The sequence below is a fragment of the Arthrobacter sp. P1_D12 genome, from assembly GCF_056406175.1.
Genome location: NZ_JBFUAR010000010.1, coordinates 1 through 57,250, shown reverse-complemented (window position 1 = coordinate 57,250; position 57,250 = coordinate 1). Strand labels below are relative to the sequence as shown.

The window sequence follows — 57,250 nt, the reverse complement described above, 5'->3', positions numbered from 1 at the left end:
GCCCTGTTCTCCCGGCTGGACGCCTTCAACGTCATCGCCGGCGCCCGCGTGCTCGACCTGTACGCGGGATCCGGCTCGCTGGGGGTGGAGAGCGGCAGCCGCGGCGCGGACTCCGTGGACCTGGTCGAATTCGACGCCAAGGCAAGCGCCGTCTGCCAGCGGAACGCCGAACTTGTCAACACCGTCACCGGCCGCAAGGTCGTCGCCGTGCACCGCTCCAAGGTCGAATCCTTCCTCGACCGGGCCGCCGACTCCGCGATCTGGGACCTGGTGTTCCTGGACCCGCCCTACCCCCTGGACGAGCCGGCCCTCGCTGCCGTGCTGGCCAAGCTCGTGCCGCACCTGGGCGAGGGAGCGGTCGTGGTAGTGGAACGCTCGTCCCGGAGCCCCGAGCCGGCATGGCCCCAGGGCATGGAACGGTTTGCCGAGAAGAAGTACGGCGAAACCCGGCTGTGGTTCACCGAGCCCGGCGTGGAAGCCCTGGACGCTGTGGAAGCAGCGGACCTGGAAGCAGGGGACTAGCCGGCCAGCGCGTCCAAATCGACGCCGGCGAGCAGCCGGGCCGGATGCGGACCGCGCGCCGTGAGCGCCGCCGTCCAGACCTCCGGCCACGGCCCCTGCGTCCCGGTCAGGATGATGTTCCCGGGGTACCGGCCAGTGAACATTCCGGCCTCCGCGAAGGCCGAGACGTCGGCCATGGCCTGGCGCATGGCCGCGATCTGGCTCCGGACCAGGGTCAGTCCGGGTTCGTCGCCCACGTTGACGATCAACACGCCGCGCGGCGTCAGCCGGGCCGCCGCCTCCTGGTAGAACCCGGTACACGCGATGTGTTCCGGCGCCTCCGGCCCGGAGAAGATGTCCAGGATCAGGACGTCGAAGCGCAGGTCCGCCGGAAGCCCGGCGAGGGCGTCGCGGGCATCGCCGATCACCGTGTGCAGTTCGGTCCCCTCCGGCAGGGGCAGCTGAGCGAGCACGAAGTCCAGCAGTTCCCGCTCCAGCTCCACCGCGTACTGAACCGAGCCGGGCCGGGTGGCCTGGATGTAGCGGGCCAGCGTCAGGGCCCCGGCGCCCAGGTGCAGCGCCGTGATCGGCTCGCCCCACGGGGCGGCGAGGTCCACCACGTGCCCGATCCTGCGCAGGTATTCGTAGAAGATGTCCGCGGGGTCGGCCAGGTTGACGTGGGACTGCTCGGCGCCGCCGATGCTCAGCACGAAGCCGCCGTCGGTAAAGGGATCCGGTTCGATCACGGCGTGCTGCCCGGTGGTCCGCAGGAACCGCGAGGCCCCGGGTTGCTGCCCGGCCATGTTCACAGCCTGTCGCGCAAGGTCGCCAGCCGCTCGGCGGCCTCCTCCAGCACGTGCAGCTGCTTGCAGAACGCGAAGCGGAGCAGGCTGCGGGTGCGTTCGGCGCCGTCGGCGTGGCAGAAGACGGGCACCGGGATCGCGGCGACGCCCACGAGGGCCGGCAGTCTGCGGGCCAGCTCCACGGAATCGGTAATCCCCAGCGGTGAGGTGTCCACGTTGACGAAGTAGGTTCCCTGCGGGGTCAGCACGTCGAGACCGGCAGCGCGCAGGCCCTCGCTGAGGATGTCCCGCTTGTACCGGAGGGTGTCGGCGATGCCGGCGTAAAACTCGTCCGGAAGCCCCAGGCCCACCGCGATCGCGGCCTGGAAGGGCGTGCCGGAACTGTAGCTCAGGAACTGCTTGACCGTCCGGGCGGCGGCCACCAGCTCCTCCGGCCCGGAGAGCCAGCCGATCTTCCAGCCGGTGAAGGAGAACGTCTTGCCGGCCGAGGAAATGGTCAGCGTGCGCTCCGCCGCCCCGGGCAGCGTCGCGATCGGGATGTGCCGCACACCGAACGTCAGGTGCTCGTACACTTCGTCGGTGACGATGACGGCGTCGTATTTAGCGGCCAGTTCGACGACGCGCTCGAGCACCTCGCGGGGGAACACCGCCCCGGTCGGGTTGTGCGGATTGTTGATCAGCACCAGCTTGGTGCGGTTGCTGAAGGCGGCCTCGAGTGCGGCCAGGTCCGGCATGAAATCCGGGGCCAGGAGCGGGGCGGTGACGTGCGTGGCGCCGGAGAGCCCGATGATGGCGCCGTAGGAGTCGTAGAACGGCTCGAAGGTGAGCACTTCATCTCCCGGACCTACCAGCGCGAGCAGGGCGGCGGCGATGGCCTCCGTGGCGCCTGTAGTGACGATGATTTCGGTCTGCGGATCCGGGGCCAGCCCGTAGAACCGCTGCTGGTGCACCGAGATCGCCTCCCGCAGCGGCAGGATGCCCTTGCCAGGCGCATACTGGTTGGCTCCGGCGGCGATCGCGGCCTGGGCGGCCTCCTTGATCTCCACGGGGCCGTCCTCGTCCGGGAAGCCCTGGCCGAGGTTGATGGCGCCCGTGCTCAGGGCCAGGGTGGTCATCTCCTCGAAGATCGTCACGCCCAGCGAGCCGTCGGGGGAGAGCAGGTTGGCGCCGGTTGCGGCGCGCTGCCACGGCAACGGCATGCGGGGGCTCATCGGGTGCCCGCCTTCTCGTCCCGGCCGGTGAAGCTGTCCATGGTGGTGTAGATCCCAAAGACCTTTCCGCCCACGAAGTCCCACGCCCGCACCGGCAGGATGCCCTTGAGCACTTTCCCCAGCGTGGCCATGGCGGGGGCGATCAGCTGCGGCCGCCCGGCGGTCGTAGCGCGCCATGCCCTGTCCACGGCATCCTCCGGTGTCATGAGCGGGGTCAGCAGGGGACCGCGGGCTCCCTCGAACATGCCGGTGGAAATGTAGCTGGGGCAGAAGGTGGTGACTTTCAGGTGGCCGTAGCCCTGCTGCTCAAGCTCGAGCCGGAGCGAGTCGCTCCAGCCGATGACGGCCCATTTCGAGGCCGCGTACACGCTCATCCGCGGATTCGAGACCGTGCCGGCGGCGGAGGCAACGTTGAGGATCCGGCGCGGGCGGCCGGCGCCGGCCATCATGTCCGGCAGGAACTCCAGGGTGACGTACATGGGGGCGAGGGCGTTGATGTCCATGGTCAGGGCGATGTCACGGTCCGGGGCGTGGTCCCAGAAGTACGCGCCGCGGACAATCCCGGCGTTATTGACCAGCAGCGCCAGCGGTCCCTCGGCCCTGGCCTCCCGGGCGGCGCCGGCAATCGCGGCGCGATCCGCCAGGTCCACCGTGCGGGGGACGGCGCGGGCGCCCAAAGCGGCAACTTCAGCGGCGGTGCCGGCCAGGGCATCGGCGTCGACGTCCCAGAGGATCACCACCTCGGCACCTTCGCGGGCGGCGCGGAGGGCGTAGAGCCGGCCCATGCCGCCGGCGGCACCGGTGACCAGGACCACGCCGCCGTCCACGGTGAAAGGCGGCGCAGTGACAGGCCGCATAGTGACAGGCCGCACAGTGAAAGGAGAAGTCGCGCGATTGTTCGATGCTGACATTCAGCCATGTTATCCCGGGCTGCGGCGCGGATACGGTAGGTTCGGAGCATGAGACGCGCTGTTTGCCCTGGCTCTTTTGACCCCATCCACAATGGACACCTGGAAGTCATTGCGCGTGCCGCGGGCCTCTTCGACGAGGTGATCGTGGCCGTGTCCACGAACTATTCCAAGAAGTACCGCTTCAGCCTGGAGGAGCGGATCGACATGGCCAGGGAAACGTTCGCGTCCTTGCGCGGGATCGTGGTTGAACCCGTGGGGGAGGGTCTCCTGGCCGAGTACTGCCGGCAGCGCGGTGTGTCGGCGATCGTCAAGGGCCTGCGTTCGTCCTCGGACTTCGACTACGAGCTGCCGATGGCCACGATGAACCGGCAGCTGACCGGTGTCGAGACGGTGTTCCTGCCGGCGGAAGGCCACTACCTGCACCTGTCCTCCACCCTCATCAAAGAGGTCTTCGCCCTCGGCGGGGACGTCTCGGACTTTGTTCCCCGCTCCGTGCTGAAACGGCTGGCCCCGGGCGAGCCGGTCCCGAACCGGGCGCGCAAAGTGTAAGCTTGACCGGTACTCGGCGGCCTGCTGCCGGTTGCGAGGCCCGAATCAGAGGCCGCTTGTGGTGTGAACCGCCGGCGCGCCCCCGGTTTGAGTCCGTCCGGAAGTTCAGGCTAAGATAGTACGTCGGTCATATGTTCAACAGGAGTTCTCATTAAACGAGATGCTAGTTCGCCCTTGGCGTTCGACGTCAAGGACCTCGGACGCAGTCCGGGAAGCATGCGGACGCTGACGGAACATGTACCCGCGCCAAGTGATCTTGGCGTGGCGCTCATTGGCGTGCAGGAAGGCTCGGATGTCGAGCTCGACCTGCGGCTTGAGGCCGTACACGAAGGAATTCTGGTATCAGGAACCGCGCACGTTGAAGTTACTGGCGAATGCGGCCGATGCCTGGATCCCCTTGCGTATGACCAAGAGGTTGATGTGCAAGAACTTTTCTTCTACGAGGATGCTGTGTTCTCCGACGAAGAAGACGAAGAAGAGCAACGTCGAGTCGAGCACGATCTGATCGATCTTGAGCCGGTGTTGCGGGACGCAGTTGTCACCATACTGCCGTTCCAGCCGGTGTGCCGGGAAGACTGCCAGGGCCTTTGCTCCGAATGTGGAGTGCGCCTGGAAGACGAGCCGGGGCATCACCACGAGGTCGTAGATCCTCGCTGGGCCGCCCTGGCTGACTTGGCTAAGCCTGACCGGCAAAACTGATTTGTAAGTGTTTTTCTAGAGAGAAATGAGTTAGCCGTGGCTGTCCCGAAGCGGAAAATGTCTCGCTCGAATACCCGCGCCCGCCGCTCCCAGTGGAAGGCAACTGCCCCCCACCTGGTGAAGACTGTCGAGAACGGCCAGGTCACGTACAGCCTGCCGCACCAGGCAAAGGTCGTTACCGACTCGGCTGGCACTGCGCTGTTCCTTGAGTACAAGGGCCGCAAGGTCGCAGACGTCTAATCCGCCAACAGGCTGAAAAAGATGTCTTCAACTGAAGAGCTTCTGAAGCGTCTCGGTGTCACTATTGACGCCGGGACGCTTCGTCTTGCGCTCACACACCGTTCCTATGCCTACGAAAACGGCGGCATCCCCACCAACGAACGGCTCGAGTTCCTGGGCGACTCCATCCTGGGGTTCTCCGTGACGGACGCGCTGTACCGTGACAACCCCACGCTGCCCGAAGGCGACCTGGCCAAGCGCCGTTCCGCCGTTGTCAGCACCCGGGCGTTGGCCGGCATCGGCCGCAGCATCGGGCTGGGGGAGTTCATCTACCTTGGACAGGGCGAAAAGCTCACCGAGGGCAAGAACAAGGCCTCCATCCTGGCGGACACCATGGAGGCGCTGATCGGCGCCACCTACCTGTCCAACGACATCGAGACGGCCCGGCAGCTGGTCATGCGGCTGGTCGGCCCGCTGTTGAAGGACGCCGCCGCCCTCGGCGCGGGTACCGACTGGAAGACTTCCATCCAGGAGCTCGCCGCCAGCCGGCAGCTTGGGACCATTAACTACGCGGTTGACGGCTCCGGGCCGGACCACGCCCGGACGTTCGAGGCGGTGCTGCGGATCGGCGGCACGGACTACGGCACCGGCACCGGCAACTCCAAGAAAGAGGCCGAACAGGAAGCCGCCGCCGACGCCTGGCGCCGGCTGACCGCCCCGGCCGCGCCGGATCCGCAGCAGCTGCAGTCCCAGACCGGCAGCTAGGCGGCGGCGTTGCCTGAACTGCCCGAGGTCGAGGTGGTCCGGCGCGGTCTGGTGAGCTGGGTGCGGGGCCGGACCATCGCCTCCGTCGAGGTCCTGGACCCGCGCTCCCTGCGCCGGCACGCCCTGGGACCGGAAGACTTTGCCGGCAACCTTGAAGGCGCGCGGGTCCTGGACGTGGTCCGCCGCGGCAAATTCCTCTGGATGCCGCTGGCGGACACGCCCGCCCCGTCCGGGAGTGTCCCGGCCGCTGAGCCGGGCCCCGCCGTCGCACTCATGGCCCACCTCGGCATGTCCGGTCAGCTGCTGATGCAGGACCCCGGCGTTCCGGACGAAAAACACCTCAAGGTCAGGCTGCGGCTCAGCCTCGCCGAGGGCATGCCCGAGCAGCTCCGGTTCGTGGACCAGCGCATCTTCGGCGGCCTGTTCCTCACGTCGCTGGTCCCCACTGACGACGGCGGCCCCGGCGGCCTCGCCGAAACACCGCTGCCGCTCATCGCCGAGGAAGCCTCGCACATTGCCCGGGACCCACTGGACCCCTTCTTTTCATTCGACACCTTCTACCGGCGCCTGCGGGCACGCAAAACCGGGCTCAAGCGGGCGCTGCTGGACCAGGGCCTGGTCTCCGGGATCGGCAACATCTACGCGGACGAGGCCCTCTGGAAGGCGCAGCTGCACTATGCCCGGCCCACCGACACGCTGCGCCGCGCCGACGCGCAGCGGGTCCTCGACGCCGCCCGCGAGGTCATGGCGGATGCCCTGGCCGCCGGAGGCACCAGCTTCGATTCGCTCTATGTCAACGTTAACGGCGTCTCCGGGTACTTCGATCGGTCCCTAAACGCCTATGGCCGCGAGGGCCGGGAGTGCAAGCGCTGCGCCGCCGCCGGCCGGGTCAGCCTGCTGAAGCGGGAACAGTTTATGAACCGCTCGTCCTATACCTGTCCCGTCTGCCAGCCCAGACCCCGTAACGGCCGCTGGTAGAGCGCCCAAAAACAAGTAGTCCTACGCTTACGCACCCCTCATGGCCGATGACAAACTGTGGCCATGGGAGCTGGGGACTATAGAAATTGTTATCGCGTCGGCGTTAACCGCCGACACACTGCTGTGCCGAAATCCGATCGCGTACCTGCTGATGCGTCGCGGCGGACGGTAGCACTGAGGGACAACACGGCGCCGGGTGCGCAGGGGTAGGCCACCGTGTACATTTCGATGGCCGACCGCACCGGCGGCAAGAAGAACTCCACCGATACAGGGACGGAGTCCCTGTCCGGACCGGGCGTGGCCTTCCGGCTTTCGCCTGTCATTCTGTGGCTTGGCATCGTCAGCATGGCCACGGACATCTCCTCGGAATCGGTGTCCGCCATTCTGCCGCTGTACATCACCGGATTTCTCGGGCTATCAACTATCGCCTTCGGCTTCATTGAAGGGCTCAACCAGGGCGTCAGCGCGGTAGTGCGCATTGCTGCCGGGTGGGCCTCAGACCGCACGGGGCATCCGAAACGGGTGGCGGTTGCCGGCTACGGACTGTCCATGCTGGCCCGGATCGGCTTCCTGTTCGCCGGCGGGTTCTGGGCGATCACCGGAATCGTGACAGGCGACCGCATCGGCAAGGGCATCCGGACCGCGCCGCGGGACGCCCTGATCTCATCAGCTGCGCAGCCGGAGCACCTGGCCAGATCCTTCGGCGTGCACCGCATGCTGGACACCGTCGGCGCCGCAACGGGGCCGCTCCTGGCGTTCCTGATCCTCCTGTACATCCCCAACGGGTTCAGCACCGTCTTTGTCGTTTCGCTCGCCTTCGCCGTGATCGGCGTCGCCATCCTGGTCCTGGTGGTGCCGGACCGGAGGACGCCGCGGACGGCGCAGCGGCCGGACCGGGCACGCCCTGCCTTCAAGTGGAGCCAGCTGAAGGATGCTGGACTGACCCGGCTGCTCGTGACGGCGGGGATCCTGGCCTTGCTGACCGTCGGGGACGGCTTCATCTACCTCGTCCTCCAGGACCGGGATTCCTTCGCGGTGCAGTGGTTCCCGCTGCTCTATGTCGGAACCAACGTCGTTTACCTCGCCCTGGCCGTTCCCCTGGGCCGGTTCGCGGACCGCTGGGGCAGGACCAGGGTGTTCCTTGGCGGACACGGAGCGCTGCTGGCGTGCTACCTGCTGGCGGCGGTGCCGTTCGGCGGTCTTGGCGTCACGGTGGCCTGCCTGGTCCTCCTGGGCGTGTTCTATGCCGCCACCGACGGCGTGCTGGCCGCGCTGGCGAGCCGGCTGGTCAGACCGGACAAAGTGGCCACCGGCATCGGGGCCGCCCAGACAGTAGTGGCGCTGTGCCGGATGGCGGCATCGGCTGGCTTCGGCATCCTCTGGTTCGCCGTCGGGGCCTCTGCCGCAACGACGACGGCCGCCGTCGGCCTGGCTGCGGCGCTCGTGGCCGCGGCCGTGCTGATGCGTACCGCTAGTGCACAGGAGGCCGGTGCATGACGGCCACACGCACCGGGCGCCCGCCCGGAAAAGGATCCACATCCGGAAAACAATCCACCGGGCGCCCGCCCGGAAAAGGATCCACATCCGCAAGGGAAGCCTCGACCCGGGTCACGATCAGCAGGAAGCGACTCGCGGCGCTGACGCTCATCACCGCCGCCGCCATCGCGGCGGCGGGAATCTACGCCGCACTGGCCTTCCAAGACGCCCAGGTCAGCCAGAGTGCGCCGCCGCCGGTCGATGTCACCACGTCCAAAACCCTGCCGGCGGCCCCTTTCGTCCTCTTTCGCAACACCGCACCAGGCCAGGGTTTCGGCTCCGCCGCCACAGTGCCGCTGTCTGGCCCCGGCGGTCAGCGTGCCTTGAGCGAGGCAAGCTGCGACCGCGTCTACGGCACGCACGACCAGACCTTGTGCCTGCAGACCAAACAGGGGCTGGCCACCAACTTCCAGGCCACCGTGTACAACAGCACCTGGCAGGAGACGCGCAGCTGGCCGCTGCCCGGCATCCCCAATAGGGCAAGGACCAGCGCCGACGGGTCGCTGATGGCCACTACCGTCTTCGTGTCAGGCCATTCGTACTCCGCAGCCGGGTTCTCCACCGAAACAGTCATCCGGGACAAGGGAGGCCAGAGCAGCGGCAGCCTCGAGGGCTTCGCCCTGATGCTGGACGGGAGCCGGATCAAGGCCACCGACAGGAACATCTGGGGGGTCACGTTTGCGCCAGGAAAGCCCGACGTGTTTTACGCCACGGCGTCCTCGCAGGGGCACATCTGGCTGGTCCAGGGGAGCATTGCCGGCCGGACGCTCACCGTGGTCCGCAGCGGCGTTGAATGCCCGTCCGTTTCCCCGGACGGCACCCGAATCGCCTACAAGAAGAGCGACACCGGCACCCTGACGGGCCACCGCAGCATCGCCGTCGTGGACCTCGCCAGCGGCACGGAAACCGTGTTGTCGGAGAAAGAGAGCATTGACGACCAGATTGAGTGGCTGGACAATTCCACCCTGGTGTACGGCCTACCCCGGGACGGTTCAGAGGTGGACAGCAACATCTGGTCCCTTAAGACGGAACCGGCCGCACAGCCCGTCCTCTTCATTGAGCACGGGTCGTCCCCGTCGGTGGTCCGGTAGCTCGGCAGTGAGCCGCTCAAAGCGAACCGTAATACTCGGCCAGCCTCGCCAGGCCCTCGTCAAGCGAAACGGCAGGGGTCCAGTTGAGGAGTTCACGGGTCTCGCGCTGGTCGAACCAGTGGGCGGTGGAGAGCTGCTCGGCGAGGAATCTGGTCATCGGCGGCTCCTCGGACCGGCCGGACCGGGACCACACCTTCTCCACCACCGATCCCGCAGCCCGCGCGAGGCTGCCCGGCACCGTCCACGACGGTGCAGGGACGCCGCCCGCGGCGCAAATGCCCGCCAGCAGCTCACCGACCGGGCGGGGTTCGCCGTTGCTGACCACGAGCGCCCGGCCGTGGATGTACTCCACCCGGTCAAGCGCGGCGACGATGGCCGAAGCGGCGTTGTCCACATAGGTCGTGTCGATCAGGGCCGCACCGGCATCGAGCAGCGGCAGGCGGCCGCGGCTGGCACGTTCCAGCACCCGTTCCACGAGCTGCGTGTCACCCGGGCCCCAGACGATGTGCGGGCGCACCGCCGCGACGCGGAAATCCTTCATATCCGCGGCCAGCGCCAGCAGTTCAGCCTCGGCCTTGGTGCGGGAGTAGTCGCCGTGCGCCCGGGCCGGGTCCGCCGGCTCGGCGCCCAGGCCGGCGATGGCGGCGCCGGAGTTGGCTACGGACGGGGAGGAGACGAACACCAAATCCCGCACGCCGGCCTCGCGGGACGCACGGAGCAGGCGGCGCGTGCCCTCGACATTCACGTCCTCGAAATCCGCGGCGCGGCCGGTGAAGGAGACCTTCGCAGCCAGGTGGATGACGCCCTCGGCGCCGGTGACGGCGCGCCGGACGGCGTCGTCGTCCGTGACGGACCCGGAGAGGTCCGCGGCGCCGTCGACGCCAGCGGGACGGCGCTGGAACGTGCTCACGGCGTGGCCCTGCCGCACCAGCAGCCGCGCGACTTCCCCGCCGAGCAGTCCGCTGGCGCCGGTGACGAGGACCCTCATGGCGTGCCCGGACGGCCGCCGGCCAGCACCGCCGAGGCCCACCGGGCCAGGCGCGTCCTGTCGATCTTGGCGTTGTGGCGGATGTCGGTCGGCTGGGAGGGGATGGCGAGCACGGCGTTGACACTGACGCCTGCCTGACGGGCCGCGTCCCGTACCCGCCCGGCGAGCTGCGGCGCGGCGGGACCGGCCCGGCGGACCGGCGGAACGGTTTCGACGACGGCGACGACAGCCTGGGTCCCGGGCGGACCGACCCCGACGACGGCTGCCATCCCGACGTCGGCCAGGCGTTCGATGGCCTGCTCGGCGCCCACCGGAGTCACCACCGCGCCCGGAGCCGTCACGACGTGCACAAGCCGTCCTTCCACCCAGAGCCGGCCGGCGGCGTCGAGGTGCCCGACGTCGCCGGTGCGGTGCCATCCGGCCGTGCGGACGCTCTCGCGCTGGGTCAGCCAGAGCCGGTCGTAGGCTTCTTTCATGTGCGGGGCGCTGACGAGGATCTCCCCGCTCACTCCGGCCTCCCTGACGGGCTCGTTCCCGGGTGCGGTGCCGTCCGCGGCCAGCGGGATGATGGCCACGCGGGCGCCCTGCACCGGCCGGCCCACGCACACGCCGTTGCCGGCGCCTGCCATGGTTCCGGCGGCGGCGTCGGCCGCGGCGGCACGGATCTGCTCGAGGCTGATGTCCGTGACGGGCAGCGCCTCGGTCATCCCGTACGGGGTGTGCAGCGAGGCGCGCGGCAGCAGCCGCTGCACCTCTGCGAGGAGGGCTTCAGGGACCGGCGCGCCGGCGGAGAGCAGCAGCTCCACGCGCCCCAGGGCCTCGTGTCCGGCCCGGCTCAGGCCGGCCCGGGTGGCCAGGACGTTGCGCAGCGCCGCGGGCGAGGCGAAGACCACCGTGGCGTCGATGGCTGCTGCGGCGTGCGCCAGCGCGCTGGCCGTCAGGGTGCGGGGGGCGGTGACGTCCATGGCGGGCGTCACCGAAACGGCTCCGAGCGCCGGTCCCAGCAGGGCGAACGGCGCGAAGCCCGCCACCAGGCGTGCGCCCGGGCGGATCTCCAGCGTCGCGGCCACGGCATCGCGCATCGCCGCCAGCCGCCGGTGAGTGTAGACCACGCCCTTGGCGGGCCCGGTGGAACCGGAGGTGAACAGCACCGCGGCGGGGGCGTCCGGGTCCGGAACCGGGGCCGTGCCCGGGCGAGGGAGTCCGGGGCTGAGGCCGGCTCCGTGGCGGGCAAGGGCAGCCAGGGAGGTCTCGACGGCGAGGAGCCGGCGGCGCCGGGCCGGCAGGTCCCGCACGCTGATGCGCCGTCCCGGCCAGCCAAGTACCGAGGCGGCTGCCAGGGCCTTGTCGATTCCGATGAGGAAGTCCGGGGTGGCGCCCTTGACCGCACGGCTCAGGCCGCGGGTGCCCAGGCCGGCGTCGGCCACGATCACCACCGCGCCGAGCCGCAGGCAGGCGTAGAGGACCACGGTCAGGTCCACGCCCGGGGGAACCATCAGGCTCACCCGGGTGCCGTTCCGTACACCGGCGTCCTGCAGGCCCGCCGCGAGGGCGGCGATGTTCTGTTCGAGCTCCTGCCAGCTGAGCGAGCGGGCGACGCTGCCGTCCGTGGCCATTTCCGCGACGGCGGTCTCCCCGGCCGCTGGTTCCGCCGCCAGCTCGGCGAGGGCCGCCCAAAGGGGCGGGACCCCGGCGCCGGGCCGCAGGGGACCGGTCCCGAATTCCAGCATCGAGTCGTCGGACGGGCCGTCGGCCAGTTCGTTGGCCGGTCCGTCGGCCGGCCCGCTGTGCGGGCCGCATTCGGCCAGCCACTCGAAGACGGGCGCGGCGATGTCCCTGTCTTCCGCGACGAGGTGGCCGGCACCCTCGAAGCGGTGAACTTTCGCGTCCGGCAGCCGGCCGATGAGGTCCTTGAGGTACCGGTCGGAAAAGATCGGATCGCGCGGGCCCCAGAGCATCAGGGCCGGAACCCTCAGCCTGCGCACCCCTTCCGCGACGCGGCTGAGCGTCGGAAAGCTGGGGTGGGACGCGTCGGCGGGAATGTCCGCGACAAAGTTCCCCACGCCGGCGCGGCGGCCGGCGCCGCGGTAGGGGGCCATGAAGGCGCCGCGGACATCCGGGGTGAGCGGCGGGCGGGCCAGGGCATGCGTCACACGCAGGAAGCTGTCCGTCCCCGTCGTTCCCCAGCGGTGCACGGCAGGGTGCAAGGCAAGCCGCAGCGCCGGCGGGATACGGGCGCCGGAGGGCTGGTGCACGGCCGTGTTGGTCAGCACCACGCCGGCGAGTTGCTGCGGATGGGCCACGGCCCAGCCCAGGCTGATCACGCCGCCCCAGTCGTGGCCGACGGTGACGACCGGCCCGTCCAGGCCGAGCGCAGCGGTGAGGTCGCCCAGGTCGTTGATCCGGTCTTCCAGGCGCCGGAACGTGCCGGTGCGCTCGGAGAAGCCCATGTCCAGCTGGTCCACGGCCACCACGCGCCACGGATGTGCGGGGTCGGATCCGGCGGCCAGCAGGGTCCGCCACAGGTAGGACCACGTCGGGTTGCCGTGCACGCACAGCAGGGTGCCGGCAGGTGTCAGGCCGCGGCGCGTGAGCTGGGCACCGTTGTCCAGCAGGTGCCAGCGGCGCACGGTGCCCGGCTCATCCGCGGCGGAGGTGGACGCCACATCGATTTCGCGCGACCATTCGGGGTCGACGCCGGGCCAGTCGGCGGTTACCAAACGATTTCCACCATGGCGGTGTTCAGGCCGGAACCGACGCCCATGCACAGCACGCGGTCCCCGGCGGCGAGAGTCTGCGCTTCGGCCGCGAGGGTCATGGGGAGGGAGGCCGGGCCCACATTGCCCCAGTGCGGGAACGTGATCGGCACCTTGTTCGGGTCCAGGTCAATGGCGTTGATGATGGCCTGGGTATAGGCATTGCTCACCTGGTGCGTGACGTACCGGTCCATCGAGGCCCAGTCCCACTCCGGCTGGGCCTCGTGCCAGGCATCGACCACGAGCTGCAGGCCGCCGTCGAGCAGGCCTTTGGTGTCGGTGGCCATGCCGTCAATGCTGCCCACGCACAGTTCATGGTGCTCGGTGCCGGCACGCATCACGCCGCCGAGGACCCGGTGCGCCCCGGGGTGCTCGTCCGCCGGGCCCAGGACGGCCGCAGCCGCTCCGGAGCCGAGCGTCAGTGTGGCGAACTCGCGGTTGAAGTCCTCGCGGGTCGTCTCGGGCCGCTGCAGCCGGGCCAGGGTGGCCTCCTGCGTTGCCTGGGCATCCTCACCGTTGACGATCATCGCGTACTTGATCTGGCCGGAGTCGATCATATTGGCCGCCAGCGTCATGCCGTTGACGAAGCCAAGGCAGGCGTTGGCCAGATCAAAGTTCATGGCCGACGAAGGCAGGCGCAGTCCGTGATGGATCTTCACCGCGACGGACGGTTCGAGGTTGCGCCGCGTCACGGAAGTGTTGATCAGCAGGCCAATCTCGGACGCTTCGATGCCGGACTCGGCCAGGGCCTTTGCCCCCGCCTCGATGGCTGCGTCGTCGAACGATGTCCCGGGGGCCCACCAGCGCCGGTGCGTGATGCCCGCGACCCGTTCGAGCAGCTTCGGGGGGACCCTCAGCCGCCGCAGGGTCGAAGCCAGCCTGCGGTCGAAATCCATGGAACTGACGATCGTCGGAGCTTCGACGCTGCTTACCGAAAGTAGAGCGGTGTTGCTGTGCCGGAATGTTGCATTGCCTACCAATTCAAGCCCCTGTTCATGTCCGTCCTGCGCTCCGGCGGTGGCCGCTCACAAGCCCGAGAGCTTAACTATGCCCCGTGCAGGTCAATTCCCGCATATGCGGCCTCCGCCATCTGCGGCGGCTCCGCGCTGGTTCTGCGCGGAATGGCCGCAGATGCGCAGTAGATTGTAAGTATCCGGGGCCGCCCCGGAACCCCCGTGTCCGTCCGAATCATGCTTTCGTCGGACAGCGGACCAGTCCGCCGACCAGGAGAACCGAAGCGCCTTGCACCTGAAAAGTTTGACCGTCCGGGGATTCAAGTCGTTCGCCTCGGCGACGACCTTTGAATTCGAACCGGGCGTCACCGCCGTGGTGGGCCCCAACGGCTCGGGCAAATCCAACGTGGTGGACGCGCTGGCCTGGGTCATGGGCGAACAGGGAGCCAAGACCCTCCGCGGCGGCAAGATGGAAGACGTGATCTTCGCCGGCACCTCGGGCCGGCCGCCCCTCGGGAGGGCGCACGTCTCGCTGACCATCGATAACAGCGACGGCGCCCTCCCGATCGAATACAGCGAGGTCACGATCTCGCGCACGCTGTTCCGGACCGGCGGCTCGGAATACGCCATCAACGGCGCGGGATGCCGGCTGCTCGATATCCAGGAGCTGCTCTCTGACTCGGGCCTGGGCCGCGAGATGCACGTGATTGTCGGCCAGGGCCAGCTGGACAAGGTCCTGCACGCCACCCCCGAGGACCGGCGCGGCTTCATCGAGGAGGCCGCCGGCATCCTCAAACACCGCCGCCGCAAGGAAAAGACGGTCCGCAAACTCGAAGCCATGCAGGCCAACCTGTCCCGGCTCAGCGACCTCACCGGCGAAATCCGGCGCCAGCTGACCCCGCTGGGCAAACAGGCCGAGGTGGCCCGGCGCGCCCAGAGCGTCCAGTTCGAGGTCCGTGACGCCCGCTCACGGCTCCTGGCCGACGACCTCGTTGCGCTGCAGTCCGCGCTGGCGCAGGACGTGGCGGATGAATCGGCGCTCAAGGCACGCCGCGCCGTCGTCGAACGCGACCTCGAGGCCGGGCGGCAGCGCCAGGTCATCCTCGAAGGGCTCGCGGCCGAGGCCACGCCCGCGCTGAACGCCGCGCGGGAGAACTGGTATTCGCTCTCTTCCGGGCGCGAACGGCTCCGTTCCCTCGGTTTGCTCGCTGAGGAACGCCGCCGCCTGCTCGGCGCCGCGGACGTGGTTCCGGACCCAGGCCGGGACCCGGACCAGCTGGAGCAGCAGGCCGCCCGCGTCCGCGACGAGCAGGCCGGGCTGGAACGGCAGATCCTGGACCGCACCGAGGCCCTGGACGCCGCGACAGCCGCCAAACACGCCGCGGAACAGGCCGCCGCCGCCGAGGACAAGCGGCTCGCGGCCCTGCTCCGGGCCGCCGCGGACCGGCGTGAAGGCCTGGCCAAGCTCGCCGGGCAGGTCGGCGCGGCACGGTCCCGTGTCGAGTCTGCCCAGTCCGAGCTCGGCCGTCTCCGCGAATCGCAAAAGGCCGGCGAGGAGCGCCGCCGCCAGGCGCACAGCGAGTTCACGGCCCTGGAAGCGCAGGTCGCAGGGGTCGAGGACGGCGAGGAATCGCTCGACGCCGATTACGAGGCCGCGAGCGAGGCCCTCGAAACCATCATCGCCGACATTGACGCCCTGAAGGCGGCCGAGCGCGAAGGCGAGCGGGAACGTGGTGCCCTCATGGCCCGCCGCGATGCCCTCCAGCTGGGCCTGAACCGCAAAGACGGCTCCGGGCATGTGCTCGGCGCGGCAGCCGGGGACCTGGCCGACGGGGTCCTGGGATCGCTGGCATCCATGATCACCGTGGATCCCGGATTCGAGGCCGCCGTCGCCGCCGCACTCGGCAGCGCGTCCGACGCCGTGGTGGTCCGGGACCAGCAGACGGCCGCCGCTGCCGTGCGGCTGCTGCGCGCGGACGACGCCGGCCGTGCCGCGCTGCTGCTGGCCGGCCCCCCGGCCGGGTCCCCGCCGCCGGTGGCCGATGCGCTGTCGGCCGATGCATTAACCGGCGGCAGCACGCTTCCCGCGGGCGCGCGCTGGGCTGTCGATCTGGTGGATCTTGTGTCGGCTGCGGCACCGGACGCCGCCGGCCTGCCGCTGCCCGCCCTGCTGGCCGGCGTCGCCGTCGTCGAGGACCTGGATGCCGCAGCGCAGCTGATCGCCGCGCGTCCCGAGCTGACCGCCGTGACCCGGACCGGGGACGTCTTCACGGCGCTGACCGTGACCGGCGGGTCCGCGTCGGCGCCGTCGCTGCTGGAAGTCCAGGCCGCTGTCGACGACGCCGCGTCGAAGCTGGCCGCCGTCACCGCCGCGCTCGAACGCAACCGCTTCGCACTCTCCACCGCCCGGACCCGGCGCGCCGAAGCCCAGGACCGTGCCGACGCGGCCCTCGCGAAACTCCACGACTCCGACGCGAAACTCGCGGCCGTCGCCGAACGCCTGGGCCACCTGAACGCGGTGCTGCGCAGCGCCGTCGCCGAAAGTGAGCGGCTGGCCGCGTCCCTGGCCAGGGCTGAGGCCCAGATTGTCAGCGAACAAGGTGCGCTGGAAGCGGTGGCGGCCCGGCTCGCCGCGGCCTCAGAGGCCCCCGCGGAGCAGGAACCTTCCCCGGAGCACCGGGATGCCCTGGCCCTGGCCGCCTCGCTGGCCCGCACGGCCGAGATGGAGGCCAGGCTCGCCCTGCGCAGCGCCGAGGAACAGCTCACGGCCACCCGAAACAGGGCGGCGTCGCTGGAACGGGCCGCCGCCACCGAACGCCGCGCCCGTGAGGAAGCCGCCGAACGGGCCCGCCGCCGCCGGCTCCAGGCCCGGCGCGCCGCCGCCGTCGCCGTCGCCGTGCAGCAGGTCATCGGATTCATCGACGTGTCCGTGGAGCTGGCCCGCCGCGAGCGGGACAGCGCCGAGGAACGCAAGGACGCCATGGACCGTGAACTGGCCGGGGTCCGCAGCGGCAACGACGCGCTGGCCCGCGAACTGGCCGAACTCACCGACTCCGTGCACCGCGACGAGCTCGCCCGCACGCAGCAGCGGCTGCGGATCGAGGCGCTGGAACTGAAGAGCGTGGAGGAGCTCGGGCTGACTGCCGGGCAGCTCGTAGCCGACTACGGACCGGACCAGCCCGTCCCGGTCCCTGCCGGCGACTCGGCGGACAAATGGGCCGCACTCCGCGCCCCGGTGGACGAGGACGGACGCGAGATTTCCGAGGGCAAGCCCTTCGTCCGTGCGGAACAGGAAAAACGGCTCAAACGCGCCGAACGCGACCTCGCGGCCCTGGGGAAGGTCAACCCGCTGGCGCTCGAGGAGTTCGCCGCGCTTGAGGAGCGCCACCAGTTCCTCAGCACCCAGCTCGAAGACCTGAAATCCAGCCGCAAAGACCTGCTGGACATCATCAAGGAAGTCGACGACCGCGTCCAGAAGGTCTTCGCCGAGGCGTTCGAGGACACCTCCCGGCAGTTTGTCCGCGTCTTCGCCCGGTTGTTCCCCGGCGGCGAGGGCCGGCTGGTCCTGACCGACCCCACCGACATGCTCACCACCGGCATCGAGGTCGAAGCCCGCCCGGCCGGCAAGAAAATCAAGCGGCTCTCGCTGCTTTCCGGCGGCGAACGCTCCCTGACGGCCGTGGCGCTGCTGGTGGCCATCTTCAAGGCACGGCCGTCGCCCTTCTACGTCATGGACGAGGTCGAGGCCGCGCTTGATGACACCAACCTGGGCCGGCTCATCACCATCTTCGAAGAACTCCGCGAATCCAGCCAGCTGATCGTCATCACCCACCAGAAACGCACCATGGAAGTCGCCGACGCCCTCTATGGCGTCACAATGCGCGGCGACGGCGTCTCCACGGTTATCAGCCAGCGGCTCAGAGCGGAGATCTAGGCAAACGTCCAGGTCCCGGCACGACGGCGTCCGCGCGCAACAAAAGCGCTGGCCACGGCCCATTTGGGGTTTGTGAGAAGCTAGGGGAGTGAACGATATCCTCCCCATCATTCTGCCCATTTTCGCTGTCCTGGTGGTCCTCGGTGTGCTGATCCCGGTGCTCATGAAGACCCGGAAGAGCGCCAAGACCTACACCGGCCCGCGTGACGCAAACGACCCCGTTGGGGCCCCGGGAGCCGGAACCCTTGTGGAGGACCGTCCCGCGCAGGCGCCGGCACCGGCACGGACCTCGCCGGACGGCGTCGAACTCGAAGAACCAACCCTCGAAGTTCCGGACGACGCAGCCGGGCTGGAAACCGTGCCGGTGGAAACCCCGCTGCCGGTGGCCGGGCGGCTGATGCGGCTGCGCGAGCGGCTGGTCAAGTCCAACAACATCCTGGGCAAGGGGCTCCTGGCCCTGCTCTCGGCAGACAAGATCGATGAAGACGTCTGGGATGAGGTCGAGGAAACCCTGCTGCTGGCCGATCTCGGCACCGAACCGACCATGCAGCTCGTGGACTCGCTCCGCGAACGCGTCAAGGTGATGGGCACGCGGGACCCTGAGCACGTCAAGGCCCTGCTCCGGGAGGAACTCATCAAGCTCGTGGATCCCACCATGGACCGGAGCCTGAACGTCGAGCGCCACGGCGACAAGCCCGCCGTCATGATGGTTGTCGGCGTCAACGGCGTTGGCAAGACCACCACCGTGGGCAAGCTGGCCCGCGTGCTCGTGGCCGAGGACAAGGACGTGCTGCTGGGCGCGGCGGACACCTTCCGCGCTGCCGCCGCCGAGCAGCTGGCCACGTGGGGCCAGCGCGTCGGCGTGCCCACCGTGAAGTCGGACATCGACGGGGCGGACCCGGCCTCGGTGGCCTACGAGGCCGTCAAGGCCGGCATCGACCAGGAAGTCGACGTCGTCATGATCGACACCGCGGGGCGCCTGCAGAACAAGGTGGGCCTCATGGACGAGCTCAGCAAGGTCAAGCGGGTCATCGAAAAGCTGGCCGAGGTGGACGAGGTGCTGCTGGTCCTGGACGCCACCACCGGCCAGAACGGACTCAACCAGGCCCGGGTGTTCTCCGAGGTCGTGAACATCACCGGGATCGTCCTGACCAAGCTGGACGGCACCGCCAAGGGCGGGATTGTCGTCGCCATCCAGAAATCCCTCGGGGTCCCGGTGAAGCTGATCGGCCTGGGCGAAGGCGCCGACGACCTCGCGCCGTTCGAGGCCGAAGGCTTCGTGGATGCGCTGCTGAACTAGCGCGCACCGCAACAAAAAGAGTGCCCCGGTCCTGTCTTGTGAGTTCAGACAGGGCCGGGGCACTCTTTGTTCGAGTGGCTAGTACTTGAAGTTCAGGACCGTCACTGTGCCGGCTGTCAGCTTGAACTCCTGCGTCTGGGACTTGAACGCGAAGCCGGGTACCGTGGCGCGCTTGGTGAGGGGCGTGGGCTCGGTCTTGGCGCCATCGATGACGGTCTGGTCCTCGGCTGCGTAGCTGGGTCCGCTGAGCTGGGTCATGGTCCCGGTGACCGGTTTGCCCGGAAGGTTCAGGGTGACGGAAGTCTGCGCGGCCTTTTGGGGGTCGTTTTCGTTGATGATCACCACGCTGGTGCTGCCGTCGGCGTTCTGCAGCGCGTAGCTGAACGTCGGGCCGCCTCCGGTGCTGTTCACTTTCATGAACTTGCCGGCCTCGAGCTCGGCCACCATGGAGATGCCGAAGAAGTTGGCCCGGCCGGACATCTGGCCATTGCCGAACGGGTAGGCCCCGGCGCTGCAGATGGCGGACAGGGGCGGGCCGCCCTTGCACGTCAGCAGCGAGCTGTGGAAGCCGATTCGGGTGATGCCCAGCTGGGCGGCGGTGAGGGCATAGTCTGCCGCCCACAGCGCAGATGCGTGGGTACGGGAGGTCTCATTGGAACCGGGGCACGCCGAGATCCCGGTTTCCGGAATCCAGGTTTCCAGGCCGGCGGCACGACCCACTGCGAGGGCCACCTTCTGGTAGTCGACGCCACGGTCGTGCATCGTTCGGCTCGTCGCGTTTGCCAAGGTAGGCGAATCCTGAGGCAAGCTGCCGTCACAGTTGGAGAGCGGGTAGTGGTGGAACGTCAAGATCTTCTTCTGCGGGAGGTCCGCATCGACGAACGGCTGCCACCACTTCTGGTCGTAGGTGCCCGGGCCGGAGATGGGCACGTTCGGCGCCACTGCATAGATCGCGTTGGCGTAGTCCTTCAATTCCCGAATGTACTGATCCAGGCTGTAGCCGCTGCCGGACTTCACATCGTTGAACACAAAGCCGTTGGGCTCATTGCCCACGGTGATGCTCAGCAGCCGGTCGCCGAGGATCGCCGAGGCGTTCTTGGCCATGTCCGCAGCCCGCGCCGGGTTGTAGTGGCCCAGATCCACCGTGAGGCTTACCCTGGCGTCGCCGGCGTCCAGCAGGGTCTTGAGCCGGACCAGGTCTGCCGGGCCCACGGCCTTGACCGGGTGCGTCTTGTCACCCTTGTAGTCGGCGGGGACGGCCTCGCCGCTGGAGGTCCAGAAGAAACGCCGGTCCACGGCGTTGCCGCCGAAACGCAGGACCGGCTGGTCGATCTCCTTGAGCAGCTTGACCATCGTCGCGTTGTCGCTGCTGAGGTCGGGATCGGCCAGATCCGTGGCCTCCAGGGAAATTCCCGCCATGCCCTTGTTCAGGGAAGTGCCCACGAGGTCATTGGAGACATCGACCTTGAGGGGCTCAACCTTTTCCAGCGGCGACCCGGCCGGCGGACCCGGCTGCGCGTAATAGGTGACGGTCGGTCCCACCTCGGCAGGGGCGGGCGCCGGTGCCGACTGGGCCGGGGAAGAAGCGGCCGGCGGTCCCGGCGTCGGGTTTCCGAGCGCGAGGGGAACCAGTACTGCTGCGGCGACGGCGACTATTCCGGCGCCGGCGATCAGCCCTGCGCGCTTCCTGCTTCCCGCGCTTGTGCCCGCACTCTTACCGGGGTTGGCGGGTTGGGCGGGGTCGGGGCTTTCGGCTTTCCCGGGGGAAGAGTCGAATTTGGCCATGGGGGATTACCTCCGGAAGTTTGTGGCACGTGCCCCCAGCTTAGCCAAGGGCGGAGGCCGCCGCTGACCGGAAGGCCCTGGACAACGTCCCGTGCACGGTCCCGGACGAGGTCACGGCTGAGGCGCTGCTGCCCGGACCGGACCACCGGCGGCAACGCCGCAGGTCAGGCGCGGTCCGGGGCCGGCCGGCGGAACGTTTCGCGGGCCGGCAACCACACGGCGGCGGCGGCCAACAGGATGCCGCCAGTGACCCCAAAGGCCCAGCCGTAGCCCAGCCGGTCCGCCAGCAGCCCGGCCACCACCGGTCCGACAATCGCGCCGCTGTCGGAAGCCATCTGGAAGACGGCCAGGACGCGGCCGCCCGAGCGCTCGTTGCCGATCACGTCGGCGATGGCGGCCTGCTGGGCCGGTCCGAGCAATCCGGAGCCGATCCCGGCGCAGGCGGAGGCGAGCAGGAACCAGGGCAGCTGGTGTGTGAAGCCGATGGCCGCCGTGGCGGTGCCGGTGACCAGCAGTCCGGCCAGCAGGAGCGGCTTGCGGCCGAGGCTGTCCGCGAGCCGGCCGGAAAACGTCAGCGCCACCGCGTTGCCGCCGGCAAACACCGCCAGGGCCCAGCCGGCCGATTCCGGACCGGCGCCGAGCGCCACGACGGCGAAGAGCGGCACTGTGGCCATCCGCACCCCGAAGGTGGCCCAGCCGTTGGCAAAGCTCGAAAACAGGCCGGCCCGGTAGGCGCTGTCCCGCAGCGCGTCCCGCAGTTCCATCGCCGGGGCCGTGGCGCCGGGCTGCCGCGAGGCGGCGGGGACATGGCTGAGCTGGCTTTGCACCACGACGGCGGCCAGCACCAGGGCCGCCGCATAGGCCAGGAACGGCACCCGCAAACCGAAACCGGCGAGCATCCCGCCGACGATGGGGCCGCAGACGTTGCCGATCAGGAAGGCGGAGGCATAGGCCCCGGAGACCCGGCCGCGGCTTTCCGGCGGCGCGAGCCGGACCACGAGCGCCATGGACGCCACCGTGAACATCACCGAACCAGCCCCGCCGAGGCCGCGGAAGACCAGCAGCTGCCAGTAATTCTGGGCGAAGGCGCAGGCGGCCGTGGACGCCGCGACGATCAGCAGCCCGGCCACATAGACCGGCCGTTCGCCCAGCTTCACGATCAGGGCGCCGCCGGCCGGTGCGAAGACGAGCCGCATGAAAGCGAAGATGCTCACAATCACCGCCGCCGCGGTCGCCCCGACGTCGAACGTGGTGGCGAACTGGGGCAGAACCGGTGCCACGAGGCCGAAACCGATCGCAATCAGGAAGGCCGCCACCAGCATCACCTTGATGTCCCGGGGCAGCCGGGAACGGCCCGGGGCCCGGGAAGGGACCTCGGCTGCGGCGTCGCCGGCGGGGCGGGAGGTCTTGCTCATAATGCGTTCGTCCTTGGGAAGATGCGGTGCGGGCTGGCGGCGGGTCCAACAAGTGCGGGAATAATCCGCTGAAACATAACCGTAACAAGTGTGAGATGCACCATTTACGTCCGGGAGGTTCTTGTAACAACCCGGCAATGTAAATCCTCCGCCAGCGAAACACTGCCCCGCGAAACTCTTTCTAGAACGCAAATAAATGCGTTGGGACCGGCGGACTACTCCGCACCTAATAGCAAGAGAGGACGTAGACCATGGAACTCACCGCAGGTCTCGTTTGGCTCCTGGTCGCCGCGGCACTCGTGCTGTTCATGACCCCGGGCCTGGCATTCTTCTACGGCGGCATGACCCGCGCCAAGTCGGCTTTGAACATGATGATGATGAGCTTCGTCGCCATTGGAACCGTCGGCATCATGTGGATCCTGTGGGGCGCTTCGATGGCTACGACCAACGAAGACAACTTCTACCAGATCTTCGCCAACCCGTTCAGCCACTTCGGCCTGCACAACTTCACCGAGCCGGCCGACCTGCTCAAGGTCGGCTACGCGGCCACCTTCGCGATCATCACGGTGGCCCTGATTTCCGGAGCGGTCGCCGACCGCGCCAAATTCTCCGCATGGGTGGTCTTCACCCCCATCTGGGCGACCCTGGTCTACGCGCCGATGGCCTTCATGGTCTGGGGCGGCGGACTCTTCTCCGCCAATGGATGGTTCGGCCAGACGTTTGCGCCGGTCATCGACTTCGCCGGCGGCACCGTGGTCCACATCAACGCCGGCGTCGCGGGTCTCATCCTGGTCCTGATCATCGGTAACCGCAAGGGCTTCGGCAAGGACCCGAACCACCGCCCGCACAACATTCCGTTCGTCATGCTCGGCGCCGCAATCCTGTGGTTCGGCTGGTTCGGCTTCAACGCCGGTGCCGCTGCCACTGTGGAGCAGGCCGGCCTGATCTGGATCAACACCCTGGCCGCCCCGGCCGCAGCCATGCTCGGCTGGCTCGCCGTGGAGCGCTTCCGCGACGGTCACCCGACCTCCCTCGGTGCCGCGTCCGGCGTGGTCGCCGGCCTGGTCGCCATTACCCCGGCCTGCGCCAACGTCTCCCCGCTTGGTGCGATCGCCCTCGGCGTCGTGGCCGGTGTGGCTTCGGCGCTCGCCGTCGGCCTGAAGTTCAAGTTCGGCTACGACGACTCGCTCGACGTCGTCGGCGTCCACCTCGTCTCCGGTGTTGTCGGCACGGTCGCAATCGGCTTCCTTGCCACCCCGACCCAGGGCGCCGCGGGCCTGTTCTACGGCGGCGGCACCACGCAGCTGGTCGCCCAGACCCTCGCGGCAATGATGGCCATCGTCTTCACCGCCGTGATGACCTTCATCATCGCCTTCCCGATCCACAAGCTCATGGGCTTCCGGGTTTCCCAGGAACAGGAAGTTGTCGGTGTGGACCTGAGCCTGCACGCCGAGACCGCCTACGAGTTCGGCGTCGGCGGGCACGGCGGCAGCTTCCAGCCGCTGCACGAACTGATCACGGGCAAGCCGATGGGCGGCGAGCCGCAGGAGGAAGGCACAGCCGCCGAAGTGCCGGTGGACGCCGCGTCCAACGGCAAGCAGAACGCAACGGGCAAGGAAAGTGTGGGGGCATGAAACTGATCACGGCAATCGTCCGACCGGAAAAGCTTGAGGCTATTCGCGAAGGCCTGGAAGCCTACGGTGTGCAGGGCCTCACGGTCAGCGCAGCCAGCGGCTACGGCCGGCAGCGCGGTTACACCGAGGTCTACCGCGGGGCCGAGTACAACGTGGACCTGCTGCCAAAGATCCGGGTGGAAGTCCTGGCCACCGACGAACAGGCGGACGACATCCTGGATGTCATCATCGCCAGTTCCAACACCGGCCGGGCCGGCGACGGAAAAGTCTGGACGATGGATGTGTTCGAAGCTGTCAGGGTCCGTACCGGAGAACGTGGTTCGGCAGCGATCTAGTTGCTCCCCGCTCCATGCCGCTAGGGCCAACAGACACAGCGGCGTTGACACGGCACTGACACAGTGGGCCGGACACCTGAGAAGGTATCCGGCCCACTGTGTCGTTGCTGCCTGGTCGGTGCTGCTGTGTCGTTGCTGCTGTGTCGGCTCCGGCGCACCGCCGGATCCGCGCGGGCCCTGCCGGGACGAATCTAGGCCGGCCAGCCCTCCGGCCCCGGGGTCCCGGCCGGATATTCCTCCAGCGGGACATGCCCGGCGGTCCAGGATTTCAACACCGGCGCCAGGATGCGCCAGCAGTCCTCGGCCGTGTCAGCCCGCACCGAGAGCAGCGGATCCCCGGTCAGCACGCCCTCGAGCACTTCACCGTAGGGGAGGAGTTCGGAGGCGCTCAGTTCGGCCTGCAGCGTGGCCCGGTCCAGGCTCAGGACATTGCCCGGTCCGTTCACGTCGACGTCGAACTGCAGCGTGTCCGGGCCAAAGCCGATCCGCAGCTGGTTGGGGGCGTCCACACCGGTGAACCCCTTCGGAAGATGCGGCACCGGCCGGAAGGTCACCACGGCCTCCTTGCGTTTCTGGCCCAGCGCCTTGCCCGAACGCAGGATGAACGGCACGCCCTGCCAGCGCCAGTTGTCGATCTCCACCTGCACCTCGGCGAGGGTTTCAGTACCCCTGGACGCGTCCACGCCCTCCTCCTTGGCGTAGTCCGGAATGTCCCGGCCGTTGATCGAACCCGCCGTGTACCGGGCCCGGCGGCTGCTTTGCCGGTAGGGGGCCTTGATGCTGCTGGCCCGCAGCACGGTGGCCACGGCATCGCGGAGATCGCGTTCGTCCACGGATGCCGGCGGCTCGATTGCCATGAGGGCCATGATCTGAAGCAGGTGGCTTTGGATCATGTCACGGAGCGCCCCGGCGCCGTCGTAGTAGCGGGCGCGGCCTTCGAGGGCGAGGTCCTCGTCGAAGATGATCTCGATTTTTTCGATGTTCTGCCGGTTCCACACCGGCTCCAGGAACGTGTTCGCGAAGCGCAAGCCAAGGATGTTCAGGACCGTTGCCTTGCCGAGGAAGTGGTCCACGCGGTGGATGTGGTCCTCCGGGACCAGCGCCGCCAGCGTCTTGTTCAGGTGGCGCGCCGACTGCTCGTCGGAGCCGAACGGCTTCTCCATGACCAGCCGGGTGCCGGCGGGCACGTCCTCCGGCGCCAGGGCCTCGCACGCGAGCTGGCTGACCCGCGGTGGCAGGGCGAAGTAGACCGCCACGGGCCCCTCCAATTGCGCCAGGAGCCCGGCGAGCTGGCCCTCGGCTGTGACATCGAGCTGGTGGTAGGTGCTCTCCTTGCGGATCCGCTTGAGCTCCCGCTTGCCGTGGGCGTCGGCCTTGGAGTCCTCGTCCGCGAACGACTCCTCGATCCGGCCAAGCCACTGCTCCGGCGTCCAGGGGTCCGATCCCGCTCCCGCCAGGGTGAGGCCGTCGGCGCGGCCCCGGGACACCAGGCGGGCAAGCCCCGGTAACAGGAGCCTTCCGGTGAGATCGCCGGAAGCGCCCAGGATGAGCAGGGTTTTTACAGTTGTTTGGCTGGTCACCTACGCCAGCATGCCATCTTGAAGGCGCATCTTGGTACCCTAGATAGTCGAGTCCTGTTGTCGAGGCGGTTCGTCCAGGCGAATACCAGTCGCGACGCTGGCGTGCCGCACCGGCCGCCACCTGTAGATCCACTGAAAGAAGTGCACGGCGCGTGTTCAATTCACTCTCTGACCGGTTGACAGCAACCTTCAAGAATCTGCGTGGCAAGGGCCGCCTGACCGAGGCGGACGTTGACGCCACAGTCCGGGAGATCCGGCGTGCCCTCCTGGACGCCGATGTCGCTGTGCCCGTCGTCCGGGAGTTCACCGGCCGCGTGCGCGAGCGTGCCCTCGGCGCCGAGGTCTCCGGGGCGCTGAACCCGAGCCAGCAGATCGTGAAGATCGTCAACGAGGAACTCGTCGAGATCCTCGGCGGCGAAACCCGCCGGATCCGCCTGGCGAAGACCGGACCCACCATCATCATGCTGGCCGGCCTCCAGGGCGCCGGCAAGACCACCCTGGCCGGCAAGCTGTCCAAGTGGCTCAAGTCCCAGGGCCACAGCCCGATGCTGGTGGCCTGCGACCTCCAGCGCCCCAACGCCGTCACCCAGCTGCAGGTGGTCGGCCAGCGCGCCGGCGTGCCCGTCTTCGCCCCGCACCCGGGCGCCACGTCCACCGAGCTGGACCACCCTGCCGGCGACCCTGTCGCCGTCGCCCGCGCCGGCGTCGAGGAAGCCAAGCGCACCCTCCACGACGTCGTGATCGTGGACACCGCCGGCCGTCTCGGCGTCGACGCCGACATGATGGAGCAGGCGCGCCAGATCCGCCGCGCGATCGTCCCGAACGAAGTCCTGTTCGTGATCGACTCCATGATCGGCCAGGACGCCGTCAACACGGCCCTGGCCTTCGACGAGGGCGTCAACTTCACCGGCATCGTGCTCTCCAAGCTCGACGGCGACGCCCGCGGCGGCGCCGCGCTCTCCGTCGCGTCGGTGACCGGCAAGCCGGTCATGTTCGCCTCCACCGGCGAAGGCGTGGACGACTTCGAGCTCTTCCACCCGGACCGCATGGCCTCGCGCATCCTCGACATGGGTGACGTCCTCACCCTGATCGAGCAGGCCGAGAAGTCCTGGGACAAGGATGAAGCCGCCCGGATGGCGCAGAAGTTCGCCGACCAGGAAGACTTCACCCTCGATGACTTCCTCGCCCAGATGCAGCAGATCCGCAACATGGGCTCCATGAAGAAAATGCTCATGATGATGCCGGGCGCGCAGAACATCCGCCAGCAGCTGGAGCAGTTCGACGAGCGCGAGATCGACCGCGTCGAGGCCATTGTCCGCTCGATGACCCCGCACGAGCGCGTGGCTCCGAAGATCATCAACGGCTCCCGCCGGGCCCGTATTGCCCGCGGTTCCGGCGTGCACGTCTCCGAGGTCAACGGACTGCTGGAACGTTTTGCCCAGGCCCAGAAGATGATGAAGAAGATGGCCGCCGGCGGCGGGATGCCCGGCATGCCGGGAATGCCCGGCATGGGCGGCGGGGGCGGAGCCCGCAAGGGAGCCAAATCCGCGCCCAAGAAGAAGGCCCGCTCCGGCAACCCGGCCAAGGCGGCGCAGGAACTGCGCGACGCCGAGGCCCGGCGCGCCGCCGGCCCCAAGGCGCTGCCCACCGGCGCGTCGTTCGGCCAGCAGGGCGCCGACTTCGATCCGTCCCAGCTGAACCTGCCCAAGGGTTTCGACAAGTTCCTCGGCGGCAGCAAGTAGCCATAAGTGCTGACGGCCGCCGGCACTGTGTCGCCGGCGGCATCAGCACTGGAGTGCCATAGGGTTAGACAATGTTCAAGCAGCGCGTAGTCTTCGTCCACGGGGACGGCAGCTTCGGCGCCGCCGCGTGGCCAAAACAGCACGGAATGGCGCTGGACTACGACGCCCTGTTCCTGCGGCGGCACGGGTTTGACGCCGTCGCGGAACCGCTCGAATCCAACTTCGCCGCCGACGCCGCCATCGTGCTCGCCTCGCTGGCAGACGACGGCCGCGGCGAGGCTGGCGGCCACGTGGTGGCCCATTCGCAGGGCGCGATCGCGGCGATGATGGCCGCCGTCGAACGGCCCGACCTCGTCCAGTCGCTGACCCTGGTGGAACCGGCCTGCTTGTCCCTGACCGCGGAGCTCCCGGCCACCGCCGCGCACCGGGCCCTGATGCAGCCGCTCTTCGACGTCCGCCACAACCTCAGCGACGACGACTTCCAGCGGGAGTTCATCCGCCGCGCGTTCGCGGCGGACGCCCCCGGGGCCACGACGCCGGAGGCCCTCCGGGCTGCGCGCCGGCTCCGCCTGCAGGCGCCGCCGTGGGAAGCCCCGCTGCAGATCGTGCCGGGGGTGCCGACCCTGGTCCTGACCGGCGGCTGGGAACCGCTGTATGAGGAAATCGCCGGCTACCTGCGCGAGACCGGCGCCCTGCACCGCACGGCGCCGGGAGGGCACCGGCCCCAGGATTCAGCCGAAGGGGACCGGGCCATCCGCTCCTACATCGCCGAGGTCAGCCGGCACCAGCACGCCCGGGCCTCCTAGGAAGCTGCGCGTCCTCCCACCGAGGGCTGCGGCAGGTAGACCTTGCCGCCCGAGGCGAGGAACTCGTTGCTCTTCGCCCGCATTCCGGCCGCCATCTGCGCCAGGGCCGCCTGCGAATCAGCTGAACCGTATTCGTCCCGGATATCCTGGCTGATCCGCATGGAGCAGAACTTCGGACCACACATCGAACAGAAGTGGGCTGTCTTGGCCGGCTCCGCGGGAAGCGTCTCATCGTGGAAGGCCTCGGCCGTGACCGGGTCCAGGGACAGCGCGAACTGGTCCCGCCAACGGAACTCAAACCGCGCCTTGGACAGCGCATCGTCGCGTTCGTGCGCGCCGGGGTGGCCCTTGGCGAGGTCCGCGGCATGGGCCGCGATCTTGTAAGTGATCACGCCCGTCTTCACATCGTCCTTGTTCGGCAGCCCGAGGTGTTCCTTGGGCGTGACGTAGCAGAGCATGGCGGTGCCGTAGCGGGCGATCTCGGTGGCGCCGATCGCCGAGGTGATGTGGTCGTAGCCCGGTGCGATGTCCGTGACGAGCGGCCCGAGCGTATAGAACGGGGCGCCCTTGCAGAGTTCCTGCTGGCGTTCCACGTTTTCCCGGACGAGGTGGAAGGGCACGTGCCCGGGGCCCTCCACCATGACCTGCACATCGAAGTCCCAGGCCCGCTGGGTGAGTTCGGCCAGGGTGTCCAGTTCGGCGAACTGTGCCGCGTCGTTGGCGTCCGCCGTCGCGCCGGGCCGCAGCCCGTCGCCCAGGGAGAACGCGACGTCGTAGCGTGCGAAGATCTCGCACAGCTCGTCGAAGTGGGTGTAGAGGAAATTCTCCTGATGGTGCGCCAGGCACCAGCCGGCCATGATGGAGCCGCCGCGGGACACGATGCCGGTGACCCGGTTGGCCGTCAGCGGCACGTAGCGCAGCAGCACGCCGGCGTGGATGGTCATGTAGTCCACGCCCTGCTCGCACTGTTCGATCACGGTGTCCCGGAAGATCTCCCAGGTCAAGGCATTGGCCTCGCCGTTGACCTTCTCCAGCGCCTGGTAGATCGGGACCGTTCCGATGGGGACGGGGGAGTTGCGGATGATCCACTCGCGCGTGGTGTGGATGTCGTCCCCGGTGGAGAGGTCCATGACGGTGTCCGCGCCCCATTGCGTGGCCCACTGGAGTTTGTCGACCTCCTCGGCGATGGAGCTGGTCACGGCGGAGTTGCCGATATTGGCGTTGATTTTCACCAGGAACGCCTTGCCGATGATCATCGGCTCGGATTCGGGGTGGTTGACGTTGTTGGGAATGATCGCGCGGCCCGCGGCCACCTCGCTGCGCACCAGCTCCACATCGCAGTTCTCCCGCAGCGCGACGAACCGCATTTCCTGGGTGATCACGCCGTCCCGGGCGTAGCGCATCTGCGTGACGGTCCTGCCCTCAACGGCGCGGCGCGGCACCGGCCGGCCGCCCCGCCACTCGGCCGACGCCGCACCGCGGCGCACCGCCGATTTGCCGTCGTCGAGCAGCTCCCGTTCGCGGCCGGCGTAGGGTTCGGTGTCCGCCCTGGCTTCAATCCAGGGGGTGCGGAACGGCTCGAGGCCGCGGACGGGATCGCTGCCCGGGCCGGCAGTGCGGTAGACCCGGAACGGCGGGTTCCGGACGCCGCCCGGGGAGGGTTCCAGGGCTATCTCGGTCACCGGCACGCGGATGCCGTGCTCCGGGTCCGTGCTGAAGGCCAGCGAGTGGGACTTCAGCGACTGTGTGGGGGCCGGAGGCTGGCTTGGGGCAGACCCGTGCTGGGCAGACCCGTGCTGGGCTGGCCCAGTGGGGGCTGACTCATTGTGGGCAGGGCTGTGCTGTGTCACTTGGGAGTTCACGGAAATACTCACTTCCTTCGCCGGCATTACCCGGACAGGTTCAACGGTCGCAGGCTGCGTCAGCCCGATCTCAGCCCCTGCAGGGGCACCCGTGTGGTCGTAGACGAAGCTACCACGCACCTCCGGCCGGCCGTCGAGTGTGACGCGGGCGGCGGGCCGCGGTGTTAACGTGGCACGGTGACTCTGCCCAAGGCGCTGCCCCGCATCCGGACCGCGACGCCGGAAGATCTCCCGGCGCTGCCGGCTTTCGAGGCCGCAGCAGACGCCGTCCTCATAGAGGAACTGGGGAACCGGCCGCTCCCGGCTCCGCAGTTGACGGCGCCGGTCGAGCCGCTGTTCATACTTGTCGCCGGAACTCCGCCCGTAGGCTTTGCCCGCGTTGACGAACTCGGCGGCCAGGCCCATCTGGAGCAACTCTCCGTGCAGCCGGACTTTGGCAGGCGGGGGATCGGACGGTCCCTGGTGGAGGCGGCCCTCGATGCGGCCCGGGGCCGCGGCTATTCATGGATGACGCTTTGCACCTTCGCCGGCGTCCCGTTCAATGCGCCGTTTTACGCGGGCTGCGGGTTCGAGGAAATCGCCCGGCCCGGGCAGGCGCTGGCTGCCCTGCGGATCCACGAAGCGCAGCTGGGGCTCGATGATCTGGGCCCGCGGATTGCCATGCGGATTAGGCTTTAGGCCATGACCAGCATCATCGAGTTCAGCGGGCCCATCCTCACGGCGGCGAACCAGGTCTGCTACGGGTTGTGGTCGGTGGAGGGCAGGCTGACCTTTCGCCGGCCCGCGGCCGCGCCGGAGCTCGTGCTGGACGGCTGGGTCATGCCCGGTCTCGTGGACGCACACTGCCACATCGGCCTCGGCCCGGGCGGGGACGTTACCGAGGACACCGCGGAATTCCAGGCCCTGGCGGACCGCAACGCCGGGACGCTCCTGGTCCGCGACGCGGGCGCCGTCCACAACACACGCTGGCTCCAGCAACGCGTGGACCTTCCCCGGATCATCCGCTCGGGCCGGCACCTCGCGAGGACCCGGCGCTACCTGCCGGGCCTGGCCGTCGAGGTCGAGCCGGAGGATCTCGTCGAGGCCGTGCGGAAGCAGGCCCGCGCGGGCGACGGCTGGGTCAAGCTCGTGGGGGACTGGATCGACCGCGACGCCGGCGATCTCGCCGCCAGTTTTCCCGCCCGGACGGTCAAGGACGCCGTCCGGGCCGCCCACGATGAGGGGGCCCGCGTCACCGCACACTGCTTCGCCGAAGACACCCTCGATGACATGCTCGACGCCGGGATCGACTGCATCGAGCACGCCACCGGGCTGCTGCCGCGGCACCTGCCGCGCTTCCTCGAACAGGGTGTTCCGATCGTGCCCACCCTGATCAACATCGCCACGTTCCCGGACATCGCCGCCCGGGCGGCGGCCAAGTTCCCCCGCTACGCAGCCCACATGCGCTGGCTGTGGGAGCGCCGGGCAGAGCGGATCCTCGAAGCCCACGAGGCCGGGGTGGCAATCTACGCCGGTACCGACGCCGGCAGCGTGATCAGCCATGGCAGGATCGTGGACGAGATTCAGGCCCTGCACGCCGCCGGCCTTGCCGCCGCTGCCGCCCTCGACTCCGCGAGCTGGTCGGCGCGGACCTGGCTCGGCGCGGAGTCCATCGGTGAAGGGGCAAGTGCTGATGTCCTCGTCACCGCCGAGGATCCGCGGAGCAATCCGGCCACGCTCCGCCAGATCCGGCATATCGTGCTGCGTGGGCTGCCGGTGGACCGGGCGCCAGGCGGTCATGAGGAATAAATTGAAGCTTCAAGTAATTTAGCTTTATATAGAGTCGCCGAAGGCCGGCGGCTAACAAATCCACGGAGCGTTGTCATGACCGCAGAAGCCAGCACCCAAGACCTCCTTCCTGCCGAACTCACCATGGGCACCGTGATGCTCAAGGTCGGCGACATGAAGCTGATGACCGACTACTACCAGCGCGCCCTCGGCCTGGAGACTGTGGCCGAACAGGACGGCGGGCTCTACCTTGGGCGCCAGCAGAAGCCGCTGGTGCATCTGGCGCCTGCCCCGGACCTGTTTCTTCCTTCCCGTGGCGAGGCCGGGCTCTTCCACACCGCCCTCCTCTTCGAGGACCAGCACTCCCTGGCGGCCACCATCGCCACCGCGGCCCAGTACGAGCCCCAGTCCTTCACGGGCAGCGCGGACCACCTCGTCAGCGAGGCGTTCTACTTCAACGACCCCGAAGGCAACGGCATCGAGCTGTACTGGGACCGGCCGCGGGCGGCGTGGTCCTGGGAGGGCAAGAACGTCGTCATGGACAGTCTCGCCCTGCCGCCGCAGCGCTACCTGCAGCAATACCTGACCGAGGAGTCCGTGGCAGGCCAGCGCCAGGCCGCCGCCGGCGTCGGGCACGTCCACCTGCAGGTCGGCGACGTCCAGTCGGCGCATGATTTCTATGTAGGCACGCTCGGCTTCGAAAAGACCGCGGGCTGGCACGGCCAGGCGCTGTTCGTCTCGGCCGGCGGCTACCACCACCACATGGCCATGAACGTATGGAACAGCCGCGGCGCGGGTCCCCGGCGCGACACGCTGGGCCTGGGTGAAGTCCTCATCGAGGTGCCCTCCGGCGACGACGTCGCGGCCCTGGCCGACCGGCTCAAGGTTGCCGGCGTCGAATCCCACCACACCGGCGCCGAGCTGCGCTTCGAGGATCCGTGGCGCAACCGGATCCGCGTCGCCGTGCGCTAGAAGTTCTCCCCAGGCAAGCTGGTCGCTGGGCGTGTCCAGCGCGCACAGCTTTCCGCTGGACATGTCCACTCTTCGCCGGCGGGACCGCTGGGTCCATTGCTCGGGACCGGGACTCCGGAACATGTCCATTGCTCGCCGCCGGGAATGGACGTAGCTGCCATATGTTCATTCCTTGCTGTCAGGACGGGGCATGCCCAGCGGGCCCTGGTCGGTTTCCCCGGGCCAGCGAAGGACATGTCCACTCTTCGCCAGCAGGACAGTGGAACATGCCCAGTGCTCGCAGTCGCGAATGGACATAGCTGCCATATGTCCAGTGCTCAGGGTTAGGGGAGGGCATGTCCACGGGCCGGGTAGGGTTCACCGGGCCAGCGAGGGACATGTCCACTGTTCCCAGGCGGGACTTCGGAACATGCCCAGTGCCCGCAGTCGCGAATGGACATAGCTGCCATATGTCCAGTGCTCAGGGTTAGGGGAGGGCATGTCCAGCGGGCGGGGCGGGGCCATGCTGAAGCGGCTAGGCTGAAGCGACGTCGAAAACAGCGGTCTGCGGACCGCCGAACCCTAAGGACCAGCTGCATGGGATTCACCGAACTCTTTGTGTCCACCCACGAAGAAGCCCTCAAGCGCGCCGGCGCACTGGAAGGCGGCAGCCCGGCCGCCCCGGGCGCCGTCCGCATCCCGGAGATCAGCGACTTCGAGGTGGAGCGGCTGGGGGACCTCGCCGGCGTCGCCGTGCACGCCCCGGGCGCGGACTATGAACTGGCCATGGTCGACGTGGCCAGCGACTCGCTGCTCGGCGTCCCGGCGGCAATGGTCCGCACGCTGGCGGAACTGCTCAGCTATGAAACCGAAGGGGAGGGTGACGTCCTGGAGGATGTCGCCGCCAACTGGGCCGCCGAGGAGGACATGCCCTTCGGTCCGGACGAGGCCCGGGACTACGTCCGCCGGATTGCCGAGCTCGCCGCCGGCGTCGACCCCGCCACCAGGTCCGGCCTCTTCGTCTGGACGTCCTGACCGGCCCTCGAGGCCGCTTCCAGGCCGCGCGGTGGTGCGCCAAGCTCGTGTCAAGTCGAAATCCTGCCGGTGATCTGGCACAATGAACAGGTACTCGATCTGCGTGGCCCCTCTCTCCGCGTCTGGATCTTGTCCTTTAGAACCCCCAAGTACGGCCCGCCCCACGGGTGCAGAACGCCGGGCTCGACCCCGTTTCAGAAACAGGAGTGACCACAAAAGTGGCCGTAAAGATTCGCCTTAAGCGCTTCGGTAAGATGCGCGCACCGTACTACCGCATCGTCGTCATGGACTCACGCTCCAAGCGTGATGGCCGTGCTATCGAAGAGATCGGCAAGTACCACCCGACCGAAGAGCCCTCGTACATCGAGGTCGACACGGACCGTGCCCAGTACTGGCTCGGCGTCGGCGCACAGCCGTCCGAGCAGGTTGCCGCGATCCTGAAGATCACCGGTGACTGGCAGAAGTTCAAGGGTCTCCCGGGCCAGGAGGGAACCTTGAAGACCAAGGCTCCCAAGGCTGCCTTCGTTACCCCGGAAAAGGGTTCCGTGATCATCCCGGAAGCCATCACCAAGAAGGCCAAGAAGGACGAAGCTGCCGAGGCTCCCGCCGACGCCGCCGAAGCAGAGACCACCGAGGCTGAGTAAATTGCTGGCAGAAGCGCTCGAACACCTGGTCCGCGGGATTGTTGACAGCCCCGAGGACGTCAAGGTCAGTGCGAAGAACAACCGCCGCGGGGAAACCCTCGAGGTGCGCGTTCATCAGGACGACCTCGGACGGGTGATCGGCCGGCAGGGCCGGACCGCACGCGCATTGCGCACTGTGGTTGCGGCGCTGGCGGACGGCGAGCCGGTCAGGGTCGACGTCGTCGACACCGACCGCCGCCGGTAACGCTTTCAGCACTACTTGTCTTGAGTCCGGCCCCTTCACCAGATAACGGTGGAGGGGCCGGACTGTTTTCCCGTTATTCCGCACCAGAGAATACAGAATCACCAACCCCGAACAGAGGAACAGATGCAGCTCCAGGTGGCACGAATCGGCAAGCCCCACGGCATCCGCGGCGAAGTGACCGTCCAGGTGCTCACCGACGCGCCCGGCGACCGTTTTGTCCCCGGCACCCAGTTCATCGTGGAACCCGCCTCGGCCGGGCCGCTGACGGTGTTCAGCGCCCGCTGGAACAAGGACATCCTGTTGCTGGCCTTTGACGAGATCGAGACCCGCAACGAGGCCGAGACCCTGCGCGGCGCCAAGCTGTTCATCGAAACTGAAGACATCGGCGCCGAGGACGACGACGAGGGCTGGTACGAGCACGAGCTCGTGGGCCTGGAGGTCCGCGTGGGCGGCAATGTGGTCGGCAAGGTCTCGGCGCTGCACACGCTGCCCGTCCAGGACCTGCTGGTCGTCACCACGGACGACGGCACGGAAGTCCTGATCCCCTTTGTCGAGCAGATTGTGCCCGAGGTTAACGTGGCTGAAAAGTACGTCCTCGTCACCCCGCCGCCCGGACTGTTCGAAGTCAACACGGACGAGGCGCCCGAGGCCCAAAACCCCGATGCCCAAAACCCCGCAGCCCAGGCTCCCGAAGCCCAGGGTGCCGCGGCCCGGAACTCCGAAGACCAGGGCAAAGCGTAGATGAGAATCGACGTCGTCAGCATCTTTCCGGAGTACCTGGCCCCGCTGGAGCTGTCGCTGATCGGCAAGGCCCGCCAGGACGGCCTGCTGGACCTCAAGGTCCATGACCTGCGGGACTTCACCACCGACCGGCACCGCACGGTCGATGACACCCCCTACGGCGGCGGCGCCGGCATGGTCATGAAGCCCGAACCCTGGGCGCAGGCCCTCACCGCCGTGGCCGCCGGGCGGTCCGGGGACGCCGGCGCGCCTGACGACGCCGGCGCGCCTGACGACGGCGGCACCGCAGAGTCTGCCGGCCCGGACGGTGCCGCCAAGCCTGTCCTGATCGTCCCGTCGCCGGCGGGGGAGCGCTTCACCCAGGCCACCGCGCACGAACTGGCGGAGGAAGACCAGCTGGTGTTCGCCTGCGGGCGCTACGAGGGCATCGATGAACGGGTCCTGGAATGGGCCGCGGAGCACTTCACGGTGCGCCCGATGAGCCTGGGGGACTACGTCCTCAACGGCGGCGAAGTCGCCGTGCTGGCCATGGTCGAAGCCATCGGCCGGCTGCTGCCCGGCGTCGTCGGCAACCCCGAGTCCCTCGTGGAGGAATCCCACTCGGACGGGCTGCTCGAATACCCCGTCTACACCAAGCCCTCCAGCTGGCGGGACCGGGACGTCCCGGCCGTGCTGCTGAGCGGCAACCACGGCAAGATCGCCCAGTGGCGCCGGCATGAGCAGTACCGGCGCACCGCCGAACGCCGCCCCGACCTCCTCGTGGAGTTCGACGCCGGCAAGCTGCCGCGCGCGGACCGTACGGCCTTCTCCGACCTGGGGTACGACGTCGTCGACGGCCGCCTGCTGCGCCGTCCCGACGCCTAACCGCCGGGATTGGGCTAACCCGCAGAAAATGTGGCAAAATTAGTCCTTGTGCCTGCTGGGTTGCGAACCTGCCACAGGGGGAGCGCTACCAACAGTCCGGCACCCCGGCCCCGTCTACTCCTGACAGGGCCGGATTGACAAACTTTCGGCGGAAATTTCCGGGCGGCGCATGCCACCGGCCTTGCCCGCCGTAACCCAACGTGAGTGACCTGTGGCGTTCACCAGGAGTGGATCAATGCATATCCTCGATTCCGTAGATGCAGCCTCGCTGCGCACCGATGTTCCCGAGTTCCGCGCGGGTGACACCATCAAGGTTCACGTGAACATCATCGAAGGCAAGAACTCCCGCGTCCAGGTCTTCCAGGGCTTCGTCCTTGGCCGCCAGGGCGATGGCGTCCGCGAAACCTTCACCGTCCGCAAGGTCTCCTTCGGTGTCGGCGTGGAGCGTACCTTCCCGGTGCACTCCCCGATCATCGACAAGGTCGAGCTCGTCTCCAAGGGTGACGTGCGCCGCGCCAAGCTTTACTACATGCGTAACCTGCGTGGTAAGGCCGCGAAGATCAAGGAAAAGCGCGACTTCCAGACCGCCAAGTAAGCCTTTTCGTCTTCCACGACAGGCTTCCACCGCGGATCCACGGACCGTATCCGGTGCGTCAGCTAGTGCGGCGCCGGAGCTATCCGCAACAGCGCACATTAGTTCACGACAGCGCCAGGGGATACGGAACATGGAACAGCCAAAACGCCAGCCCAGGAAACCGGGCTGGCGTTTTGCGTTGCTGGCCCTGGTGCTCGCCGTGGTCATCAGCGCCGTGGTCCGCTCCCTGTGGGTGGACATCTTCTTCATCCCGTCCGCCTCCATGGAGCCGCTCCTGCACACGGGGGACCGGATCGTGGTGGCGCGGACCGGCTTCCAAGCTAAGCCCTTGGGCCGGGGCGACGTCGTCGTCTTTGACGGCCGCGGTTCCTTCGCCCCGCTCAACAGTGGCAACGGCCCCGTAGTGGATGCCCTCGCCGAAGCCGGACGCTGGCTTGGCCTGGCGGGCAGCGACACCACGTATGTCAAGCGCGTCATCGGACTGCCCGGCGACCGTGTGGTCTGCTGCGATGCCGGCGGCCGGCTCACAGTCAACGGCCAGCAAGTTGCGGAACCGTATGTGTATCCGGGGGACACCCCGAGCGATGTGCAGTTCGCCGTCCAGGTGCCTGCCGGGCGGCTCTGGCTCATGGGGGACCACCGCTCGATGTCCGCCGACTCCCGGAGCCTCCTGGGCGCCCCTGGCGGGGGCATGGTGCCGCTGGAACGCGTCATTGGCAGGCCGGTACAGATCATCTGGCCGCTTGATAGATTTGCAGCAGTAGCGCGGCCCGAACCGGCTGCGACAACGACGACGACGAACGGACAGTAGATGCCCGAGACCGAACCGCGCACTCCTGATCCGCAGGGCCAGGACCGACCCCGGGTTACCGCCTCGGCGATCCCCGCGGACGAGCCGGCGGATCCACCGGCTGGTGCGCAGGCTCCTGCTCCGGCGTCGGCTCCTGCGCGGGACGACAGCGCCGGTGCGCAGCGCGCTGATCGTATGCAGGCTGCCCGTATCGAGGCTACCCGGTCGGAGACTGCCCTGACCGCGGCTGGGCCGACCGGGCCTGGGCCGACCGGGAGGGAGCGGGCTGACGGCCCCGCCCACGCCGATCCGACATCCCGCCGGGCCAGGAAGGCCAAGGCCCGTGAAGGGCGCAGCCCGCTCTTCCTGTGGCTGAAGGAGGTTGCCACGGTGGTCGTCGTGGCGATCGTGCTGTCCTTCCTGATCAAGACCTTCCTGTTCCGGGCCTTTTACATCCCGTCCGAATCCATGGTCAACACCCTCGATGTGAACGACCGCATCTTCGTGAACCTGCTCGTGCCCGAGCCCATGGCGCTCCAGCGCGGGGACGTGGTGGTGTTCCGGGACAGCCAGGGCTGGCTCGCCCCCGCGGCCCCGAAGGCCAAGGGCCCCTTCACCTGGGTGCAGGACGGGCTGACGTTCGTCGGTTTGCTGCCGGACAACTCGGAACAGCACCTGGTCAAGCGCGTCATCGGACTCCCGGGTGACCACGTGGTCTGCTGCGACGCCGGCGGACAGCTCACCGTCAACGGCGCGCCGCTGGACGAGAAATACATCAATTCCGCAGAGATTCCCCAGGTCCGCGACTTTGACGTCGTCGTGCCCGCGGGCAAGGTCTGGGTCATGGGCGACAACCGCAACCACTCCGCGGATTCCCGCGCCCATATGGACACCAACGGCGGCTTCGTCAACGAATCCGACATTGAAGGCAAGGCCGCCGTCATCGCTTGGCCGCTGAACAGGATGTCGGCCCTGGACAACTACCCGGACGTCTTCCGCAGCGTCCCTGCCCCGTCCGGAAAGTAAGCCGCCCGTCATGTCAGCAGCCCCCACCCTCGACTACGAACGCCGCTTCCGCAGCTCCGGCGCGCGGCTCCTCGCGGGCATCGACGAGGTCGGCCGCGGCGCCCTGGCCGGTCCCGTCAGCGTGGGGATCGCCGTCGTCGACCTGCAGCAACAGAAGCTCCTGGCCGATGTCCGGGACAGCAAGCTGCTCAAGGTCGCGGACCGGGAGCGGCTGGTGCCGCTGGTCCGGGACTGGAGCGTCGCCTCCGCCGTCGGGCATGCGTCCGCGAACGAGATCGACGAACTCGGGATCATCGCGGCGCTCCGTCTTGCCGGGAACCGGGCCTGGTTTGCCGTGCTCGCCGTCGGAATCAGGCCCGAAGTTGTCCTGCTGGACGGAAGCCACAACTGGCTCTCGCCGGATCTGCAGCCGTCCTTGTTTGACGATGCCCCCGCCGAACCCGGTTGCGATGCCCCGGTGCACACACTGGTCAAAGCCGACATGCAGTGCCTCAGCGTCGCCGCGGCCAGCATCATCGCCAAGGTCGAGCGCGATGCGATGATGTGCGAGCTGCATACCCAATACCCGGCCTACGGCTGGGACGTGAACAAGGGCTACGGCACCGCAGCGCACAAGGAGGCGCTGCGGACCTCCGGTCCCACGCCGTACCACCGGGTCAGCTGGCAGCTGCTCTAGCTGTTCTGGCCGCTCGGGCGCGGCGGCCGGTGGCGCGGCCGGCGCACTGTGGCGCGCGGCCGGCGCCGGATGGTGCAAGATGGAACCATGAGTGCCGAGGACCTTGAAAACTATGAGACCGACATGGAGCTACAGCTCTACCGCGAATACCGGGACGTCGTCGGGCTGTTCAGCTATGTGGTCGAGACCGAGCGGCGTTTCTATCTTGCCAACCATGTTGACCTGCAGGCCCGCAGCGCCGACGGCGAGGTCTACTTCGACTTGACCCTGCAGGACGCCTGGGTGTGGGATGTTTACCGCTCCGCCCGGTTCGTCAAGAGCGTCCGCGTCATCACGTTCAAGGACGTGAACGTAGAGGAACTGCCCCGCAGCGAGGAACTCGCCCTGCCCAAGGTCGAGGACCTGGGCAACTGACCCTGGCTTCCTAGTTTTCGGGTTTCCTAGCCCCTGGGTGGCGCAGGGTTCCCGTTGCGGTCCAGGGCAACGCCCTGGTGCCGCAACAGGTCCAGCACACTCTCCGGATACGAACCGCAGCCATCCGGGTTTGCGGATCCCCGCTCGGCGGCGTGGTCGGACGCTGTGTCGCCGATGCCGATGGTTGCGACGGCCGCCTTCCATCCGCCGAGCCCCTCGATCTGCTTGGGGACCCACACATTGGCCGCACCGTTGACGTAGTCCCACACTTTGGGGTGGACCCCCGGGCCGAGATAGATGCCGCCTCCCGCCGCCCGGGTGACGAGTGTGGGCAGCGGCAGGACCCCCATCAATTGCGCAGCCTGATACTCGGACATGTTCCATGGGGGTTCGTCGAAGTAGTACCAGCTCGCTGCGCAGATGCCGTACAGCTTCGGGCCGAACTGCGCGTAGTTCAGATACAGCTCCATGATCCGTTGCGGGGTCAGGGTGAGGCTGAACTCGGTTGCAAGCCCGGCCTCCAGCCCCTTCCTCAGGGCATTCGCATCAGGCCACAGGAAGATGTTCTTGACCAGCTGCTGCGGGACCGTGGAACCGCTCGGGTCATCCCTGCCCTGCAGGTAGGCGACGGCCCTGTCCCGGAAATCATCGACGGAGAACGCGCCAACACGGGTTCCCAGCTGTTGGTCCTCGTGGGCGACGGCCGCGGCGATGACATAGCGGCTGATGTGGTTCAGGGACACGTACTGGTAGGCGATCGGGCCGCCGGTCTGCAGCATGTAGGCAGTGCGCGGGGGGGCGAACCAGATAAAGGAGACGGCGGCCAGCTCCGTGATGACCACCATGGCGAGGGCGAACTTGAAGATCCTGGCGAGCAGCCTCCGGACCCGGTGCTTACGTTTTCCCGCCGGAGCTGCCGGCTCAGGCTCTGGCGCGGGGCCGGGCTCTGACCGCACTGGTGGGGGCCAGGTCTCGGGCTCGGGTCGGGCGGGCCCGGATCCTGGATCCGGTTGCGCTGGTGGGGGCCAGGTCTCGGGCTCAGGCCGCGGTGGTGGGGGCCAGCTGGGTCCCGCCTGCCCGCCGGGCGGACCTGGTTCCGTCAGCTGCTGCGTTCCCAGCGGCTGGGCCGCTCGATATTCCATACGCCGATCCTTCGGCCGATCCTCAGGAGAGACTACGGACGCCCCGGGGAGTTCGAGGGCGTTGGGAAAAGCCTAGGTGAGCCGTGCGGGCATTGGCTACGTTTCGTTGCCTGACAATCGCATCAACACGTCCTGTCAATGCCGCCACGGAATTGATCGCCGGCAGTGCTCCCCCGGGATCCGCCCGGATTCCGAGGCGTCGGCAGGCGCTTCGGCGAAGTTTCCCAACGGTGGTAGATGTGCACTCATGGGCCATCTCCACTGTTGAGAAATTCGGTTACCTGCTGCGCAACCTCGTCGGAGATCCCGGTTTGCCAGTTCGTTTTGAACAATGGCTGATCGGCATAGAAGTCAGTGTCGTCGTCGACGATTGCATACCGCGTCACTTCCGGATGCCGGTCCAGCCACATTTTCACCTCCTCGCCACGAAAACCTGTGTCTGCTGACGGAGTAACGTCAAAGGTCTTGTAAACGTGCCGGTCGGCTTCTTCACGGCCGCCTTGGATATGCCGCCATGTGGACGTTAGAACAACGGCTGCGTCCGTGTCGAGGATGATCTTTCTGACCYTGAACGCCAGGAAAGGATCGATGCCCAGGAAGCTGCGAAAGCGCTGTCTCGTACCTACGCGGTTGACGACTCCATCAATATCGAGGAAAAGTACTTTCATTCCTGTCCCTCCTGCAGTTCTTTTCGTCCTGCCTTGATTATGCGATCAACAGTGCTGAACGCGCTGCGTATACCCCTCTCATCTGGCTTGTGACCCCTTTAGCCACTGCTGGATGTGGTGCAGGCTCTCGTCGGCGTCGAACTGATCGGCCGGCTAGCTCGTTCATGATGAGATAGGCCGATCCCTCGGCTTCTAACTCGAAGATCCCGCGGTGGTTGCAGTACTCTGCCAACTTCTCGTCAGCGGTGTGACCGTGGACGATATGGCTCAGCTCGCGCTGCATCGTCTTGAACAGATAGGCCGCGACGGGATTGATGGCGAACTCTTTGTTCCGTGAGTATCCCCGGTTGTTGCCGCCTATCTGTTAATGGTGCGGCCGGAATCCGGTTTGGAGATCTTAGATGCGTTGAGGCGTGTAGGGTCTAGTCATCATCATCTGGGGGATAAATGAAAAGGTCTATTAAGCGCTGTCGTTCCGCTGTATTTGTCCTAGCGGCCGCAATGACATTGATTGTTGGTTCAGTGGCACCGTCTGTAGCCGTAGATACTAGCGAGTCACCATCACTAACGGATATCAGAATGCTTTCGCCTGCGGTGATGTACCCCGACCAAGACATAAACCAAGACCAAGTCGTGGTCAGGGTCGGGGCAATCGGTTACGGCAACCTCTTCTACGAAGACAGCCTCGGCGCCACACATGACGTCTGCTTTGATGAGTGCGGGGCGGGGTATGCAAACACAGCAGTTGGCGATCTGAATGGATGGCCGCTGGGTCCTGTCTCGCTCTCTCACATCGAGGTGAGGTCATGGCCCGATGACAAACGTGTCGTGTACTGGCGTGACGGGAGAGTCGAGAAATTCCCGTCGGACATGAAGGATCCCGCCCCAGTCGCGATTGACTGGGCAAGCCTAGATTTCAGGTTGGATCCTCTCCGCGAGTATTCCAATTCACCGAAGCTCCAGGTAGAAGGTCCGCCTTCCGTGGGGTTTACGTTGAAGATGGAACTCGCAGCACTAGACCCTAAGCCAACCAGAGTCGAGTACGGGTGGATGCATCTGGACTCCCTGCAACAGCTAATCGGCAGTAGTCCTACCTACATGACTAGGGCCGCCGACATCGGGCACAGCATCGTGGCACGGGTGCGGGCGTACAACCGAGGCTACGTCACCTACGAAAGTTTCAGCACGCCCACAACGCCCGTCGCCACCCCGGTCCAGGTGACTCCTGCCCCTATCGTGATGACGGACAGGGACGGCACGGCTAACGATACGTACACCATCCCCGAGACGGTCGGCATTGACTACCTCGTCGGTGGCGCCGGTCTTCAAAAGGTTGTATCTGCGGGCACGCATTCGTATTCGTATTCGTATTCGACCGACGGGATTTTCTTCGCAGGCGCGCGGGCGAAGCCCGATTACATCCTGGCTCCTGGTGCCGTAGCAACCTGGTGGATGAGGTTCAAGAACACCCCATTTCTGGTCGCTCCGGCGGCCGTCACTTTCACGGACAAGGACGGGACGAACGAGGATACCTACAGCGTTCCAGCCACGACCGGCATCGACTATCTCGTCGGCGGCAGGGTCGTGGCTGCGGGTAAGTATCCGGCCATGGGCAAGGTCACGGCAACAGCGCGGCCGAAAACCGATTACGCCCTGGCTCCTGGTGCCTTGGCGTCGTGGTCGATGACGTTTAAGGCGACCCCGTTCCCGGTCTCTCCCGCGGCAGTGACGTTCATTGACAAGGTCGGGACAAAGGACGACACCTACACGGTTCCCGCCACGACCGGTGTCGAGTACCTTGTGGACGGGCAAGTCGTGGCTGCGGGTACGTATCCCGGGACCTGGGTCGTCATCGTGAGCGCGCGGGCGAAGATGGGCTATGTTTTGGCCCCAGGCGCGCCGGCCCTGTGGGTGGCAGCGTTCAAGGGTTCCCTTTCGGGGGCGGCCCCTACGATCACTGGTGCCGCGAAGGTCGGTTCGACGCTTACCGCCGTCCCCGGAACCTGGGGTCCGGCTCCGGTGAGCCTGGCCTACCAGTGGAAGGCCGGCGGCGTCGTCATTCCCGGAGCGACAAGCAGTACTTATAAGCCGACCAGTGCCCACGTCGGAAAGACGCTGACAGTGACCGCGACCGGATCGAAGGCCGGTTTCGCCAACATGGCCAAGACGTCCAGCGCTACCGCCGCGGTGGTTAAGGGTTCGTTGGTTGGGCCGACGCCGATGATCACGGGTACCGCTAAGGTCGGGTCGACCCTCACCGCCAACCTTGGCATCTGGTCACCGTCCACGATCAGTCCCCGCTATCAGTGGTACCGCTCCGGCGCGGCGATCACCGGCGCAACCTCCGTAGCTTACAAACCCACCAGCGCCGACATCGGCAAGGCTATGACAGTCAGGGTCACAGCGTACAAAACCGGCTATACCACCGCGGTGAAGACCTCAGCCGCGACAGCGGCAGTGCTGAAGGGTTCGTTGGTCGGACCGGCGCCGAAGATCACGGGTACCGCCAAGGTCGGGTCGACCCTCACCGCCAACCTTGGCATCTGGTCACCGTCCACGATCAGTCCCCGCTATCAGTGGTACCGCTCCGGCGCGGCGATCACCGGCGCAATCTCCGCAGCCTACAAACCCAGCAGCGCCGACGTCGGCAAGGCCATGACGGTTCGGGTCACAGCGTACAAAACCGGCTATACCACCGCCGTGAAGACCTCAGCCGCCACCGCCGCGGTGGTCAAATAAGAACGGATGGCCCGAAGAGAGACACCGGCCATCAGCGTATGACAAATGAACCCCGCCAGCCGGGATAGCTGGCGGGGTTCATGCCAAGTCCTTCATGCAGGAATAACGACAACATGCCGACCCCCGCATGCGAATCCATTTGTTCCAGGCACGGGCGGTACTCCTCAATCCCATCGGGACCGGCTCACCCGCGTCCGCGGAGCTTAGAGATTGCATTCATGCCGCTCACCGATCCGGACAAAGGCTCGGTCCTCGACGCGGGGTCCTTAAAGTTCCGAGCATGGCCCCTTCGGGCGGTCGACCGTGTCGGCCTGCGAATCCACCGGCTCCCACAGGGGTGATCTGCCTCCGCACGTGATCGGCGGCTCAGCTCAGAAGCCACCTTCGACAGACTCTGCGGTGATCGCAGACTGCCGGCTTCGCTATGACCAGTGCATTTCAGTACATGGCCCGTAAGTGGGCTGGGAGCCTATCATTCAGTCGACTTATATCCCCGTTGCCAGGGAACATCCGGGAGTTTCCCACATAGCGCCGATGCCCCCTGTGCCTGATACCAATACCGCCCCACGCTGGAGGCATGAGAGCTAAGGATGTGCTGGGCCGGCGAGGAGAGGACCTCGCGGCGGATTTCCTGCAGGCCCACGGCATGCGGATCGTGGAGCGGAACTGGCGCTGCCCGGAGGGTGAGATCGACATTGTCGCGCTCGACGGCGACGCGCTGGTCATCGCCGAGGTGAAAACCCGGAAATCCCTGGCCTTCGGGCATCCGTTTGAGGCTGTCGGCGCGGACAAGCTGGCCAGGCTCCACCGGCTGGCAGCGGCGTGGTGCCGTGCCCAGGGGCTGTGGATGCCGCTGTGCCGCTTGGACGTGATCGCGGTGGTCGACGACGGCATCGGCGAGCCCGCCGTCGAGCACCTCAAAGGGGTGGGGTAGATGGCCCTGGGCCGGACCTATTCCGTCGCCCTCATGGGCCTCCACGGCTACATCGTGGAGGTCGAAGCCGACATCGGCCAGACCCTGCCGGCGTTCGTGATCCTGGGCCTGCCGGACGCCTCACTGAACGAGGCCAAGGAACGGATCCGCTCGGCGGCGCAGAATTCGGGGATCCCGCTAAGTCGCCGGAAGATCACGGCCAACCTCATTCCGGCATCGCTGCCCAAACGCGGTTCGGGATTCGACCTCGCCATCGCCATGGCCGTGCTGCTGGCGGCGAACGACATCCGGCCCACGGGCCGCACGGTCTTCATCGCCGAACTCGGCCTGGACGGCCGGCTGCGGCCCGTGCGCGGTATCCTTCCGGCCGTGATGGCCGCGGTCCGGGCCGGCTACCCCGAGGTCGTCGTGGCCCGGGCGAACGTGGCGGAGGCCGAGCTGGTCCCCGGCGCGCGGGTCCGGGGCTACGCCACACTGGCCCGGCTCGCGTTTGACTGCGGCGCGGACCCGCAGGACCTCGCTCTCGATTTCGAACCCGAGACCGAGGACTCCGGCCACCCCGAACCCGGCACGGGTCCCGCCCTGGTGCCGGACATGTGCGATGTCTCCGGCCAGGCGGCGGCGCGGCGTGCATTGGAAGTAGCCGCTGCCGGTGCCCACCACGTACTGCTGACCGGACCGCCGGGTGCCGGGAAGACCATGCTCGCCGAGCGGCTGCCCGGGCTGCTGCCGGACCTGGGCGACACCGAGGCCATGGAGGTGACTGCCATCCACTCGCTGTGTTCGCTGCCGTCGGGCTCCGTGCAGCTGCTGCGCCGCCCGCCCTACGAGAACCCGCACCACACCGCGACCGCGGTGGCCATCATCGGTGGCGGGTCCGGCCTGCCGCGGCCCGGGGCAGCGTCCCGGGCGCACCGCGGGGTGCTCTTCCTGGACGAGGCCCCGGAATACGACCGCGGCGTCCTGGACGCCCTGCGGCAGCCGCTGGAAAGCGGTGAGCTGGTCATCCACCGCTCGGCCGGGTCCGCGGCCTATCCCGCCCGGTTCCAGCTGGTCCTTGCAGCCAACCCCTGTCCCTGCGGCAAGGCAACGGGCAAAGGAGTGGACTGCATCTGCACGCCCATCATGCGCCGCCGGTATCAGGCCCGGATGTCAGGGCCGCTGCTGGACAGGGTCGACATCCAGCTCGAAGTCGAGCGGGTCTCGCTCGCCGGCTTCGGCCAACCTGCGGCCGAGGAAGGAACGGCCAGCATCGCGGAAAGGGTCCGGGCGGCCCGGGCCCGCCAGCTGGACCGGCTGCTGCCATTCGGGATGGAAACCAACGCGCAGGTGCCGGGGCGGCTGCTGCGCGGGTCCCTGCGGCTCGATGCCCCCACCACCCGCATCCTGGACTACGCGCTGGAGCGCGGAGTGCTGACCGCCCGCGGCTACGACCGCGTGCTGCGCCTCGCATGGACCCTTGCGGACCTGTCCCGGCACGACGTCCCGGACGCAGACGACGTCGGGCAGGCGCTGGGCCTGCGGCAGGCCGCCGCGGTCTCACCCTGAGCCTGCCGGCACGAAGCCCACCCCAGCCGTGCGAAAGGAACCACAATGATTGATGACGAACGAACAGCCCGCGCCGCCTTGGCCCGCCTGTTCGAGCCGCAGGACGCGGCGGCCCTGGCACTGGTCCAGGCAGTGGGGGCGCAGGACGCCCTGCGGATTGCCAGCGGCGCGCTGGCCGCCGGTCCCGGGCTCGAACAGGAGATCACTGGAATCCTGGTGGACAGCGGGTCCGGCAGCGGCTGGTCCGGGCTCAGCGAGGGGCTGAAGCGTTGGGCCCCGCGCGTGCCCGACCTCGCCCCGGAGCGGGACCTGGCCACCATGCACCGGCTCGGCGGACGCCTCATCATTCCCACGGATGACTTGTGGCCGCGGCAGCTGGCGGACCTCGGACTGCAGGAGCCCCTGTGCCTGTGGTGGCGCGGCGTGGAACAGGAGCTGCCCCCGGCGGCCCGGTCCGTAGCCCTCGTGGGTTCCCGGGACAGCACCAGCTACGGGGCATCGGTGACGGGCGACCTCGCCTACTCGCTGGCCCAGCGCGGCTTCACGATCGTCTCCGGCGGGGCCTACGGGATTGATGCCCACGCCCACAGGGCGGCCCTGGCCGGAAGCGCGGGCGGTGTGCCCACCATTGCCGTCATGGCCGGGGGAGTGGACCGCTTCTACCCCGCCGGCAATGAGGACCTGCTGCGGACCGTGGCGAACCGCGGCGCGGTCCTGGCCGAGGTTCCGCCCGGGTCCGCTCCCACCCGCTACCGGTTCCTGCAGCGGAACCGGCTCATTGCGGCGTTGGCCTCCGTCACGGTCGTGGTCGAGGCCCGGTGGCGCTCCGGCGCCCTCAACACGGCCCACCATGCCGAAAGTCTGGGCAGGGCCGTGGGCGCCGTGCCCGGTTCCATCCATAGCGCCAACTCCGCCGGCTGCCACCGGCTTCTCCGTGAAGGTGGCGCGGTATGCGTCACGGATGCCGGGGAGATCGCCGAGCTCGCCTCCCCGAGCGGCGAGGCGATGCCCCCGGGCAAGGCAGGCCGGTCCGAAGCCCACGATGGCCTGACCCTGGAGGACCTGATCCTGCTCGATGCCCTGCCGCTTCGGACCACTACTTCGGTCGAGAAGCTGGCCGCGGTGGCCGGGCTGGGCCCGGACTCGGTCCGAGCCGGTCTTGGCCGGCTGGGGCTGCTGGGGCTGGCCGAATCCCGGCACGGCGGCTGGAAACGCTCCGGGAAGGCGGACTGAGATGGCTTGCTTCACCGGGAAGAAGCGGCTCGCCGACCGGCTCCTTGAATGCCGGGGGAATACTGCCAGAGTAAGAGGGTGTCTACACAGGATCCCCCCGCTGCCCCGCCCGCCGCGCCCGACGGCGATATCCAGCTCGCCGCCGCACGCTTCGGCCGCTACCTGGAAGCGGAGCGGGGCAGGTCCGCCCATACCGTGCGGGCCTATCTTTCCGATGTCGAAAGCCTGCTCGCGCACGCCGCAACCGAGGGCGTCCACGACCTTGCCGGGCTGGAGCTCGGGACCCTGCGGCGCTGGCTTGGCGCCCAGAGCGAGTCCGGGAAGTCCCGCGCCACCCTGGCCCGCCGCGCCGCCACCGCCAGGGCCTTCACCGCCTGGGCTGTCCGTGAGGAGCTGATCGAAGCCGACCCCGCCCTGCGGCTCAAGGCGCCAAAGCGGGAGAAGTCCCTGCCCGGCGTCTTGCACCAGCAACAGGTCCGGCGGCTCGTGGACGACGCCGAATCCGCCTCAGCCGAGGGGGAACCGCTGGCCTTGCGCAACCGTGCCATGGTGGAGCTGCTCTACGCCACCGGTGTCCGGGTTGGCGAGCTGGCTGGCATGCACGTTGACGACCTCGACCCGGACCGCAGAACCCTCCGGGTGCTCGGCAAGGGCAACAAGGAACGCACGGTACCCTACGGGCTGCCGGCGGCGCTCGCCGTCGATGACTGGCTCCGCCGGGGCCGGCCGGCCCTCGCTACCGGGACCAGCGGCCCGGCGCTCTTCCTGGGCGCGCGCGGCGGAAGGGTGGACCAGCGCCAGATCCGCAGCGTGGTCAAGGAGATGCTGGAACGGCTGGGAGACACCGCCGCCACTGGGCCGCACGCCCTGCGGCACTCCGCAGCGACCCACCTGCTCGACGGCGGGGCCGATCTGCGCGCCGTGCAGGAAATCCTCGGGCACAGCAGCCTTGCCACCACCCAGATCTATACCCACGTGTCCGTCGAGAGGCTCCGGCAGAGCTACCAGCAGGCGCACCCCCGGGCCTGAGGATCTTCGGCCGGGCGCGTCCGGCCGGCCGGAAAGGCGCACAATTCGGCCCGGATTCCTGCCCGGGATTCCGCCCGCATACCTGCCCGGCGCCAAGCGGACCAGGGTCCACCTACAGGACTGCCGAACCGTGCACGGCGCGCCGGAAAAGACGCGCCGAATCGCACTGGCGTAATTAGGAGGGGTAAGGCAGAATAAAACTCACGCCCGGGAAGTTTCAAGTTGAACTTGAAGCTGGAATGCACCACGTCCCAGCTTTGAACCCGGTTGTATATTAGTAGTCTGGCAGGGACCGCCGGCATAAATTCGGATCCGCGCAACAGACAGACATCCAGGCACAGGTCGTTGGGGAAGACGTACCTACAGCTATGGAGGATGGAATGTCTGTTGCACTGACCCGAGGTGTGTTGTTCGTTCACTCGGCCCCGACTGCCTTGTGCCCCCACGTCGAGTGGGCCATAGGGTCTGTCGTGGACAAGCGGACGGACTTGGAGTGGACCGCTCAGCCTGCCGCGCCCGGAATGTTCCGGGCCGAGCTGTCGTGGACCGGAACGCCGGGCACGGGGGCTCAATTGGCGTCCGCTCTGCGAGGCTGGGCCCACCTGCGCTATGAAGTCACTGAGGAGCCGAGCCAGGGGGTGGACGGCGGCCGCTGGTCGCACACCCCGGAGCTCGGGATCTTCCACGCCACCACTGACGTCCACGGCAACATCATGGTGTCCGAGGACCGCATCCGTTACGCCTACGAATCCGGCGCAGGCGACCCCTCGGCCGTCTACCACGAACTCTCCCTCGCCCTGGGCGAGGCCTGGGACGAGGAACTCGAGCCGTTCCGGCACGCCGCCGAAGGCGCCCCCGTGCGCTGGCTGCACCAGGTCGGCTAGGGCCTCACCGGGCGCACCACCTCAGCAATTCCATAGCAAGGCGCCAAAAGCAGATGGCGGCAATGTTCACGAAGAACATTGCCGCCATCTGCCGTCCCGGCGTGCTGCGGGCGTGCTGCCGGTCGTGCAGCTACACGCTGCGTACCGCGATCACGGCGTTGTGGCCGCCGAAGCCGAACGAGTTGCTCAGCGCGGCGATGCTGCCGGCCGGCAGGTCGCGGGCGGTCGTGACGACGTCGAGCGGGATTTCCGGATCCTGGTTCTCGAGGTTGATGGTCACCGGCGCCTTGCGGTCGTAGATGGCCATGACGGTCAGTACGGCCTCCACGGCACCGGAAGCGCCGAGCAGGTGCCCCATCTGGGACTTGGTGGCCGAGACCGCGACGGAGTCCACGTGCTTGCCCAGGGCGGCCTTGAGGGCCGCGTACTCGGGCTTGTCGCCGACCGGAGTGGAAGTGGCGTGCGCGTTGACGTGCACGATGTCTTCGGGCTGGATGCGGCCGTCGAACATGGCAGCCTTCAGCGCGCGGGTGGCGCCCAGGCCCTGGGGGTCTGGGGCGGTGATGTGGTAGGCGTCGGCGGTGACCGACGTGCCGGCCAGTTCGGCGTAGATCCGGGCGCCGCGGGCCAGGGCGTGTTCCTCGGCCTCGAGCACCAGGGCACCGGCGCCCTCGCCCATGACGAAGCCGTCGCGGTCACGATCGTAGGGGCGTGAGGCGTGCTCGGGATCGTCGTTGCGGCGCGAGAGGGCCTGCATCGAGGCAAAGGCGGCGATCGGCATCGGGTGGATGGCGGCTTCGGCGCCGCCGCACACGACGACGTCGGCCTTGCCGGCGCGGATCAGGTCCAGGCCCACGTGCACGGCCTCGGTGCCGGACGCGCAGGCGGAAACGGGGGTGTGGGCGCCAGCGCGGGCGCCCAGGTCCAGGCTGACCGCGGCGGCTGGGCCGTTGGGCATCAGCATGGGCACGGTCATGGGCAGGACGCGGCGGGGACCCTTTTCGCGCAGGGTGTCCCAGGCATCCAGAAGGGTCCAGACGCCGCCGATACCGGTCGCGAAGGCAACTGCCAGGCGGTCGTGGTCGATTTCGGTGATGCCGGAGTCGGCCCACGCCTCGCGGGATGCGACCACGGCGAACTGGGTGGACGGGTCCATGCGCTTGGCCTCGACCCGGGTCAGGACATCCAGGGCAGGGGTGGAGGCGCGTGCGGCGAAGTGGACAGGCAGCTCGTACTTGGCCACCCAGTCGTCCTCAAGCGTGTGCGCGCCGGAGACGCCCTTGAGCGCGTTCTTCCACATTGTGGGGACATCGCCGCCGATGGGTGTGGTGGCACCCAGACCGGTAATGACTACTTTGCGTGCCATGGGATCACTCTCTGTCGGTGCGCCTGCCGTATCCGGAACCGCGAAGGGGATGGCCGGGGCCTGCGAGGGGAAACTTTGGGGTCGTTCAATTGTTGGTGGTCCGGTCCGGGCACTGCTGCAGCGCCCGGACCGGGCACCGGGGTCCGCCGATACCGGCGGAAGCCAGACTAGGCCTGGGCGTTGGCGATGAAGCCGACGGCGTCGCCGACGGTCTTGAGGTTCTTGACCTCTTCGTCCGGGATGCGGACGCCGAACTTCTCTTCGGCGTTGACCACGATCGTCATCATCGAGATGGAGTCGATGTCCAGGTCCTCGGTGAAGGACTTGTCCATTTCGACAGCCTCCGTGGCCAGGCCGGTCTCTTCGTTGACGATTTCAGCCAGGCCGGCCAGGATTTCTTCGTTGCTAGCCATTGATGGCTCCTTTTCTGGTTATTGCCCTCGGCTGCCGGTGAAATGCCGGCAGCCTACGGGCGGAAATGATTCAAACCGAGGGTTCGGCTTGGTGCGGGAATGCTTGCGAGCACAGCATGCGGGGCGGGTCCTGAAAGTGAAGGACATGCGGTGCAAGGGTGAAACGGGTGGAACGTATTTAGTTCGGAAAAGCGGTGGCTGCCTAAGGAAGCACGACCACCTGGGCGCCGAAGACCAGACCGGCTCCGAAGCCGATCTGCAGCGCCAGCCCGCCGCTGAGCTCGGGGTTTTCCTCAAGCAGGCGGTGGGTGGCCAGGGGGATGGACGCCGCCGACGTATTTCCGGCGTCGGCGATGTCGCGGGCGATCTTGACGGTCTCGGGCAACTGCAGCTTCTTGGCCATCTCGTCGATGATGCGCATGTTGGCCTGGTGCGGGATGAACGCGGCGAGGTCCTCGGACCGGATGCCGGCGGCGTCCAGGGCCTGCTGGGCCACCTTGGCCATCTCCCATACGGCCCAGCGGAAGACAGTCTGGCCATCCTGGCGCAGGGTCGGCCACAGGGACGCGTCGGTCACTGCCGCTTCCTCTTCGCTGACGGCGGTGCCGTGCTTGCCGGTCAGGGCGAGCTCGCGGATGTCCAGCATGGAGTGGGTCATTCCGATGGCATCCCACTTGCTGCCGTCCGAACCCCACACCGAGGGGCCGATGCCCGGGGTGTCGGAGGGGCCGATCACGACGGCGCCCGCGCCGTCGCCAAGCAGGAAGGAAATGGTCCGTTCCGTGTTGTCGATGACGTCGGATAGCTTTTCGGCACCGACCACCAGGACGTAGGAGGCCGCGCCGGAGCGCACCAGGGCGTCGCCCTGGGCGATGCCGTAGCAGTAGCCGGCGCATGCCGCCGAGATGTCGAAGGCCGGGGCCGGCGTCGCTCCGAGGCGGTCGGCGAGGCTCGCTGCGGCGGACGGGGTCGCATACGGGTGGGTGACCGTGGAGACGATCACGGCGCCGAGCTGGGAGGCCTCGATGCCTGCCTTCTGCAGGGCTTCACGTGCGGCGCCCTCGGCCATGTCAATCACGCTGACATCGGCGGGTGCGCGGTGCCGGGTGATGATGCCCGTGCGCTGGCGGATCCACTCATCCGAAGAGTCGATCCACTGGCACACGTCCTCGTTGGTCACGATCACGCTGGGCCGGTAAGCGCCGATACCCATGATGCGGGTGTTTGCCTGCACCGGTGCCTGCTTCAGAGTGGGAACGCTCATGCCCCTCCCTCCAGTTCTGCAAATAGGGCCAGGGCCGCGGAAAGATCGTCCGGGGTCTTGACGGTGACTGTCTTGACGCCGGGCATGCCGCGCTTGGCCAGGCCCGCCAGTGTTCCGGCGGGAGCCAGCTCGATGACGCCGGTCACGCCGCGCTGCACCATCGTCTCCATGCACAGGTCCCAGCGGACCGGCCGGGAGACCTGGGCGATCAGGCTGTCGAYGGCGGCGGCGCCGTCGGTGACTTCCGCGCCGTCGAAGTTGGACAGCAACGGCACCTGCGGATCCTTCGGGTGCAGCGACGGACGCAGGGCCTGCAGGGCCGCGCCCGCGGGGGCCATGTGCGAGGTGTGGAATGCGCCCGCGACCTTCAGCGGAATGACCCGGGCCTTGGCCGGCGGGTTCTCCGCCAGGGCCTTCAGCTGCTCCAGGGTGCCGGCGGCTACGGTCTGGCCGGCCCCGTTGACGTTGGCGGCCGTGGCCCCGGCGGCGCCAATGGCTGCCAGGACCTCGGCGGGGTCGCCGCCCACGACGGCACTCATGCCGGTGGGGGTGGCGGCGGCAGCGGCTGCCATGCTGTTGGCGCGTTCGCGGACAAACGTCATGGCTTCGGACTCCGACAAGACACCGGCGAGGGAAGCGGCGGTGATTTCGCCGACGGAGTGGCCCGCAAGGATGACGGGAAGCGTGCCGAGTTCGACGTCGAACAGCGACTTTGCCGTCACCAGGCCCGCAGCGACGATCAGGGGCTGCGCGACTGCGGTGTCCTTGATGGTCTCCTCATCGGAGGTGGTGCCGTGGGCGGTGAGGTCGATGCCTGCTATTTCGCTGAGGGAGGCCAGGAGGCCTGCGACGGGTGGCAGTTCCAGCCAAGGGGCCAGAAAACCAGGGGTCTGGGAGCCCTGTCCAGGGCAAACGATTGCAAGCACGTAACCAGCTTTCCAAATTACCGCGTGAACATTCGTGTTTTCATGCACCAAGCTCACTGGGTCAGTTTGTAGGAAGTCTACAACGGTTCAGGAGCCGTTGCGGGGAGGTTGCCGCTCTGTGGGGGCCTTCGGCGGGGCAGAAAGCCGGCCCACGACGAGGGCGGTCTGGAGCACGAACGCCTCCCGCGGCAGCAGCGGATCCCAGCCGGTGACGTCGCAGACGCGCTTGAGCCGGTAGCGCACTGTGTTGGCATGGACGAAGAGTTCCCGGGCCGTGGCCTCGAGTGAATGGCCCAGTTCGAGGTACGTGCCGAGGGTCTCCACCAGCCCGTTGGAGGCGGCCAGAAGCGGGCGGTAGATGTTCTTGACCAGCGAGCGGCGGGCGGCGTCGTCGCCGGAGATCACCCGCTCCGGGAGCAGGTCATCGGCCGCCACCGGGCGCGGCGCGGAAGGCCACGCGCGGGCCGCGGTGAGGCCGGCAAAGGCGGACTGGGCGGAGCCGCTGGCCTCGAGGAGGGACCCGGCCTCCGGGCCGTAGACCACCGGGCCGGGGGCAAAGAGTTCGCTGAGTTTCAGGTACGCGGTCTCCCGGTCGTGGACCCCGCCCAGGATCAGGATGAGGCGGTCGCCCTGGATCCCCACAAGGGCGTCCTCGGCGAAACGCCCCGCCGTGCGCCGCAGTTCGCTGACGTAGCTGGCGCTTGGTTCGGACGGGGAATTTCCGACCATGACGGTGAAGCGTTCCTGTGCTTTCCAGCCCAGGGCCGCGATCCTGGACCGCAGCGCGTCGGTGTTTTCGCCGCGGAGGATGGCATCGACAATCAGGGCTTCCAGCCGGGTATCCCAGGAGCCGCGGGATTCCGCGGCGCGGGCATAGACGTCGGCGGCCGCGAACGCGACCTCCCGCGAGTAGCGCAGCACGGCCTCCCGGAGGGCCCCCTGGTCCGCTTCCGGGGCGATCACCGGGACCTGGTCCTCGACGACTTCCACCACGATCCGGATCAGCTGGAGCGCCTTCTGCAGGCTGATGGAGCGGGTCAGTTCGGTGGGCGCGGTACCAAAGACGTCGGAGAGGATCCACGACGGCGAACTCGGCCGTTCGTACCAGGTGACGAAAGCCGCGATGCCGTTCTGGGCCACCATGCCCAGGGCGGAACGTTCATCCGAGTTCAGCCGGCCATACCACGGCAGGGACTTCTCCAACTGGCGCAGCGTCGTCGTCGACAGCTGGCCCACACTGGCCCGGAGCTTCTTGAGGGTTTCTGCTTTCTCCGGAGTCATCGCCCTCGAGCTCGGCTTGCGTTTTTCGGGAGTGGTGATCGGCTCTGCCATGCATTGAGCATACGGGGCGGGCCGCCCAAGCTCCATTTGTGCGAAGGCTACAACTGCCCTTGTCCTGCATCACAGCGGCCCGCGGCAGTCCAGGGCACCCCCCGGAGGGAGGCAGGAGAGAGGTGAGGCGGTTAAACGCCCGACGGCGGCCCGCACCTTTCGGTGGGAGCCGCCGTCGAACGTTCGCTCTTGCGCTGAAGCGCGGTTAGGAGTCGCCGCCCGCGTTGCCGGTGGTGCCGGCGTTCACGTTGTGCAGGCGGTACTTCTCGATGGCCTGGGCAGGTGCCTGGGCATCCACTTCGCCCCGGCGGGCCAGCATCTGAAGGGAACGGACCACAACCGAGTGGATGTCGTTCTTGAAGAAGCGGCGGGCCGCGGCGCGGGTGTCCGAGAAGCCGAAGCCGTCAGCGCCGAGCGAGGCAAACTCGTTCGGCAGGAACTGCCGGATCTGGTCCGGTACGGCCTTCATGTAATCAGTGACCGCCACGATCGGACCGGTGGCGCCGGCGAGCTGCTGGGTCACGAACGGGACGCGGGCGGGCTGGCCGGGGTTCAGGAAGGAGTCTTCCTCGGCGGCCATGGCGTCGCGGCGCAGTTCGGTCCAGGAGGTCACGGACCAGACATCCGCGGAGACGCCCCAGTCCTCGGCGAGGACCCGCTGGGCTTCCAGGGCCCAGGGAACAGACACGCCGGAGGCCAGGATCTGCGTGCGCGGGCCGTCAATCTTGGCCGGCGCCAGCAGGTAGATGCCCTTGATGATGCCCTCGACATCGAGTTCCGCCGGTGCGGGCGGCTGCACGATCGGCTCGTTGTAGACAGTGATGTAGTACATCACGTTCCGCGACGGATCGTTGTCGGCAATTTCCTTCCCGGCTTCGCCGGGGCCGTACATCCGGTTGAGGCCGTCACGCATGATGACGCCCATCTCGTAGCCGTATGCCGGGTCGTAGGTGATGACGGCCGGGTTGGTTGCCGCCAGCATGGGGGAGTGTCCGTCGGCGTGCTGCAGGCCTTCGCCGGTCAGCGTGGTGCGGCCGGCCGTGGCGCCGATGATGAACCCGCGGGTCATCTGGTCGGCGGCCGCCCAGAAGGAATCGCCGGTGCGCTGGAAGCCGAACATCGAGTAGAAGACGTAGACCGGGATGAGCGGTTCGCCGTGGGTGGCGTAGGACGTTCCGGCGGCGGTGAAGGCTGCCACGGAACCGGCTTCGTTGATGCCGGCGTGCACGATCTGGCCGGAGATGGACTCCTTGTACGCCAGGACGAGCTCGCGGTCCACGGAGAGGTAGTTCTGGCCGTTCGGGTTGTAGATCTTCGCCGTCGGGAAGAACGCGTCCATGCCGAAGGTGCGTGCCTCATCGGGGATGATCGGGACAATCCGCTTGCCGAACTCCTTGTCCCGCATGAGGTCCTTGAGCAGGCGGACGAACGCCATGGTGGTGGCGGCGTGCTGCTTGCCGGAGCCGCGGTTGGCGACTTCGTAGACCTTCTCGTCCGGGAGGGTGACGTCGGCGTGCTTGGAGCGCCGCTCGGGGACGAAGCCGCCGAGTTGCTTGCGGCGGTCCATCAGGTACTGGATCTCGGGGGAGTCCATGCCGGGGTGGTAGTACGGCGGCCGGTAGAGGTCCGCTTCGAGCTGGTCGTCCGTGATCGGGATGCGCAGGTGGTCGCG

The 57,250-nt window shown here is 67.9% G+C and carries 52 protein-coding genes and 1 riboswitch (1 of these 53 cut by a window edge); of the genes, 34 read left to right on the top strand and 18 right to left on the bottom strand.

All coding sequences use genetic code 11. From position 1 onward, the window contains the following. On the top strand, positions 1–522 hold the 3' portion of the coding sequence (gene rsmD / locus AC1DZV_RS09515) for a 16S rRNA (guanine(966)-N(2))-methyltransferase RsmD (protein WP_476951200.1). It extends 93 nt beyond the left edge of the window; the window shows 522 of its 615 coding nt (coding positions 94–615); the start codon falls outside the window, past its left edge; the stop codon is at positions 520–522. Here rsmD and AC1DZV_RS09510 read toward each other — a convergent pair. From AC1DZV_RS09510 to AC1DZV_RS09500, 3 genes are read right to left on the bottom strand one after another with little or no spacing between them, the layout of a single operon-like run. After that, positions 519–1,304 (bottom strand): spermidine synthase, encoded by a 786-nt coding sequence (locus tag AC1DZV_RS09510; protein WP_476951201.1) that lies wholly within the window; start codon positions 1,302–1,304, stop codon positions 519–521. The two genes, rsmD and AC1DZV_RS09510, sit on opposite strands and share 4 nt — an antisense overlap. A gap of 2 nt (positions 1,305–1,306) precedes the next feature. Continuing rightward, entirely contained in the window at positions 1,307–2,515 is a 1,209-nt protein-coding gene (locus AC1DZV_RS09505; RefSeq protein WP_476951202.1) for an aminotransferase class I/II-fold pyridoxal phosphate-dependent enzyme, read from the bottom strand. Continuing rightward, positions 2,512–3,372, bottom strand: coding sequence for an SDR family NAD(P)-dependent oxidoreductase (locus AC1DZV_RS09500; RefSeq protein ID WP_476951203.1), 861 nt, complete (start codon positions 3,370–3,372; stop codon positions 2,512–2,514). Before AC1DZV_RS09500 ends, AC1DZV_RS09505 begins: the two co-directional genes overlap by 4 nt. Positions 3,373–3,474: 102 nt before the next feature. Here AC1DZV_RS09500 and coaD point away from each other — a divergent pair, with 102 nt between their 5' ends. The 7 genes from coaD (at position 3,475) to AC1DZV_RS09465 (ending at position 9,263) form a co-directional block, all read left to right on the top strand. Further along, entirely contained in the window at positions 3,475–3,975 is a 501-nt protein-coding gene (coaD, locus tag AC1DZV_RS09495; protein WP_028277957.1) for a pantetheine-phosphate adenylyltransferase, read from the top strand. Positions 3,976–4,149: 174 nt separating this feature from the next. Further along, positions 4,150–4,674, top strand: a complete 525-nt coding sequence (locus AC1DZV_RS09490; protein ID WP_079553424.1) for a YceD family protein — start codon at positions 4,150–4,152, stop codon at positions 4,672–4,674. A gap of 36 nt (positions 4,675–4,710) precedes the next feature. Then, entirely contained in the window at positions 4,711–4,914 is a 204-nt protein-coding gene (gene rpmF, locus AC1DZV_RS09485) for a 50S ribosomal protein L32 (RefSeq protein WP_009356569.1), read from the top strand. A 21-nt stretch (positions 4,915–4,935) separates the two neighbouring features. Next, positions 4,936–5,658 carry a ribonuclease III gene (rnc, locus tag AC1DZV_RS09480; RefSeq protein ID WP_243177156.1) on the top strand — a complete coding sequence of 241 codons (723 nt, stop codon included), beginning with the start codon at positions 4,936–4,938 and terminating at the stop codon, positions 5,656–5,658. 9 nt (positions 5,659–5,667) lie between these two features. Then, positions 5,668–6,636, top strand: coding sequence for a bifunctional DNA-formamidopyrimidine glycosylase/DNA-(apurinic or apyrimidinic site) lyase (gene mutM / locus AC1DZV_RS09475; protein WP_476953540.1), 969 nt, complete (start codon positions 5,668–5,670; stop codon positions 6,634–6,636). Between the two features lie 297 nt (positions 6,637–6,933). Further along, the gene (locus AC1DZV_RS09470) at positions 6,934–8,133 is read left to right on the top strand and encodes an MFS transporter (RefSeq protein ID WP_476953567.1); all 1,200 of its coding nucleotides are present in this window, start codon (positions 6,934–6,936) and stop codon (positions 8,131–8,133) included. Beyond that, the gene (locus AC1DZV_RS09465) at positions 8,130–9,263 is read left to right on the top strand and encodes a TolB family protein (protein ID WP_476953539.1); all 1,134 of its coding nucleotides are present in this window, start codon (positions 8,130–8,132) and stop codon (positions 9,261–9,263) included. The genes AC1DZV_RS09470 and AC1DZV_RS09465 overlap by 4 nt, the downstream gene beginning before the upstream one ends. Before the next feature lie 16 nt (positions 9,264–9,279). Here AC1DZV_RS09465 and AC1DZV_RS09460 read toward each other — a convergent pair whose 3' ends face one another. From AC1DZV_RS09460 to AC1DZV_RS09450, 3 genes are read right to left on the bottom strand one after another with little or no spacing between them, the layout of a single operon-like run. Next, positions 9,280–10,251, bottom strand: a complete 972-nt coding sequence (locus AC1DZV_RS09460; RefSeq protein WP_476953538.1) for an NAD-dependent epimerase/dehydratase family protein — start codon at positions 10,249–10,251, stop codon at positions 9,280–9,282. Next, entirely contained in the window at positions 10,248–12,971 is a 2,724-nt protein-coding gene (locus AC1DZV_RS09455; protein ID WP_476953537.1) for an alpha/beta fold hydrolase, read from the bottom strand. The genes AC1DZV_RS09460 and AC1DZV_RS09455 overlap by 4 nt, the downstream gene beginning before the upstream one ends. Beyond that, entirely contained in the window at positions 12,965–13,987 is a 1,023-nt protein-coding gene (locus AC1DZV_RS09450) for a 3-oxoacyl-ACP synthase III (RefSeq protein ID WP_476951208.1), read from the bottom strand. Before AC1DZV_RS09450 ends, AC1DZV_RS09455 begins: the two co-directional genes overlap by 7 nt. A 262-nt stretch (positions 13,988–14,249) precedes the next feature. Between AC1DZV_RS09450 and smc the strand changes: the two genes are divergently transcribed. Both smc and ftsY read left to right on the top strand, forming a co-directional pair. Continuing rightward, the gene (smc, locus tag AC1DZV_RS09445) at positions 14,250–17,894 is read left to right on the top strand and encodes a chromosome segregation protein SMC (protein ID WP_476953536.1); all 3,645 of its coding nucleotides are present in this window, start codon (positions 14,250–14,252) and stop codon (positions 17,892–17,894) included. Positions 17,895–17,982: 88 nt separating this feature from the next. Further along, the gene (ftsY, locus tag AC1DZV_RS09440) at positions 17,983–19,194 is read left to right on the top strand and encodes a signal recognition particle-docking protein FtsY (RefSeq protein ID WP_476951210.1); all 1,212 of its coding nucleotides are present in this window, start codon (positions 17,983–17,985) and stop codon (positions 19,192–19,194) included. A gap of 78 nt (positions 19,195–19,272) precedes the next feature. On the opposite strand, the gene AC1DZV_RS09435 is transcribed toward ftsY, so the two are convergent. Together AC1DZV_RS09435 and AC1DZV_RS09430 are read right to left on the bottom strand one after the other, a co-directional pair. Next, positions 19,273–20,979 carry a hypothetical protein gene (locus AC1DZV_RS09435; protein WP_476953535.1) on the bottom strand — a complete coding sequence of 569 codons (1,707 nt, stop codon included), beginning with the start codon at positions 20,977–20,979 and terminating at the stop codon, positions 19,273–19,275. 164 nt (positions 20,980–21,143) lie between these two features. Further along, positions 21,144–22,394 (bottom strand): MFS transporter, encoded by a 1,251-nt coding sequence (locus AC1DZV_RS09430; RefSeq protein ID WP_476953534.1) that lies wholly within the window; start codon positions 22,392–22,394, stop codon positions 21,144–21,146. Positions 22,395–22,645: 251 nt separating this feature from the next. On the opposite strand from AC1DZV_RS09430, the gene AC1DZV_RS09425 reads away from it, so the two are divergent. Beyond that, entirely contained in the window at positions 22,646–24,028 is a 1,383-nt protein-coding gene (locus tag AC1DZV_RS09425) for an ammonium transporter (RefSeq protein ID WP_243177164.1), read from the top strand. Further along, positions 24,025–24,363 carry a P-II family nitrogen regulator gene (locus AC1DZV_RS09420; RefSeq protein WP_028276847.1) on the top strand — a complete coding sequence of 113 codons (339 nt, stop codon included), beginning with the start codon at positions 24,025–24,027 and terminating at the stop codon, positions 24,361–24,363. Before AC1DZV_RS09425 ends, AC1DZV_RS09420 begins: the two co-directional genes overlap by 4 nt. Positions 24,364–24,554: 191 nt before the next feature. On the opposite strand, the gene AC1DZV_RS09415 is transcribed toward AC1DZV_RS09420, so the two are convergent. Then, positions 24,555–25,943, bottom strand: coding sequence for a glucose-6-phosphate dehydrogenase (locus AC1DZV_RS09415; RefSeq protein ID WP_028276848.1), 1,389 nt, complete (start codon positions 25,941–25,943; stop codon positions 24,555–24,557). 152 nt (positions 25,944–26,095) lie between these two features. Between AC1DZV_RS09415 and ffh the strand changes: the two genes are divergently transcribed. Further along, a complete protein-coding gene (gene ffh, locus AC1DZV_RS09410) occupies positions 26,096–27,685 on the top strand; it encodes a signal recognition particle protein (RefSeq protein WP_476951213.1) in 1,590 nt (529 codons plus the stop codon). 71 nt (positions 27,686–27,756) lie between these two features. Beyond that, a complete protein-coding gene (locus tag AC1DZV_RS09405; protein ID WP_229992666.1) occupies positions 27,757–28,491 on the top strand; it encodes an alpha/beta fold hydrolase in 735 nt (244 codons plus the stop codon). On the opposite strand, the gene thiC is transcribed toward AC1DZV_RS09405, so the two are convergent. Further along, positions 28,488–30,353, bottom strand: coding sequence for a phosphomethylpyrimidine synthase ThiC (gene thiC, locus AC1DZV_RS09400; RefSeq protein ID WP_476953533.1), 1,866 nt, complete (start codon positions 30,351–30,353; stop codon positions 28,488–28,490). The two genes, AC1DZV_RS09405 and thiC, sit on opposite strands and share 4 nt — an antisense overlap. Continuing rightward, positions 30,349–30,456, bottom strand: a riboswitch (TPP riboswitch). Its footprint overlaps the gene before it by 5 nt. Before the next feature lie 74 nt (positions 30,457–30,530). Between thiC and AC1DZV_RS09395 the strand changes: the two genes are divergently transcribed. From AC1DZV_RS09395 to AC1DZV_RS09335, 13 genes are all read left to right on the top strand, one after another. Continuing rightward, a complete protein-coding gene (locus tag AC1DZV_RS09395; RefSeq protein WP_476951215.1) occupies positions 30,531–31,031 on the top strand; it encodes a GNAT family N-acetyltransferase in 501 nt (166 codons plus the stop codon). 3 nt (positions 31,032–31,034) lie between these two features. Beyond that, positions 31,035–32,141, top strand: a complete 1,107-nt coding sequence (locus AC1DZV_RS09390) for an amidohydrolase family protein (RefSeq protein WP_476953532.1) — start codon at positions 31,035–31,037, stop codon at positions 32,139–32,141. A 75-nt stretch (positions 32,142–32,216) separates the two neighbouring features. Then, on the top strand, positions 32,217–33,092 hold the full coding sequence (locus tag AC1DZV_RS09385; RefSeq protein WP_476953531.1) for a VOC family protein: 876 nt from the start codon (positions 32,217–32,219) through the stop codon (positions 33,090–33,092). A 576-nt stretch (positions 33,093–33,668) separates the two neighbouring features. After that, entirely contained in the window at positions 33,669–34,106 is a 438-nt protein-coding gene (locus tag AC1DZV_RS09380) for a hypothetical protein (protein WP_459385099.1), read from the top strand. A 218-nt stretch (positions 34,107–34,324) separates the two neighbouring features. Continuing rightward, positions 34,325–34,750 carry a 30S ribosomal protein S16 gene (rpsP, locus tag AC1DZV_RS09375; protein WP_026266438.1) on the top strand — a complete coding sequence of 142 codons (426 nt, stop codon included), beginning with the start codon at positions 34,325–34,327 and terminating at the stop codon, positions 34,748–34,750. Position 34,751: 1 nt separating this feature from the next. After that, positions 34,752–34,994 carry an RNA-binding protein gene (locus AC1DZV_RS09370; RefSeq protein ID WP_018773450.1) on the top strand — a complete coding sequence of 81 codons (243 nt, stop codon included), beginning with the start codon at positions 34,752–34,754 and terminating at the stop codon, positions 34,992–34,994. 123 nt (positions 34,995–35,117) lie between these two features. Beyond that, positions 35,118–35,735, top strand: a complete 618-nt coding sequence (gene rimM, locus AC1DZV_RS09365; protein WP_476953530.1) for a ribosome maturation factor RimM — start codon at positions 35,118–35,120, stop codon at positions 35,733–35,735. Further along, entirely contained in the window at positions 35,736–36,599 is an 864-nt protein-coding gene (trmD, locus tag AC1DZV_RS09360; RefSeq protein WP_476953529.1) for a tRNA (guanosine(37)-N1)-methyltransferase TrmD, read from the top strand. A 235-nt stretch (positions 36,600–36,834) separates the two neighbouring features. Continuing rightward, on the top strand, positions 36,835–37,194 hold the full coding sequence (rplS, locus tag AC1DZV_RS09355; protein ID WP_018773447.1) for a 50S ribosomal protein L19: 360 nt from the start codon (positions 36,835–36,837) through the stop codon (positions 37,192–37,194). 130 nt (positions 37,195–37,324) lie between these two features. Beyond that, positions 37,325–38,005: a signal peptidase I gene (gene lepB / locus AC1DZV_RS09350; protein ID WP_476953528.1), complete on the top strand. Its 681-nt coding sequence runs from the start codon at positions 37,325–37,327 to the stop codon at positions 38,003–38,005. Beyond that, the gene (lepB, locus tag AC1DZV_RS09345; RefSeq protein ID WP_476953527.1) at positions 38,006–39,010 is read left to right on the top strand and encodes a signal peptidase I; all 1,005 of its coding nucleotides are present in this window, start codon (positions 38,006–38,008) and stop codon (positions 39,008–39,010) included. Positions 39,011–39,020: 10 nt separating this feature from the next. Then, positions 39,021–39,686: a ribonuclease HII gene (locus AC1DZV_RS09340; RefSeq protein WP_476953526.1), complete on the top strand. Its 666-nt coding sequence runs from the start codon at positions 39,021–39,023 to the stop codon at positions 39,684–39,686. An 87-nt stretch (positions 39,687–39,773) separates the two neighbouring features. After that, positions 39,774–40,100, top strand: a complete 327-nt coding sequence (locus AC1DZV_RS09335; protein WP_018773443.1) for a DUF2469 domain-containing protein — start codon at positions 39,774–39,776, stop codon at positions 40,098–40,100. A gap of 26 nt (positions 40,101–40,126) precedes the next feature. On the opposite strand, the gene AC1DZV_RS09330 is transcribed toward AC1DZV_RS09335, so the two are convergent. After that, entirely contained in the window at positions 40,127–41,056 is a 930-nt protein-coding gene (locus AC1DZV_RS09330) for a transglycosylase domain-containing protein (RefSeq protein ID WP_476953525.1), read from the bottom strand. A 431-nt stretch (positions 41,057–41,487) separates the two neighbouring features. Continuing rightward, positions 41,488–41,910, bottom strand: coding sequence for an HAD domain-containing protein (locus AC1DZV_RS09325; RefSeq protein WP_476953524.1), 423 nt, complete (start codon positions 41,908–41,910; stop codon positions 41,488–41,490). A gap of 211 nt (positions 41,911–42,121) precedes the next feature. On the opposite strand from AC1DZV_RS09325, the gene AC1DZV_RS09320 reads away from it, so the two are divergent. From AC1DZV_RS09320 to AC1DZV_RS09290, 7 genes are all read left to right on the top strand, one after another. Further along, complete coding sequence (locus AC1DZV_RS09320) at positions 42,122–42,247, top strand: hypothetical protein (protein WP_476947004.1); 126 nt, start codon at positions 42,122–42,124, stop codon at positions 42,245–42,247. Positions 42,248–43,008: 761 nt separating this feature from the next. Beyond that, positions 43,009–44,649 (top strand): hypothetical protein, encoded by a 1,641-nt coding sequence (locus tag AC1DZV_RS09315; RefSeq protein WP_476953523.1) that lies wholly within the window; start codon positions 43,009–43,011, stop codon positions 44,647–44,649. Positions 44,650–45,226: 577 nt separating this feature from the next. Further along, positions 45,227–45,583 (top strand): YraN family protein, encoded by a 357-nt coding sequence (locus AC1DZV_RS09310; protein WP_476953522.1) that lies wholly within the window; start codon positions 45,227–45,229, stop codon positions 45,581–45,583. Continuing rightward, positions 45,584–47,131, top strand: coding sequence for a YifB family Mg chelatase-like AAA ATPase (locus AC1DZV_RS09305; protein WP_476953521.1), 1,548 nt, complete (start codon positions 45,584–45,586; stop codon positions 47,129–47,131). A gap of 45 nt (positions 47,132–47,176) precedes the next feature. Next, positions 47,177–48,364, top strand: a complete 1,188-nt coding sequence (gene dprA / locus AC1DZV_RS09300; protein ID WP_476953520.1) for a DNA-processing protein DprA — start codon at positions 47,177–47,179, stop codon at positions 48,362–48,364. 78 nt (positions 48,365–48,442) lie between these two features. Next, a complete protein-coding gene (locus AC1DZV_RS09295) occupies positions 48,443–49,393 on the top strand; it encodes a tyrosine recombinase XerC (protein ID WP_476953519.1) in 951 nt (316 codons plus the stop codon). Between the two features lie 380 nt (positions 49,394–49,773). After that, complete coding sequence (locus AC1DZV_RS09290) at positions 49,774–50,277, top strand: DUF3145 domain-containing protein (RefSeq protein WP_026266435.1); 504 nt, start codon at positions 49,774–49,776, stop codon at positions 50,275–50,277. Between the two features lie 130 nt (positions 50,278–50,407). Here the strand turns inward: AC1DZV_RS09290 and fabF are convergent, their stop codons facing one another. The 6 genes from fabF to AC1DZV_RS09260 all read right to left on the bottom strand — a co-directional run. After that, positions 50,408–51,643, bottom strand: a complete 1,236-nt coding sequence (gene fabF / locus AC1DZV_RS09285; protein ID WP_028275211.1) for a beta-ketoacyl-ACP synthase II — start codon at positions 51,641–51,643, stop codon at positions 50,408–50,410. Positions 51,644–51,810: 167 nt separating this feature from the next. Continuing rightward, complete coding sequence (locus tag AC1DZV_RS09280) at positions 51,811–52,056, bottom strand: acyl carrier protein (RefSeq protein WP_090578669.1); 246 nt, start codon at positions 52,054–52,056, stop codon at positions 51,811–51,813. A gap of 202 nt (positions 52,057–52,258) precedes the next feature. Further along, positions 52,259–53,320, bottom strand: a complete 1,062-nt coding sequence (locus tag AC1DZV_RS09275) for a beta-ketoacyl-ACP synthase III (protein WP_476953518.1) — start codon at positions 53,318–53,320, stop codon at positions 52,259–52,261. Continuing rightward, positions 53,317–54,246, bottom strand: coding sequence for an ACP S-malonyltransferase (locus AC1DZV_RS09270; RefSeq protein ID WP_476953517.1), 930 nt, complete (start codon positions 54,244–54,246; stop codon positions 53,317–53,319). The genes AC1DZV_RS09275 and AC1DZV_RS09270 overlap by 4 nt, the downstream gene beginning before the upstream one ends. 87 nt (positions 54,247–54,333) lie before the next feature. Then, positions 54,334–55,578 (bottom strand): PucR family transcriptional regulator, encoded by a 1,245-nt coding sequence (locus tag AC1DZV_RS09265; protein ID WP_018773431.1) that lies wholly within the window; start codon positions 55,576–55,578, stop codon positions 54,334–54,336. 205 nt (positions 55,579–55,783) lie between these two features. After that, a partial coding sequence (locus tag AC1DZV_RS09260; protein WP_476874058.1) for a transketolase-like TK C-terminal-containing protein occupies positions 55,784–57,250 on the bottom strand: 1,467 nt, incomplete at its 5' end.

What these genes read in the sequence shown, in the direction of transcription:
- AC1DZV_RS09510 (WP_476951201.1), bottom strand. Translation starts at nt 1,304, where the DNA reads ATGGCCGGGCAGCAACCCGGGGCCTCGCGGTTCCTGCGGACCACCGGG.
- AC1DZV_RS09505 (WP_476951202.1), bottom strand. Translation starts at nt 2,515, where the DNA reads ATGAGCCCCCGCATGCCGTTGCCGTGGCAGCGCGCCGCAACCGGCGCC.
- AC1DZV_RS09500 (WP_476951203.1), bottom strand. Translation starts at nt 3,372, where the DNA reads ATGCGGCCTGTCACTGCGCCGCCTTTCACCGTGGACGGCGGCGTGGTC.
- coaD (WP_028277957.1), top strand. Translation starts at nt 3,475, where the DNA reads ATGAGACGCGCTGTTTGCCCTGGCTCTTTTGACCCCATCCACAATGGA.
- rnc (WP_243177156.1), top strand. Translation starts at nt 4,936, where the DNA reads ATGTCTTCAACTGAAGAGCTTCTGAAGCGTCTCGGTGTCACTATTGAC.
- AC1DZV_RS09465 (WP_476953539.1), top strand. Translation starts at nt 8,130, where the DNA reads ATGACGGCCACACGCACCGGGCGCCCGCCCGGAAAAGGATCCACATCC.
- AC1DZV_RS09460 (WP_476953538.1), bottom strand. Translation starts at nt 10,251, where the DNA reads ATGAGGGTCCTCGTCACCGGCGCCAGCGGACTGCTCGGCGGGGAAGTC.
- AC1DZV_RS09435 (WP_476953535.1), bottom strand. Translation starts at nt 20,979, where the DNA reads ATGGCCAAATTCGACTCTTCCCCCGGGAAAGCCGAAAGCCCCGACCCC.
- AC1DZV_RS09430 (WP_476953534.1), bottom strand. Translation starts at nt 22,394, where the DNA reads ATGAGCAAGACCTCCCGCCCCGCCGGCGACGCCGCAGCCGAGGTCCCT.
- AC1DZV_RS09425 (WP_243177164.1), top strand. Translation starts at nt 22,646, where the DNA reads ATGGAACTCACCGCAGGTCTCGTTTGGCTCCTGGTCGCCGCGGCACTC.
- AC1DZV_RS09420 (WP_028276847.1), top strand. Translation starts at nt 24,025, where the DNA reads ATGAAACTGATCACGGCAATCGTCCGACCGGAAAAGCTTGAGGCTATT.
- AC1DZV_RS09405 (WP_229992666.1), top strand. Translation starts at nt 27,757, where the DNA reads ATGTTCAAGCAGCGCGTAGTCTTCGTCCACGGGGACGGCAGCTTCGGC.
- AC1DZV_RS09390 (WP_476953532.1), top strand. Translation starts at nt 31,035, where the DNA reads ATGACCAGCATCATCGAGTTCAGCGGGCCCATCCTCACGGCGGCGAAC.
- AC1DZV_RS09385 (WP_476953531.1), top strand. Translation starts at nt 32,217, where the DNA reads ATGACCGCAGAAGCCAGCACCCAAGACCTCCTTCCTGCCGAACTCACC.
- AC1DZV_RS09380 (WP_459385099.1), top strand. Translation starts at nt 33,669, where the DNA reads ATGGGATTCACCGAACTCTTTGTGTCCACCCACGAAGAAGCCCTCAAG.
- rimM (WP_476953530.1), top strand. Translation starts at nt 35,118, where the DNA reads ATGCAGCTCCAGGTGGCACGAATCGGCAAGCCCCACGGCATCCGCGGC.
- trmD (WP_476953529.1), top strand. Translation starts at nt 35,736, where the DNA reads ATGAGAATCGACGTCGTCAGCATCTTTCCGGAGTACCTGGCCCCGCTG.
- rplS (WP_018773447.1), top strand. Translation starts at nt 36,835, where the DNA reads ATGCATATCCTCGATTCCGTAGATGCAGCCTCGCTGCGCACCGATGTT.
- lepB (WP_476953528.1), top strand. Translation starts at nt 37,325, where the DNA reads ATGGAACAGCCAAAACGCCAGCCCAGGAAACCGGGCTGGCGTTTTGCG.
- lepB (WP_476953527.1), top strand. Translation starts at nt 38,006, where the DNA reads ATGCCCGAGACCGAACCGCGCACTCCTGATCCGCAGGGCCAGGACCGA.
- AC1DZV_RS09340 (WP_476953526.1), top strand. Translation starts at nt 39,021, where the DNA reads ATGTCAGCAGCCCCCACCCTCGACTACGAACGCCGCTTCCGCAGCTCC.
- AC1DZV_RS09335 (WP_018773443.1), top strand. Translation starts at nt 39,774, where the DNA reads ATGAGTGCCGAGGACCTTGAAAACTATGAGACCGACATGGAGCTACAG.
- AC1DZV_RS09315 (WP_476953523.1), top strand. Translation starts at nt 43,009, where the DNA reads ATGACTAGGGCCGCCGACATCGGGCACAGCATCGTGGCACGGGTGCGG.
- AC1DZV_RS09310 (WP_476953522.1), top strand. Translation starts at nt 45,227, where the DNA reads ATGAGAGCTAAGGATGTGCTGGGCCGGCGAGGAGAGGACCTCGCGGCG.
- AC1DZV_RS09305 (WP_476953521.1), top strand. Translation starts at nt 45,584, where the DNA reads ATGGCCCTGGGCCGGACCTATTCCGTCGCCCTCATGGGCCTCCACGGC.
- dprA (WP_476953520.1), top strand. Translation starts at nt 47,177, where the DNA reads ATGATTGATGACGAACGAACAGCCCGCGCCGCCTTGGCCCGCCTGTTC.
- AC1DZV_RS09290 (WP_026266435.1), top strand. Translation starts at nt 49,774, where the DNA reads ATGTCTGTTGCACTGACCCGAGGTGTGTTGTTCGTTCACTCGGCCCCG.
- fabF (WP_028275211.1), bottom strand. Translation starts at nt 51,643, where the DNA reads ATGGCACGCAAAGTAGTCATTACCGGTCTGGGTGCCACCACACCCATC.
- AC1DZV_RS09280 (WP_090578669.1), bottom strand. Translation starts at nt 52,056, where the DNA reads ATGGCTAGCAACGAAGAAATCCTGGCCGGCCTGGCTGAAATCGTCAAC.
- AC1DZV_RS09275 (WP_476953518.1), bottom strand. Translation starts at nt 53,320, where the DNA reads ATGAGCGTTCCCACTCTGAAGCAGGCACCGGTGCAGGCAAACACCCGC.
- AC1DZV_RS09265 (WP_018773431.1), bottom strand. Translation starts at nt 55,578, where the DNA reads ATGGCAGAGCCGATCACCACTCCCGAAAAACGCAAGCCGAGCTCGAGG.